Source organism: Mycoplasma tracheobuteonis (assembly GCF_054456995.1).
This window is the reverse complement of record NZ_JBTKTG010000008.1, coordinates 1-42,760: the sequence shown is the minus strand read 5'-3', so window position 1 is coordinate 42,760 and position 42,760 is coordinate 1. Positions and strand designations below refer to the sequence as shown.

At 30.4% G+C, this 42,760-nt stretch carries 58 protein-coding genes, 3 tRNA genes and 1 pseudogene; 7 read left to right on the top strand and 55 right to left on the bottom strand.

What is annotated here, in order from left to right; translation table 4 throughout:
* The coding region (locus ACX1M8_RS02430; protein ID WP_458836718.1) for an MAGa4850 family ICE element protein at positions 1–825 on the bottom strand (825 nt) is incomplete at its 3' end.
* A 136-nt stretch (positions 826–961) separates the two neighbouring features.
* On the opposite strand from ACX1M8_RS02430, the gene ACX1M8_RS02425 reads away from it, so the two are divergent.
* Positions 962–1,891 (top strand): ABC transporter ATP-binding protein, encoded by a 930-nt coding sequence (locus tag ACX1M8_RS02425; RefSeq protein ID WP_458807172.1) that lies wholly within the window; start codon positions 962–964, stop codon positions 1,889–1,891.
* Entirely contained in the window at positions 1,891–2,745 is an 855-nt protein-coding gene (locus tag ACX1M8_RS02420) for an ABC transporter permease (RefSeq protein WP_458616610.1), read from the top strand. The genes ACX1M8_RS02425 and ACX1M8_RS02420 overlap by 1 nt, the downstream gene beginning before the upstream one ends.
* Before the next feature lie 37 nt (positions 2,746–2,782).
* Here the strand turns inward: ACX1M8_RS02420 and ACX1M8_RS02415 are convergent, their stop codons facing one another.
* From ACX1M8_RS02415 to truB, 6 genes are all read right to left on the bottom strand, one after another.
* Entirely contained in the window at positions 2,783–4,081 is a 1,299-nt protein-coding gene (locus tag ACX1M8_RS02415) for an aldehyde dehydrogenase family protein (RefSeq protein WP_458836717.1), read from the bottom strand.
* A gap of 82 nt (positions 4,082–4,163) precedes the next feature.
* On the bottom strand, positions 4,164–4,430 hold the full coding sequence (rpsO, locus tag ACX1M8_RS02410) for a 30S ribosomal protein S15 (RefSeq protein WP_458616606.1): 267 nt from the start codon (positions 4,428–4,430) through the stop codon (positions 4,164–4,166).
* 182 nt (positions 4,431–4,612) lie between these two features.
* A complete protein-coding gene (locus ACX1M8_RS02405; protein ID WP_458810673.1) occupies positions 4,613–5,344 on the bottom strand; it encodes a TIGR01906 family membrane protein in 732 nt (243 codons plus the stop codon).
* Positions 5,345–5,364: 20 nt separating this feature from the next.
* Positions 5,365–6,198: an FAD synthase gene (locus tag ACX1M8_RS02400; protein WP_458616602.1), complete on the bottom strand. Its 834-nt coding sequence runs from the start codon at positions 6,196–6,198 to the stop codon at positions 5,365–5,367.
* Positions 6,198–7,016, bottom strand: a complete 819-nt coding sequence (locus ACX1M8_RS02395; protein WP_458616600.1) for a YcsE-related riboflavin metabolism phosphatase — start codon at positions 7,014–7,016, stop codon at positions 6,198–6,200. The genes ACX1M8_RS02400 and ACX1M8_RS02395 overlap by 1 nt, the downstream gene beginning before the upstream one ends.
* 1 nt (position 7,017) lies before the next feature.
* Positions 7,018–7,854 carry a tRNA pseudouridine(55) synthase TruB gene (truB, locus tag ACX1M8_RS02390; protein ID WP_458836716.1) on the bottom strand — a complete coding sequence of 279 codons (837 nt, stop codon included), beginning with the start codon at positions 7,852–7,854 and terminating at the stop codon, positions 7,018–7,020.
* A 75-nt stretch (positions 7,855–7,929) separates the two neighbouring features.
* Between truB and gmk the strand changes: the two genes are divergently transcribed.
* The 5 genes from gmk to ACX1M8_RS02365 are packed head-to-tail and all read left to right on the top strand — an operon-like array spanning position 7,930 to position 11,784.
* Positions 7,930–8,535 carry a guanylate kinase gene (gmk, locus tag ACX1M8_RS02385; protein ID WP_458616596.1) on the top strand — a complete coding sequence of 202 codons (606 nt, stop codon included), beginning with the start codon at positions 7,930–7,932 and terminating at the stop codon, positions 8,533–8,535.
* A complete protein-coding gene (locus tag ACX1M8_RS02380; RefSeq protein ID WP_458834791.1) occupies positions 8,525–9,286 on the top strand; it encodes a PP2C family protein-serine/threonine phosphatase in 762 nt (253 codons plus the stop codon). The genes gmk and ACX1M8_RS02380 overlap by 11 nt, the downstream gene beginning before the upstream one ends.
* Positions 9,276–10,271 (top strand): serine/threonine protein kinase, encoded by a 996-nt coding sequence (locus ACX1M8_RS02375; protein WP_458834790.1) that lies wholly within the window; start codon positions 9,276–9,278, stop codon positions 10,269–10,271. Before ACX1M8_RS02380 ends, ACX1M8_RS02375 begins: the two co-directional genes overlap by 11 nt.
* Positions 10,271–11,119: a ribosome small subunit-dependent GTPase A gene (gene rsgA / locus ACX1M8_RS02370; protein WP_458836715.1), complete on the top strand. Its 849-nt coding sequence runs from the start codon at positions 10,271–10,273 to the stop codon at positions 11,117–11,119. The genes ACX1M8_RS02375 and rsgA overlap by 1 nt, the downstream gene beginning before the upstream one ends.
* 2 nt (positions 11,120–11,121) lie before the next feature.
* On the top strand, positions 11,122–11,784 hold the full coding sequence (locus ACX1M8_RS02365) for a ribulose-phosphate 3-epimerase (protein ID WP_458836714.1): 663 nt from the start codon (positions 11,122–11,124) through the stop codon (positions 11,782–11,784).
* A gap of 45 nt (positions 11,785–11,829) precedes the next feature.
* On the opposite strand, the gene ACX1M8_RS02360 is transcribed toward ACX1M8_RS02365, so the two are convergent.
* From ACX1M8_RS02360 to secY, 48 genes and pseudogenes are all read right to left on the bottom strand, one after another.
* Positions 11,830–13,032: an SLAC1 family transporter gene (locus ACX1M8_RS02360; RefSeq protein WP_458616586.1), complete on the bottom strand. Its 1,203-nt coding sequence runs from the start codon at positions 13,030–13,032 to the stop codon at positions 11,830–11,832.
* A gap of 104 nt (positions 13,033–13,136) precedes the next feature.
* On the bottom strand, positions 13,137–14,438 hold the full coding sequence (gene tig, locus ACX1M8_RS02355) for a trigger factor (protein ID WP_458616584.1): 1,302 nt from the start codon (positions 14,436–14,438) through the stop codon (positions 13,137–13,139).
* A 51-nt stretch (positions 14,439–14,489) separates the two neighbouring features.
* A complete protein-coding gene (locus ACX1M8_RS02350; RefSeq protein WP_458836713.1) occupies positions 14,490–15,509 on the bottom strand; it encodes an NAD(P)H-dependent glycerol-3-phosphate dehydrogenase in 1,020 nt (339 codons plus the stop codon).
* Positions 15,510–15,552: 43 nt separating this feature from the next.
* A tRNA-Trp gene (locus ACX1M8_RS02345) sits at positions 15,553–15,627 on the bottom strand.
* Between the two features lie 26 nt (positions 15,628–15,653).
* Positions 15,654–15,848, bottom strand: coding sequence for a phosphopantetheine-binding protein (locus ACX1M8_RS02340; RefSeq protein WP_458810683.1), 195 nt, complete (start codon positions 15,846–15,848; stop codon positions 15,654–15,656).
* 36 nt (positions 15,849–15,884) lie between these two features.
* On the bottom strand, positions 15,885–16,334 hold the full coding sequence (locus ACX1M8_RS02335; RefSeq protein WP_458797885.1) for an MHO_1590 family protein: 450 nt from the start codon (positions 16,332–16,334) through the stop codon (positions 15,885–15,887).
* The gene (locus ACX1M8_RS02330; RefSeq protein ID WP_458836712.1) at positions 16,297–17,550 is read right to left on the bottom strand and encodes an MHO_1580 family protein; all 1,254 of its coding nucleotides are present in this window, start codon (positions 17,548–17,550) and stop codon (positions 16,297–16,299) included. The genes ACX1M8_RS02335 and ACX1M8_RS02330 overlap by 38 nt, the downstream gene beginning before the upstream one ends.
* Positions 17,543–18,100 carry an MG284/MPN403 family protein gene (locus ACX1M8_RS02325; protein ID WP_458616574.1) on the bottom strand — a complete coding sequence of 186 codons (558 nt, stop codon included), beginning with the start codon at positions 18,098–18,100 and terminating at the stop codon, positions 17,543–17,545. The genes ACX1M8_RS02330 and ACX1M8_RS02325 overlap by 8 nt, the downstream gene beginning before the upstream one ends.
* A 174-nt stretch (positions 18,101–18,274) precedes the next feature.
* Entirely contained in the window at positions 18,275–19,720 is a 1,446-nt protein-coding gene (gene proS / locus ACX1M8_RS02320; protein WP_458797889.1) for a proline--tRNA ligase, read from the bottom strand.
* A 79-nt stretch (positions 19,721–19,799) separates the two neighbouring features.
* Positions 19,800–19,874, bottom strand: a tRNA-Gln gene (locus ACX1M8_RS02315).
* 6 nt (positions 19,875–19,880) lie between these two features.
* Positions 19,881–19,964: transfer RNA gene (locus tag ACX1M8_RS02310), tRNA-Tyr, on the bottom strand.
* A 73-nt stretch (positions 19,965–20,037) separates the two neighbouring features.
* Entirely contained in the window at positions 20,038–20,661 is a 624-nt protein-coding gene (gene upp, locus ACX1M8_RS02305) for a uracil phosphoribosyltransferase (RefSeq protein WP_458616570.1), read from the bottom strand.
* A gap of 88 nt (positions 20,662–20,749) precedes the next feature.
* On the bottom strand, positions 20,750–21,190 hold the full coding sequence (rplO, locus tag ACX1M8_RS02300) for a 50S ribosomal protein L15 (RefSeq protein ID WP_458616568.1): 441 nt from the start codon (positions 21,188–21,190) through the stop codon (positions 20,750–20,752).
* 3 nt (positions 21,191–21,193) lie between these two features.
* Positions 21,194–21,829 carry a 30S ribosomal protein S5 gene (gene rpsE, locus ACX1M8_RS02295; protein WP_458616566.1) on the bottom strand — a complete coding sequence of 212 codons (636 nt, stop codon included), beginning with the start codon at positions 21,827–21,829 and terminating at the stop codon, positions 21,194–21,196.
* A gap of 2 nt (positions 21,830–21,831) precedes the next feature.
* A complete protein-coding gene (gene rplR, locus ACX1M8_RS02290; protein ID WP_458616564.1) occupies positions 21,832–22,182 on the bottom strand; it encodes a 50S ribosomal protein L18 in 351 nt (116 codons plus the stop codon).
* A 24-nt stretch (positions 22,183–22,206) separates the two neighbouring features.
* The gene (gene rplF / locus ACX1M8_RS02285) at positions 22,207–22,746 is read right to left on the bottom strand and encodes a 50S ribosomal protein L6 (RefSeq protein ID WP_458798133.1); all 540 of its coding nucleotides are present in this window, start codon (positions 22,744–22,746) and stop codon (positions 22,207–22,209) included.
* Between the two features lie 12 nt (positions 22,747–22,758).
* The gene (gene rpsH / locus ACX1M8_RS02280; protein ID WP_458616559.1) at positions 22,759–23,154 is read right to left on the bottom strand and encodes a 30S ribosomal protein S8; all 396 of its coding nucleotides are present in this window, start codon (positions 23,152–23,154) and stop codon (positions 22,759–22,761) included.
* Positions 23,155–23,156: 2 nt separating this feature from the next.
* A complete protein-coding gene (locus tag ACX1M8_RS02275) occupies positions 23,157–23,342 on the bottom strand; it encodes a type Z 30S ribosomal protein S14 (RefSeq protein WP_036452166.1) in 186 nt (61 codons plus the stop codon).
* Positions 23,342–23,887, bottom strand: a complete 546-nt coding sequence (rplE, locus tag ACX1M8_RS02270) for a 50S ribosomal protein L5 (protein ID WP_458616556.1) — start codon at positions 23,885–23,887, stop codon at positions 23,342–23,344. The genes ACX1M8_RS02275 and rplE overlap by 1 nt, the downstream gene beginning before the upstream one ends.
* 1 nt (position 23,888) lies before the next feature.
* Positions 23,889–24,221, bottom strand: coding sequence for a 50S ribosomal protein L24 (gene rplX / locus ACX1M8_RS02265; RefSeq protein ID WP_458616554.1), 333 nt, complete (start codon positions 24,219–24,221; stop codon positions 23,889–23,891).
* A gap of 18 nt (positions 24,222–24,239) precedes the next feature.
* A complete protein-coding gene (gene rplN, locus ACX1M8_RS02260) occupies positions 24,240–24,605 on the bottom strand; it encodes a 50S ribosomal protein L14 (protein WP_458616552.1) in 366 nt (121 codons plus the stop codon).
* On the bottom strand, positions 24,605–24,874 hold the full coding sequence (gene rpsQ, locus ACX1M8_RS02255; RefSeq protein ID WP_458616550.1) for a 30S ribosomal protein S17: 270 nt from the start codon (positions 24,872–24,874) through the stop codon (positions 24,605–24,607). Before rpsQ ends, rplN begins: the two co-directional genes overlap by 1 nt.
* A gap of 2 nt (positions 24,875–24,876) precedes the next feature.
* Positions 24,877–25,071 carry a 50S ribosomal protein L29 gene (rpmC, locus tag ACX1M8_RS02250; RefSeq protein ID WP_458616548.1) on the bottom strand — a complete coding sequence of 65 codons (195 nt, stop codon included), beginning with the start codon at positions 25,069–25,071 and terminating at the stop codon, positions 24,877–24,879.
* Positions 25,071–25,493: a 50S ribosomal protein L16 gene (gene rplP / locus ACX1M8_RS02245; protein WP_458616546.1), complete on the bottom strand. Its 423-nt coding sequence runs from the start codon at positions 25,491–25,493 to the stop codon at positions 25,071–25,073. The genes rpmC and rplP overlap by 1 nt, the downstream gene beginning before the upstream one ends.
* A complete protein-coding gene (gene rpsC, locus ACX1M8_RS02240) occupies positions 25,493–26,146 on the bottom strand; it encodes a 30S ribosomal protein S3 (protein WP_458616544.1) in 654 nt (217 codons plus the stop codon). Before rpsC ends, rplP begins: the two co-directional genes overlap by 1 nt.
* A gap of 1 nt (position 26,147) precedes the next feature.
* Entirely contained in the window at positions 26,148–26,489 is a 342-nt protein-coding gene (rplV, locus tag ACX1M8_RS02235; protein ID WP_416738617.1) for a 50S ribosomal protein L22, read from the bottom strand.
* Entirely contained in the window at positions 26,489–26,767 is a 279-nt protein-coding gene (gene rpsS, locus ACX1M8_RS02230; protein ID WP_416738616.1) for a 30S ribosomal protein S19, read from the bottom strand. The genes rplV and rpsS overlap by 1 nt, the downstream gene beginning before the upstream one ends.
* Complete coding sequence (rplB, locus tag ACX1M8_RS02225; RefSeq protein WP_458616542.1) at positions 26,767–27,612, bottom strand: 50S ribosomal protein L2; 846 nt, start codon at positions 27,610–27,612, stop codon at positions 26,767–26,769. Before rplB ends, rpsS begins: the two co-directional genes overlap by 1 nt.
* 112 nt (positions 27,613–27,724) lie before the next feature.
* Complete coding sequence (gene rplW, locus ACX1M8_RS02220; RefSeq protein ID WP_458616541.1) at positions 27,725–28,198, bottom strand: 50S ribosomal protein L23; 474 nt, start codon at positions 28,196–28,198, stop codon at positions 27,725–27,727.
* Positions 28,198–28,893, bottom strand: coding sequence for a 50S ribosomal protein L4 (rplD, locus tag ACX1M8_RS02215; protein ID WP_458616540.1), 696 nt, complete (start codon positions 28,891–28,893; stop codon positions 28,198–28,200). The genes rplW and rplD overlap by 1 nt, the downstream gene beginning before the upstream one ends.
* 134 nt (positions 28,894–29,027) lie before the next feature.
* Positions 29,028–29,687 (bottom strand): annotated as a pseudogene (rplC, locus tag ACX1M8_RS02210) (50S ribosomal protein L3); the annotation flags it as partial.
* Positions 29,688–29,715: 28 nt separating this feature from the next.
* Entirely contained in the window at positions 29,716–30,021 is a 306-nt protein-coding gene (rpsJ, locus tag ACX1M8_RS02205; protein WP_458616539.1) for a 30S ribosomal protein S10, read from the bottom strand.
* Positions 30,022–30,223: 202 nt separating this feature from the next.
* On the bottom strand, positions 30,224–30,565 hold the full coding sequence (locus tag ACX1M8_RS02200; RefSeq protein ID WP_458616538.1) for a thioredoxin family protein: 342 nt from the start codon (positions 30,563–30,565) through the stop codon (positions 30,224–30,226).
* 58 nt (positions 30,566–30,623) lie between these two features.
* A complete protein-coding gene (locus ACX1M8_RS02195; RefSeq protein WP_458836711.1) occupies positions 30,624–32,276 on the bottom strand; it encodes a ribonuclease J in 1,653 nt (550 codons plus the stop codon).
* Between the two features lie 119 nt (positions 32,277–32,395).
* A complete protein-coding gene (gene pyk, locus ACX1M8_RS02190) occupies positions 32,396–33,829 on the bottom strand; it encodes a pyruvate kinase (protein ID WP_458616536.1) in 1,434 nt (477 codons plus the stop codon).
* 164 nt (positions 33,830–33,993) lie between these two features.
* Complete coding sequence (locus tag ACX1M8_RS02185; protein ID WP_458836710.1) at positions 33,994–34,896, bottom strand: MAG1430 family protein; 903 nt, start codon at positions 34,894–34,896, stop codon at positions 33,994–33,996.
* Entirely contained in the window at positions 34,883–35,476 is a 594-nt protein-coding gene (yihA, locus tag ACX1M8_RS02180; protein WP_458616534.1) for a ribosome biogenesis GTP-binding protein YihA/YsxC, read from the bottom strand. Before yihA ends, ACX1M8_RS02185 begins: the two co-directional genes overlap by 14 nt.
* The gene (gene coaD, locus ACX1M8_RS02175; RefSeq protein ID WP_458836709.1) at positions 35,469–35,900 is read right to left on the bottom strand and encodes a pantetheine-phosphate adenylyltransferase; all 432 of its coding nucleotides are present in this window, start codon (positions 35,898–35,900) and stop codon (positions 35,469–35,471) included. The genes yihA and coaD overlap by 8 nt, the downstream gene beginning before the upstream one ends.
* Positions 35,890–37,083 carry an acetate/propionate family kinase gene (locus ACX1M8_RS02170; protein ID WP_458616531.1) on the bottom strand — a complete coding sequence of 398 codons (1,194 nt, stop codon included), beginning with the start codon at positions 37,081–37,083 and terminating at the stop codon, positions 35,890–35,892. The genes coaD and ACX1M8_RS02170 overlap by 11 nt, the downstream gene beginning before the upstream one ends.
* 186 nt (positions 37,084–37,269) lie before the next feature.
* The gene (gene rplQ, locus ACX1M8_RS02165; RefSeq protein ID WP_416738604.1) at positions 37,270–37,632 is read right to left on the bottom strand and encodes a 50S ribosomal protein L17; all 363 of its coding nucleotides are present in this window, start codon (positions 37,630–37,632) and stop codon (positions 37,270–37,272) included.
* Position 37,633: 1 nt separating this feature from the next.
* Entirely contained in the window at positions 37,634–38,644 is a 1,011-nt protein-coding gene (locus ACX1M8_RS02160; protein ID WP_458616530.1) for a DNA-directed RNA polymerase subunit alpha, read from the bottom strand.
* Positions 38,645–38,670: 26 nt separating this feature from the next.
* Positions 38,671–39,060: a 30S ribosomal protein S11 gene (rpsK, locus tag ACX1M8_RS02155; RefSeq protein ID WP_257089267.1), complete on the bottom strand. Its 390-nt coding sequence runs from the start codon at positions 39,058–39,060 to the stop codon at positions 38,671–38,673.
* 2 nt (positions 39,061–39,062) lie between these two features.
* Positions 39,063–39,431, bottom strand: a complete 369-nt coding sequence (gene rpsM, locus ACX1M8_RS02150; protein ID WP_458616527.1) for a 30S ribosomal protein S13 — start codon at positions 39,429–39,431, stop codon at positions 39,063–39,065.
* Positions 39,432–39,445: 14 nt separating this feature from the next.
* On the bottom strand, positions 39,446–39,559 hold the full coding sequence (gene rpmJ / locus ACX1M8_RS02145) for a 50S ribosomal protein L36 (protein ID WP_078746966.1): 114 nt from the start codon (positions 39,557–39,559) through the stop codon (positions 39,446–39,448).
* Between the two features lie 11 nt (positions 39,560–39,570).
* Positions 39,571–39,771 (bottom strand): translation initiation factor IF-1, encoded by a 201-nt coding sequence (infA, locus tag ACX1M8_RS02140; protein WP_369810281.1) that lies wholly within the window; start codon positions 39,769–39,771, stop codon positions 39,571–39,573.
* Between the two features lie 15 nt (positions 39,772–39,786).
* The gene (gene map, locus ACX1M8_RS02135) at positions 39,787–40,533 is read right to left on the bottom strand and encodes a type I methionyl aminopeptidase (RefSeq protein WP_458836708.1); all 747 of its coding nucleotides are present in this window, start codon (positions 40,531–40,533) and stop codon (positions 39,787–39,789) included.
* 32 nt (positions 40,534–40,565) lie between these two features.
* A complete protein-coding gene (locus ACX1M8_RS02130; RefSeq protein WP_458807171.1) occupies positions 40,566–41,231 on the bottom strand; it encodes an adenylate kinase family protein in 666 nt (221 codons plus the stop codon).
* Positions 41,225–42,622, bottom strand: a complete 1,398-nt coding sequence (secY, locus tag ACX1M8_RS02125) for a preprotein translocase subunit SecY (RefSeq protein WP_458616524.1) — start codon at positions 42,620–42,622, stop codon at positions 41,225–41,227. Before secY ends, ACX1M8_RS02130 begins: the two co-directional genes overlap by 7 nt.
* Between the last annotated feature and the right edge of the window lie 138 nt (positions 42,623–42,760).

Here is a 42,760-nt window from a genome sequence, read left to right as displayed (position 1 = left end):
TTTATGCGATTTTCAAAAATACTTCTTATCTCTTTTACAATAAAAATAACATCTACCATTTTTTCTAAAATGTTTTCAGTCATTTTCTTGATTTTGTTTAGAAAGAGAGTATCTTAAATCACAACATTTCATACACAGTTGCTTTTTAGGTTTAAAGTTTTCATCTTGAATTAATTTATCTTGTATTTCTTCTTCGGTATATGTTTCAAACTTAAGATCTTCAAGTTGATAATCACCTTTTTCAACACTAAAAACATCATTGAAATCAAGTTCCAACAATACTTTAGAAATAAGTTTTAATTGATTATGAATTGTTACATCATTTAGCTTTAATTTTCTAAATGCTTTATTAGGAATTTCAGCATTTGCTAGATCTCTATTTGAGCTTGCATTTGCTTTAATTGTTAAGATTTGAAGAACTCAAAGTGTATTAAAATTTCCAGCAAATAATAAATTTCATTTTGCTTTATTGTTTATTTTGATGTAGTTTTCACCATATGTAGCAAACTTAACATTTTCATTAATACCAAAACTCTTTTTACTGTATTTGAAAATTAGATCGTTTTTTGATAAGAACTTGCTTGCTTTTCAAAGTGTATTAATTGATATTCCATAATCATCACTCATTTCTAAAAGTGATAAATTTAGTCCGTTGTCTTGTCTGTATTTCATTAAAAGAAAAATAAAGAAAGACATTTTGTTTTTGTTAAAGAGATTGCTAAATTCTCTGTTAATGCAAATAGACATGCTTGATAAAATTTCAATTGCTTTTTCATTCATTGAAACATAATCTGTAACATTAAATTTTTTAATATTTGCATCCATAGAATTTCGCTCCACTCTTTTTATTTGTGAGCAATTAAAAAGCCCCACTTCTTTTGAAGTAGAGCTACACACCTATTTTTCATAGTCCCAAAAGTTTAAATTAAATTACTTTATTATAATGATACAAGGAGGAAAAATGGAAGAACAATACATTATAGAAATAGAAAAATTAAATAAATCATTTAAAAAACAAAAAGCACTTAATGATTTATCTTTTAAAGTGAAAAAAGGCGAACTATTTGGATTTCTTGGTTTAAATGGTGCTGGAAAAACTACAACATTAAGTATTATCTTAGGAATTATAAAGAAAGATAGTGGAACAATAAAGGTTGAGGGGGTTGATTTAGACTCTAAACAAGGTAAAAATATTAAGAATAAAATTGGTATCGTTTTTCAAGAATCTATTCTCGATAACAAGCTAAGCGTTTATGATAATTTAATGTCTCGTGCCGCAATGTATTCAAAATATATTAAAGATAAAACAACTGAAGAACTAGTTGATGATGTAGTAAAAGATTTTGAACTTGAAGATTTTTTAAGAAAACCATATGGTTCACTCTCAGGAGGACAAAAACGTAGGGTTGATATTGCTAGAGCCCTTGTACATAAGCCTGAAATTCTTTTTCTAGATGAGCCTACTACAGGGTTAGATCCGACTTCAAGAAAACTTGTTTGAAAAATACTAAGAAAAATTCAAAGAGAAAAAGGTCTTACAATATTGCTAACTACTCACTATATGGAAGAAGCAAATAATTGTAATTATGCAATTATTATCCAAAAAGGCGAAAAGCTAGCTGAAGGTTCACCTGCTGACCTAAAAAACACATATTCAAAAGCAAAATTATATGTACATCAAGAACCAAACTCTGTGTTAGAAGAAATTTTTACATCTAATGATGCAAAATTCTTTTACGCCGATAGAAAATACTTGGTTACTTTTGCAACATACGATCAAGCTAGGGAATTTGTTCTTAAATACGGAAGTATATTAAGTGACTTTGAATTAGCTAAAGGAACAATGGATGATGTGTTCCTAAATGTAACAAAAAGTAAAGGAGATGAATAATGTATCAATTACACTGATTAATAAAAAGAAATATTAAACTATTCATTAAAGATCCTAGAAAAATGATTATGACATTTTTCTCTCCTATTATCACTATTGTTATTTTCATTCTTTTTGGTAGATATTTATTCGCTAACCAACTTTCTAATATAAAAGGCATCTCAGATTCAATTAAACAACAATACGCCGACGGAAGCTTGCTTGTAGGGCTTTTAGGACTTACAACATTAACAAATGCTATATCATTATCTGTTTTTATGGTACAAGATGCTGAGAAAAAAATATTTAACGATTTAGCTATAACACCTATAAAACCATCTATTATTCGTTTTAGTTATTTAGTCGTTAATATTCTACTTAACATGATTATTTCAATACTAATGTATATTATTGTTGTATTTTATATGCTAGCTAATGGAACCGTAAAATTATTATCAGTAAAAAGTGGATTTATTATACTTGCTATCGTTTTACTTGGATGTTTATTTAACTCTACATTCTTTAGCTTTGTATTCAGCTTCATTAAAAATGTATCAGCATTCTCTGCTTTATCAGGTGCTTTATCTTCTGTATCAGGGTTTTTAATTGGAGCATTTATTCCACTTACAATCTTGCCTGTATGACTTAAAGCATTTGCTACAGTTCTTCCTTCTACAGAAGTTGTATCATTACTAAGATACTTTACATTTTCAGGAAGTGAAGCATTCAAAATGGCTTCTAATAGTTATGATATAACGCTTGCAAATCAAACAATTGAACCTTGAATTGCATTTACATATGTTGCAGGATTCACAATTCTTTCATTAGTATGTGCCTACCTATTCACATACAATGCAAAAAGTCAAAGAAATTAATGAATAAGATTTAAAAATAGATAGACAATAAGCCTATCTATTTTTTGATTCGATTTAGCAATTGAATAATTCAATGTAAGTTCTTAGAAAGCATAATTTTCGTCATCATTTTAGGTGGGATAAACTGGAATCTAGAAGCCTTGTATACACTTTGTTGGTATGTAAAAGTGTTAAAGCCATCTTTTCCATGATATCTACCGATACCACTATTTCCAATACCACCAAATGGTAGTTTGTTATTATAAATGAACTTAGAAGTTGAGTTAAATACGATTGTACCTGCATCCAAGTTCTTTTGGATCAAATTAAAATCTTTTTTATCTTTTGAAAATACATATATAGCAAGTGGTGAAGGTTGACTACGCAATTTATTGATAACCTCTTCTAAATTATCATAAGCAACAATAGGCAGTACTGGGCCAAAAATTTCTTCTTTCATTAATGAAGAATTTTCAATTGGTTCTAGCAATAAAATCTTATCTAAATAAGAAATTTCATTTTGATTAAGTTCTTGAAAATTTAAAATTCTTTCTTCAGCATGCTTATCTATCATTTTTGCTAATTGCAAGTGATTTAAAGAATGTATTTGCTCTAAAGCCTTATTAAACTCTATGATAAAGTCATTTTTAATGCTTTTATCTATATAAATATGATCTGTGGCTAAACACGTTTGACCCATATTCATTATTTTGACAAAAATATTGTCTCAAACTGCCGATGTAATATCTGCACTTTTAGTAATGATTGCTGGATTTTTTCCGCCCAGTTCAAGCACACATGGAATCATTTTATTTGCAGCTCTTTTATAAATTTCATTTCCTACTTTGCTTGAGCCAGTAAAAAACACAAAATCAGCCTTTTTATCAATTATTTCATTAGTTTCTTCTATTCCACCTTTCATTAATAAAACTTGTTCTTTTGTAAATACAGCTTTAATAATTTTATCCAATACTTCATAAGAAGCTTTAGCTCTATCAGATAGCTTTAAAATAACATTATTACCAGCTGAAAAAGCATCAACAAGTGGAATTAATGATAGATTGAATGGATAATTTCAAGTCGCTATAATAAATACTGTTCCATATGGTTTTTTGTAAACATATGATTTACCCGGTTTTAATGAAAAAGGTGTCTGAACTTTTTTAAACTTAGATCATTTTTTAACATTTCTTAAATAAGCATTAATTTCGTTTATCACAGGTAATATTTCAGTGATTTCAGCTTCATTAACCGACTTATTTAAATCACTTTCTAAAGCTTTGTAAATTTCGTCTTTTCTAGCAAAAATTTCATTTTTAAGCTTTTTTAGTGTTATTTTTATTTCTTTTACTTTCATAGTAATTATTATAATACTTAACTTTTTAAACTTATGAAAAAGCAAAAATAAAATGCAACCTAAGTTGCATCAATAATGCTCACTATTTACGGATGTTAAGAGCTTCAATAACTTTGTTGTATTCATCAAAGTTGTTTTCTCTTAAGTGTTTTAATAACACTTTACGTTGAGCGATTTTAGCTAAGAAACCTCTTTTTGAGTGGTTATCTTTAGGGTTGTTTAAGAAGTGAGGTTTTAATAACTCAATATCTTCTGTTAAAATAGCGATTTGAACTGCTGTGTTCCCTGTATCTTTAGCGTCTTTTCCGAATTGTTTAACTAATTCAGCTTTTCTTTCTTTTGAAACCATAATATTCTCCTTTATTATGTTTTAAACCTAGCTGGTATTTATATATCAACCAAGAATAAAATTTATGTTTAATATAGTTTTATATATTATAGAGAAAAAAACTTTTTTTATAAATAAAAACATCATACCAAAAGTGCTGTATCATAGACATTTTCGCATGATGTTTTATTTTTTAAAATTTCTTAACAAGCTTGTTGTAATTTTTCTTTTCTTGCTTTAATATGTTTTTTAATAATTCTTATTATATATGGAATTATAAAACTTAAAGTGAATACAGATAATAACACAAAGAACATAATCGAATAATTTACAAAAACTTCTTGTGGTAACAACTTAATAATTTCATCATAGTCTTCATCAAAATTTCAATTTGTTTTGCCGGGGAAGAACATTTTGTGGAAACCGTTAAAGACGATATTGTAATCAATAAGTGCAATAATTAGGACAATTAGAAAGACAACAATTAAAGATATCGAAGCATAAGCGCCCAAAGAGATAATAGGAAAATCTTTTTTAAATTTTCATTTTCCTCAAATGATACATGCAATACTTAAAACAAGAGATGTAATAAATATTCCTAAGCAAATATTAAATAATTTTTTAACATCTTCAAAGTGTGATAGACCTTCATTTGTATATCCTAGTGGAGCAATATTAAAATTGCTAGTTTTATTTTGAAGGAAATCCATAACATTTGAATATATCTGGTGTATTTGAACATTATTTAATGTTCCCAATGTACCATTCTCACCTGCATGCTTAAATACTTCTTGATTTAGTTTCATTTTTTCGATGTCTATATAATATAGTCATCTTGATACAGTTGTAAAGAAAATAGATGAAGATAATATAAGTAAAAATAAAGATATAACAGTTATTATCATTAATACTATCTTTAACGTTCTGTTTTTCATTTTAATCCTATCTGCAAGGATTATTTAAAATAATTCTTAGCAATTTTAATATCATTTAAGTTGATAATATCATCAAAATTAGAAGTAATAATTCTGACTTGCTTTTTAACTTCTGTAACAACTCTTTCGTTGTTGAATTTATCATTTATTTCATAATCAAATAAATGAATTAATCTTTCATTATTTTTATTAATGTGTAAAATCCCGTAATAAACAAATTCACCAATATGAAAAAGACTTGCATACAATCCTGGATGGATTTTAGCCAACTTTTCATTTACTGTTATTTTATTAGTCATAATTATTCCAGAAAATGCATAGTCATAGGCTAATAAAGAATTAACAAGATCAATATATCCAAATTCCAAAGACTCCTTTAATTTAGAAGTAGAAATTTTTACATTTGAATCATTTAGTAAAGGTACAATTTGTATTTTGTAATTAGCTAAATATTCATCAGTTTGAAAATATTCTAAATTTCAAGCTCCTTTAGAACCGAATTTAAAATCTTCACCACCAATGAAAGTTACTTTTTTGCCTTGAGCTAAGGCAGAAAGAAATTCAGGGCCTTCTAAATGAGAAACCTTATCGAATTCTAATTGAACAACCATATCAATAGGTAGTCTAGCTAATTGTTCATATTTAGCATAATTATCCATAAAAATAGAGTTATTAAATTTAGGCATCCCTTTTTCAGCATTAAAACACACTAGTATAACTCTGCCACCATTTGCAAGTGCTTGCTTCAGTAATTGATAATGTCCTAGATGAAATGATTCAAAAGAACCTAAAATAAAATTATCTCCATCTTTTGATTCAAATTCACCAAAGTTATAAATAATTAATTCTTTCATTAAATTAATTTAAGTTCCTTAAGTTTCAAGTAAGCACCATCATACTCACAATCTAATGCTATATCTTTCGCTACACCTTTAATTCATTCATTTGCTCTTTCCATTGCAACACCATAGTATGCATCGCGAAGCATTTCATAATCATTTGAACTATCACCAAAAGCAATTAAGTTTTGATCAATTTTGTACCCTAACATATCGCATAAAATGTTTAATGTATGGCTTTTTGATACATTTTTAGGTCCGATAAATATTCCTCTAGATCATTTAGCTGAAATTTCCATATTTAAATTATTTTCTAGTATGTATTGTTCAACTTCTTTAGCAATTTCGTCAGAACCTTCTACATTTAAAGTAATTACATATAAATCATCCTTGCTTAATTCACTTTCATCAAAATTATAGTAATTTGAAACAAATGGACGTATAAATCATGAATTTAAATTCATGCTTGGAGTTTTAAAAACTTTATTAAAATCAGTAACTGCAAAAGCATTGACCTTATCTTTAAAAGCGTTATAAATTTTGATAACTTCTTCACGATTTAAGGTATTTTTGTAAACAAACTCTTTTTTATTATTATCAAAAATAAAAGCTCCGTTAGCTCCAATAAAGTAATCGATTGGATCTAATTGTTCTAGAAAATCTCCGATTGTAGCGAACTCACGAGCTGATGAAATTACAGTGGTAATTCCATTCATTTTTAGTAATGGGAAGATCTTTCTAGTATTCATCGAAAATGTTGTAGTTCCATTTGGAAGAATTGTCCCGTCAACATCAAATGCTGCTATTTTAATTAAATCTTTTAATTCTTTCATTCTATATCCTTTCTAATGCGACTTTTTTAGGTCAAAAAACATTATCTTTTACTTCGCCAACTGCACATATTAAGTTATTTTTGGGATTCAATAATAAACTCATTCCATTTTTTGCATTAACGTCAAATGGATTACCGTGCTGTATAGACTTAATATTATTGTTTTGTAAAACAATAATAGGCAATGAAATAATATCACTTATTTGTATTTCTGTGCATTCATTAGGTTTTAATTCATCAAGTTCTACATCACCAACATTTGTTCTTTTAAGTGCCGACATAATTGCATGCCTATTACAATAACTGGCTGTATCAACTAAAATAGTACGTATATAAGTTCCTTCAGAAACTGATAAAAGAACTTCTGCTTCTTGCTCATAGTAATCAAAGTTTAAAATTTCATATTGATATACCGAAATCGTTTGTGGTTTTAACTTTATTTCTTCATTATTTCGTGCATATTCATAAGCTTTCTTGCCATTTATTTTTTTTGCACTGAAAATAGGTGGAATTTGGTTTGTTGTTGTCTTGATATATGCAACAGCTTTTTGTAATTCTTCTAAGGTAATTTTATCTTCTTCATGTTGAATGATATTACCATCAACATCATAAGTGTCTGAAGAATAACCGAATTTTACTTTAGCAATATAAGTTTTATTTTTATTATCTACATATTGTAATAGTTTAGTTTCAAAATCTGTAGCTACTATCATAAGGCCTTCAGCTAAAGGATCTAGTATACCAATATGACCTATTTTATTTGCTTTTAGCTCTCTTTGCAAGGAGCGAACGGTTTTGTTAGCGAACACACCTGTTGGTTTATAAAACTTGTAAAACATATGACCTCTTTTAATATAAATATTAAAATAATTATAGCAATATAAAAACAAAATAATGTTATAATAACTTTAATTATGGATACAAAAAAGAGCCCAATTATTATTTTCACTGGACCAAGTGGTGTTGGTAAAGGAACTGTAGAAAGATTGCTTTTTGAATACGATGAGTTAAACCTATCGTTATCTTGTTCTGCGACTACTCGTCTGCCTCGCGAAGGTGAACTTGATGGTATCCATTACCATTTTATTGATGTAGATAGATTTAGAGACAAAATTAAAAGTCGTAAATTTATTGAATTTTCATACCATTTATCAAATTATTACGGAACACTTTATTCAGAGCTAGATAAAATTCATGCAAAACATAAAGTTCCTATGTTAGAAATCGAAACTAATGGTGCTAAGCAAATTATTAAAAAGTTTTCATCAGATTCTAAAGAATCAGATAAATATAATTTAATAACTATTTTTCTTGCTCCACCATCTGTTTCAGACTTAAGAGAGCGCATTTTAAAACGTGGTTCAGAAAATAACGAAACATTAAAACAAAGATTGAAGAAGGCTGAAGAAGAAATAGCTGATTCACACCTATTCAAGTACAAAATTATTAATGATGTGCCTGAGAGAGCAGCTGAAGAAATTCGTGCTATCCTTCACAAGGAGCTAGGTATTGAAGATTAATTACTATTCAGAATCTTTACAAGGTATTAGAGCAAAAAATGATGATAGAGCAAGTGTTTTTCAAAATGAAAAAGCAACACTTGCTATTTTGTGTGATGGTATCGGGGGTCATTCTTTTGGAGATGAAGCTGCTCAAACCGTTATAGATACCTTTAAAAATGAATTTGCAAATAATTTTTATGTTAAAAATAATCTAAGTGCTAAACAATGAGTGTTTGGCGTTTTTGATAAAGCTAAAACTACCTTAAAAAACATTTCTAAGTCACAAGCTGGCAAAGAATCTATGGGTACTACAGCTGTTGGATGTTTAATTCTGCACGACACTAAAAATGTTGTTATCTTTAATTCTGGCGATAGTAGATGCTATGTTGCAAAAGAACACGAATTAGTGCAAGTCACTATAGATCATAACGTTGAAAACCAACTTCTTTCTGAAGGAGAAGATATCCAAAAATATAAGCCTGAAGTACGTAAGTACTTAACAAGTGCTATATTGCCTAATTACAATACTTTAATTGAAATTTTCGAGATTTCACCCAAAGGATTTAATAACATAAAGAAAATTCTACTTACATCTGATGGAATACATGGATTTGTCTCACAAAGCGAATTGGAATATTTAGTTCTACAAGATAAACCATTAGAAACTATTGCTAAAGAAATGCTTGATTTAGCAATAGTTTCTGAGTCTAGTGATAACATGACTTTAGTTTTATTAGACTTCGAACAAGGAGATAATGATGGCAAGTAATTATTCCGTTCCTTCTAGTTCAAAAATTCATAATAAATATGTTATTAAATCAATTTTAGGCAGTGGTGGAATGGGAACAGTATTTTTAGTTTCACCTAAAAGTGATCCTAATAAAAAATATGCTTTAAAATTCATGTCCAATGTATATGATAAAGTCGCTTACCAACGTTTTCATGACGAAGCTGTTTTGCTTGGCAAAGTCCGTTCTAAACATATTCCACAACTTATTGAATATTATGGTGATAATGTTGAACAATACTATGTAATGGAATATATTTCGGGTAATACTTTATATAATATCATTCGTGCTAACGGAACACTAAATGTTAAAAAAGCTAAAACATATATCAATAAGATAGCTGAAGGTATAGGAGAATTGCACAATAACGGAGTTATTCATCGCGACATCAAAAGTCAAAATATAATTATCGATGATGCTCACAATGTTAAAATAATTGATTTAGGAATTAGCCTAACTCCTGAGTCACAGCGTTTAACGAAGGTGAATGCTGTAATTTGTAGTCCATATTATGCTGCACCTGAATATACCATTAAAGGTGCTGAAATCACTAAAGCTGTAGATATTTATGCCTTGGGCGTAGTTCTATTTGAAATGCTTACAGGTCAATATCCTTATGAAGGCGCTAGAGATCAAGATACAATAATGATGCACTATAAAAATACATTTCCTTCACCTAAAGATTATCTCGATATCCCTCAAGCAATGTGCAATGTCGTAATAAAAGCAACTGCTAAACATCCTGAAGATCGTTATCAAAGTGTCCAAGAATTCCAACAAGATTTAAAAACTTGCTTAAGTCCAGAACGCGTTTTTGAGGCACCTTTAAGTCCTAAAACAATGAAAAAGAAGCGTAAGATTTCAGACGTCATTAATTCAACTGCTTTTTTAGTTAGTTCACTTTGCTTTATTGCATTATTAATTATTGCAGTAAGTGTTGCGCTTGTAGTATTGGAGTATATTTAATGGAATATAAAGTAACAAAAATAGTATCTGGAATTTATACAGTTCAAAATGAACATGATACATTAGAAATACCTGCTGCAGGTAGATTAAGATATTTAGAACAATCTCCAGTAGTGGGTGATAATGTGATTGTATCGAACGGAACAATAACTGAGATATTACCTCAAAAAAACAGCTTTATTCGTCCTAAAGTAGCTAACATTGATCAAATGATTGTATTTATGTCTATAGGGCAACCAAAGTTCCAACCTTTTTTAGTAGATAAGTATTTTGCTATTATAGAGAATAAAAATATCGTTCCTGTCCTATTTATCACTAAAACAGACCTAAATCCATCATATGCTGAAGAAATAGCAGAACTTTATCGTGGAATGCAATATCGTGTTGAACTAATTGATAATAAAAATCCTGATAACTATATCAATAATCTAAATGGACTATTTAGTAAAAAATATTCTGTATTCATGGGGCAAAGTGGTGTTGGTAAAACAACTACCTTAAATGCTTTAGGTGAACACAATTTCTTAACTCAGGAAATTTCTAAAGCATTAGGAAGAGGAAAACACACAACTAGAGTTGTTTCTATTATCAACTTTAATGATGGGTATTTAATCGATACACCTGGTTTTTCTTCACTTTCATTAGATATGGATAAAGAAGAATTAGCAAAAAGCTTTAAAGTCTTTAAGGAATTAAGCAAAATGTGCAAATTCCGTAATTGTTTGCACCTAAATGAAAGCATTGATAATTGTGCTATAAAACAACAAGTAGGCACTAAACTAATACCTCAAATAAGATATAATAACTATATTAAATTATTAGACGAAATCACGAATGGAAGGAAATAATAATGCAAAAATATGTTACACCAAGTTTATTAAATGTTGAAGCTAATAAAAGATTAGAAATGGCTAATACACTTGTAGAAAATGGGATTAAATGAATTCACTATGATATTATGGATGGTAAATTCGTTCCTAATACAGCTATTCAAGTTGAAGAAATCGCTAATATTTCTCACAACGGAAAACCACATATCAAAGATGCTCACTTAATGGTTGTTAACCCTTATGACTATGTCGCACAAGTTAAAGATATCGTGGATATCATTACATTCCACTATGAAGCTATTGAAGATGATTTAGAAAAATTCAATGAATTTTTAACAAATAATCATCATGATCTTAAAATAGGTTTAGCAATTAAACCAGCTACTAAAGTAGAAGCTGTTAAACCATTTCTAGATCGTTTAGCTTTAGTTCTTGTTATGTCTGTAGAACCAGGCGCAGGAGGACAAAAATTTATGCCTGCTGCTTTAGATAAAATTTCAGAATTAAAACATTTAAGAGATGATAATAGTTATGATTACTTAATTCAAGTAGATGGTGGTATTAACGGTACAACAGGTCCAGAAAGCTTTTCAGCAGGTGCTGATGCTTGTGTTGCTGGTACATATATTGTTGTTGAACCGACAAGAGAACGCATTGCTACTGTATTAGGTAAATTCGCGTAATAATAATGGCTTAATGCCATTTTTATTTGCAAAAAAATCATCAAGCTAATGTTGATGATTAATTCTATTTCGATTGAAATTTTTAGAAAAGAAACGTTTAGATTCTTTTCTAATTCTACTTTCCTTTTTATTGCTATCTGCAGGTTCAATAAATCATATTGAATACATTATGCAAGCGTATTTATAGTTACAAAATAGTACAAGTGCCAATGATGTAAGGAATAAGAATACACCGAATGCAAAGAGAACTCAATATACACCTGAATAAGAATATTTATTAGTACTATTATTAAAGAAATATTCAGCAAATTTAATTGTTCCAGTTGCAGATACAGCAGCAGGGAATGTTAATGATGTTCAAGTCATTGAGTATTTTCTAAGTTTAAGCGACTTAACTAAAATTGCATAATATAAAGCCACCGATACTGTACCGAAACAAAATAAAATAATTGAAATAATTTGGAAAAACATCTGATTATTTAAAACAGTTTGACTAAGTCCATAGATATCTGTACGGTGTGGATTAAATGATACTAAATAACCTACAGCAAGCATGTTTGCTGGTGAAGCAAATATAGCCATTGAAGGGATATTTTCTTGATTTGAGTGTGGTTTAAATAAAAATTTGTAGAAAACAAAAGGATACATAATTATAAATATTACAAATCCAACAAATCAAATTCCTTGTCAGTATCATAATGGTAATACATCACCTAAATTATCAGCATATGCAGCTGAAATAGCTAGCCCAACTAAAGGAACAAATCATGAAGCATATGCTTCACCTTTAAATGTTTCTTTTTTAAAAAGGACGATTTTTAAGAAAAAACCTAAATAAATAAATTGACAAGTAACAGCTAAAAACACAACTATACTTGGTGCAATTAATAAATAATATTTAAGAGAAGGATTGTTAGTAACAAATGTGGTTACTATTCAACCTGTAGAATTTCCTAGTAAGCAGAAGCATAAGAATAATACCCCTATCATTCCAGCTACATGAGGTTTGCTGATTTCATCTCAAATAACCTTAGGTTGAAGACAATATCTTATAATTGTTAAACTAATATAAAATAAGCAAATAGACATACAAAGAATTTGTAATGCTAATCCAAATCAATTTACTGAAGGATTAGTATTTACATAACTTAATAAGAACGTACCCGTAGTTGCGATTCCCATCGTTCCTAGAGCTACACCATTAACTCCTAATGGTGTTTTTATTAATTTTTCTCTTAAATTTTTCATATTGCTATTTTAGAACTTTTTAGAATTCATATCACAAAAAAATTTATTTTTTTAGCCTAAAAATAGGCGTAAAAAAATAGCACAAACTTATGTGCTATATTTTATTATTTAACGATATCTTGAAAATCTTTTTCTAATTTTTCTGCTGCTTCAGCGTTAATTTCACTTAAAATTAATGACATTCTTAATGATGAAATTACAAATTCGTGAGCTGTTTCTTGTGAGAAACCAAATTTAACAAATTTTTCTGTAAATTCATTAATTTGTTCTGGAGTTGAATTAACATTATATTTGTTAACTATAACTCTCATAGCTTCGGCTTTTAAAGCTTCTTGACGAGCTTGTTCTAAGAATTCAGCATCTAAATCAGCTTCTGTTGATTTGATTAATTTTAAGTATTCTTGTTTCTTAATTCCGTATTGTTTTAATGAGTTTTCAAATTCTTTCTTATTACGTTCAGCAAATTGAGCAAGTAATGATTCATGAATTACTGGTTTACCTTTTTCAATCATTTGTTTGATAATTTCATTATAGAAATTAACATTTGCTTCAACGAATTTTCTAACTTTTAAGTTTCCTTTTAATACATTTTCTAATGATTTTAAGTCAGTTACATTAGCATCTTGGAACATTTTTACATTTTCGTCTGTTAATTTAAATAATTTTAATCTCTTTAATGAGTTGATTGTTACTTGGAATACAGCTTCTTTGTTTTGATATTCTTTTACAAAGTAATCAGCAGGGAATGTAACTACAACATCACCTTTGAATCCAACTTTTTTACCAACTAATTGATCTTCAAAACCAGGAATAAATGTTTTTGAACCTAATTTTAAATCGTATCCTTTAGCTTCTCCACCTTCAAATGGTTCATTGTCGATGAAACCTTTGAAATCAATATTAACTGTATCTCCTAATTCTGCTGTTGCTTTTTTATCTTCAACAATTTCTTCTACAGATAAGTTTTCTTCTAGTTCTTTGATAGCTGCTTCAACATCTTTTTTAGCAACTTTAATTGGTGAATATTTTAGTTCTAAATCTTTCATATCTACAGTGAATTCTGGTTCAAGAATAAATGTATAAGTTAGAACTAATCCTTTATCGTTAAGGTCATAAGATAAAATTGGTTGAGTTACAAATTTAATGTTATTTTTACTTACATATTCCATAACTTCAACAAAGTGTTTTGAATTAAAGTGTTTTACAGTTTCTGTTAATACAACTTCTGGGTTTAAGTGAGCTCTTAATTTTTCTTCAGGAGCTTTTCCTGCTCTATATCCCTTAACTTTAACTGATTTCATTAATTTTTTAGATGTTTCGTCTAATTTTGCTTTAAAATCAGCATCTTTAACTGTAACATTAACAACTACTTGTGCTTTATCTTTTTCTTCAGTGTGTTTAATCATTATTTCTCCTATTTTAATGTAATTAAATATTATTAATATTTTACATTGTTTTTAGTTTTTTTCGAATTGTTTAGTCTTAAAAAAATCCAATATGTTTTGTTCTGGTTTTTGTTCAAATAAGATACTTATTATATTTTGTAAGAATGGAACATCTTTAATATTGTATTCTTGAATTAACTTTTGTAAAGTTTTAGCAGTATCATAACCTTCGATTGTTCATTGTTGTTCTTGTAAAGCTTTGTCAATTCCCATTTGAGCAATTTTAGATCCGAATGAAAAGTTTCTACTTGAAGGTGATGAACATGTTAGGAAGATATCACCAAAAGATGAAAAATTATATCCAATTGTATTTTCACCATGAGGATATAAAGCTTTGTACACTTTAAAAATTTCTCCTGTTCCAAGTGTTAATAGACCTGCATGAGAATTTTGTCCTGGGTAAAATACAGATGTAATTCCTAAACCTATAGCAAGAACATTTTTTAAGGCTGAGAATAATTCAGCACCTTTTATTTCATTAAATGGTTTTACATAGAAGTGTGAATTATTGAAATACTCTGCAATTTTAGTATTAAACTCTAAATTTACCCCGACAATGTTCACCATTGTTAATTTGCCAGAGAACACTTCTGCAGCAAATGAAGGCCCCATAATTGATGAAAAATTCAGAATATTTTTTTCATAATTTTCCTTAATAAATTGTGAGAAAAATTGCTTTGTATTAGGCTCTAAACCTTTTGATAAGTTAATTATATTTATCTTTCTATCTCCTAAAATCAATGATACTTGTTTCAGTAATGAACCAACCGCCACAGAAGGAACAGCTAAGATCGCTGTATCTACATTTTCTAAAAAGTATTCTAGATTATTTGTAGCTGAAATTAATGATGGATTATTAAACTTTATATCTCCAAAATATTTTGTGTTATAACCATTATTTATATCTTTAATTTCTGACTCAGAAATACCGTACATTAATACTTTATTCCCGTTTTCTACCAGTATATTTGCAAGAGCGGAACCGAATGCACCAGTCCCTAAAACTCCGAACTTTAAATTATTTTCTTTCATATGTGTAATTTTACTTTAATTATCAAAAAAGAGTATAAAAAAATGGCAGGAGTAGCAGGATTCGAACCCACAACACACGGGGTTGAAGCCCGTTGTTCTACCGTTGAACTATACTCCTAACGTATAAGAATTATACTATAAAAGTTAATTAGAAAAAATAGAAATTACATCCTTTACGGTTTCAACATTTCTAAGCTTTTCGTCAGAAATTTCGACACCAAATTTAGCTTCTGCTTCGAATAAAAGTTCAGCTAAATCTAAAGAATCAATTCCTATTTCTTTGATTTTGTCGTCTTCTGAGATATTTTTTTTAGTTGATAGCTTTTTAAGCTCTAACATGATTATTTCTTTTTTATTCATGTTATTATTATAAAACTAATCAATAATTATCTCAAAAGATTTTTCGTCTTTTGTCGCAGTATCATCAGATACATATAATACATCTAATATCGCATGACGCGATGAAAGAAGGTTGTAATCAAAATATAATTTACCATCATTCTTTTTCAACCTTCTTGTAATATCTTTAATAATTTCAGATATCACTGTTTCATCTAAATATTTACTTCCATTTTTGTCTGTTTTAAGGAACTTTTCAAAATATCTAGATTCTAGTGTTGGTAAAAAAGCTTCTTTTTTATACAAGAGAGTATTGAATGGTTTTGTATTAACATCAGTTAAACCATTTTGTTTTGTTTTAGTCTTTTGAACATATGAATATAAATAATATCCACCTATCCCGCACAAAACACCTAAACCTATCATTATAGCAATCCCTAGAAATGGTTTAATTCAAGCGTTTGAATTTGTAGTCTTGTTCTTCAATTATTAAATAATCCTGAATATTAAAATCATTGCTAAAAATATTGGTGTACTCTTTAGAAAGGTTGATTACAAATTTATATTTTGCATCCTTTTTAGGTGCTATTTCAATAATTCTTAGTTTCTTAATAAATGAATTATCATATTCATTTGTCCCTTGCACAGAGAACTTTTTGATTATATCAGCACTAAAATAATGAGTTGAAAGTTCATATACCGCTGTAAATTCACCATCAAATTTGTATGGTATTTTTACGTTATATGATGATTGAGGAGAAGCGATTTTTTCTATTTTTTTATCAACTTCATTAGTGTATAGTAAATCTGAAATTTTGCTATCGTAACTCACGCCAGAACTATAGTAATCGTCCTTATTTATTAAGGCATTACTTTGATCATAGTACATTGTATTAAGTTTAATTTTTCCGTCCATAAACTCATTTATAATAAGATTATCGAAGGATATTGGAATATACTCGTTAAAACTTAATTCACTAGGAAATTTTAAATATTTTTTATCGTTAAACTCATACGCTGAAATAATTTTGCTATGGTGCTTTTTATTATTTAATTCTTCTAAATTGATAATAATATTGTGGTAAAACAACTCTTTTCAATATTCTTTATTTGACTCAAAGTTTATATTATAAGAGTAAGGTACTCTTATTTTTGCAGAATTTGACAAGGGAGAGATTTGAATTTTTTCTTTTGTATAAGGTTTGAATATTAATTGATAATCTTTGAGGGGAATAAGTTCTTTACCACGCGATTCACTTGTTGCGAATTGCACCACTATGCTTTCTAACTTATCGAATTGTAATCCTAATGTGGAATATGGTATTCTTTTAATCTGTTTTTTATAAACACCATCAGACATAAAGTTTATATATTCCTTATTATTTACAAACACCGATACGTAAATTGGTAATGTTCTTTTAATTAATCTATCGCTAACTCATTTTGCAATATGACCAGATATCCCTATTGGTATAATAGAAATATCATTAATTGCTTTAGTACGTTGTCTTCAGTCATATAAATTATCTTCAAAAGCTACTGTAATATCAGTAAATCCGTTACTTGCTATTCTATCTATATTTATAGCGAATAAGGCATGAAAGTTATTTATCGCATTATCTGATACTAATGTATTAACTTTTATCCGTCGCTCATTTACTGTATAAGTATCATTTTGAGTAATTAAATCAAGGTTAATCATAATCTAATTGGAGTAAGTATTTTCCAAACTCTAAAATTGCATTGTGTTTCTTTTTGTAAAATGTTGTTTTAGAAAAATGTGCTATATATCAATGCTTATTATTAGAAGTTTCAGGATCTATATATGTCTTGTGAATAATTCAAGAATTTTCAGGAGACATCATAGCTAAAATATAATTAAATATATTATGAGTTTTTCTTAAATTTGTCTCAATTTCGTCTATTAATTGCTTAATTTCTGGATCTTGAGTATTAATATATTGTATTCAAAGAAGAGCTAATCTCTTCTTAATATCTGAGTTAGATTCTTTCTTAACCTTTATAATACATTTTATGATGTTTTCAATTGCATCATATAAAACTTTTAGATTTAAACCATTTGAATCATATAATTGCTTTAATGAATCTAAATCGCCAGCATCAGCTAGTTTGCCTATTTTAGTAAGCTCATTATTAAAGAAATATGTATTCGTAGAAGCATTTGCAACTTCGATAGTGAAATTTCCTGGTTTTTTCTTTACAGGTTTTTGTTCTTCATTTCTTTTTTTCATCTTTTTTGTCCTCCTCACTTTATAAAGTAATTTAATAAAAAACTGACACTTTTTTCTTTTAAAGAATCTTGAAATCTAGCAAAAAATATAAAAAAGACTTTAAAAATACATTTTTAAGGGCTAGAGAAAGAAAAAATCGAGAAAAAAATAGCAATTTCTTGCTATTAATAATTTTTAGTAAGCTTTTGCGAACACTACATAACGATTTGTTTCGTTTTCACATTCAGGATTAATACATTTAACATTCTTAGTAGGCTTGTTTAAAGACATAGGAACACATCTTGCAGTAGCCCCTGTTTCTTCTTTAATTTTTTGTTCTACATCACCACCACAGCAGAATGGAGCAACAACAAATTTATTATTGCTAATTTCATATTTAAAATCTTCATAATTGTAAACATAAATTCTGTTGTGAATTAATCTTTGTTCAGCTTGTTCATATAAATTATCATGAATATCTGTTAATAATTTACCGATATATTTCTTAAGTTCATCAACTTTAACTTGAACTTTTTCTAGTGTATCTCTACGAACAACTGTAACACAATCTTGTTGTGCATCTTTAGGCCCTATTTCTATTCTTACAGGTACACCTTGGATTTCAGAATTAGAAGCTTTGAATCCTGGGTTTTTATCTGTAGTATCTAATCTAACACGGAATTTTCTTCCTAATGTTTTATATACCTCTTGTGAAATTTGAGATACTTTAGGATCTTTGCTTGCAAATAATTCTAAAATATCAACTTGCACTGGGGCTACAAATGGTGGAATAATAATACCTCTATTATCACCGTGAGTCATAATAATTGCACCAATTAATCTTGTTGTACATCCTCATGAAGTTTGATAAGCAAAGTCAAATTCATTATCTTCGTTTTTGAAAGTTATTTCAAAAGGTTTAGAAAAGTTTTGAGCTAAGTAGTGACTTGTTCCGGCTTGTAATGCTTGACCATCTTTCATCATCGCTTCGATAGTTCATGTTGTACATGCACCAGCAAATTTTTCATGTGGAGTTTTTTTACCAATGATTGTAGGGATAGCTAAATATTTCTTTAAGAATTTAGCATATACCTTGATCATTTCTTTTGTAAATGCTCTGGCTTCTTTAGCATCAGCATGTACTGTGTGTCCTTCTTGTCATAAAAATTCACGAGATCTTAAGAATGGTCTTGTTGTTTTTTCTCATCTAACAACATTTACTCATTGGTTGTATATTATCGGAAGGTCTTTATATGAATTAATAGAATTCTTATATAAGTGAGCGAATAAAACTTCTGAAGTTGGACGTACAAATAACTTTTCATCAAGTTTTTTATTTCCAACCATTGTAACAGTAACAAGCTCAGGGTTAAAACCTTCGATGTGTTCCTTTTCTTTATTGAATAATGATTCTGGAATTAAAAGAGGTAAATTAACATTTTGCACTCCTTTTTCCTTGAATGCTTCATTTAATCCAGCTTGAATTAATTCTCAAATACCGTAGGCATTTGGGAGTAAAATCATGGTACCCTTAGCAGGACCATACATCATTAATTTTCCGTTTTGGACAACATCTGTATATCATTGTGAGAAATCTTGTTCTAATGGAGTAATTTTTTCTAATTTTCTATCTATTTTCATAATCAGGTATATTATAAAACAAAACACTTATTTTTATATTAAAAAGCGCATAAAAAAAACACCTTTTTTCAAGGTGATATGGCTGCCCCAGTTAGATTCGAACTAACGCATCGCGGAACCAAAACCCGCTGCCTTACCGCTTGGCTATGGGGCAATCAAATGGTGGGGGGAGAGGGATTCGAACCCCCGAATCCTAAGAAAGTGGGTTACAGCCACCCGCATTTGGCCGCTTTGCTATCCCCCCATTTGAATTGCTATATTATTATATAGCAACTTTTTAAAAAATATAGAAATTTTTTGCAAATTTTAGTAAAAAATTATTTTGTTCCAAAAATACGATCACCAGCATCACCTAGTCCTGGCCTAATGTATCCATTTTCGTCTAAATATTCATCTTTTGCTGCTAAAAAGATATCAATATTAGGGTGATTTTTTTGTATTTTTTCAATTCCTTTATCAACTCCAACTAAGCACACTAATGTTATATCACTATACCCTAAAGACTCGAGCTTGCTTAAAGCATCTGAAGCTGATGTACCTGTAGCAAGCATAGGATCTACTACTATAAGTTTACTATCCTTACTTACATTAGGTATTTTAAAAAAATATTCAGTGACTTGTAATGTATCTTCATTGCGGTACATTCCTATATGCCCTACACGTGCTTGTGGAACTAGATTAATTATTCCATCAACCATTCCCAGTCCCGCTCTTAAAATAGGGATTATGACGATTTCTTTATCGTATGTAGTTCCTTGATATATTGTATCAAGTGGAGTAATACATTCGTGCACTTTAGGTTGGTAGTTTCGCATTATTTCATAAACCATTAATGAAGCAATTTCATTAAGATTATTTCTAAATTCATTGTGAGAGGTATTTTTATCTCTCATTTTTGTTAGTTTGATATTAATCAATGGGTGATTAATGATTGTAACCATATAAACCTCGCTAATTTCTTTTTATTATACTTTATATTGCTTTCTAGAATAATAAAAAACCAAGCTTTCGCTTGGCTTGAAATGATTATTATAATTCGTGAATTGTTCCACCAACTTTAGCAAATGCTTCTTTAGCTGAAGCTGAAGCTTTGTGAACATAAATTGTTAATTTTTTGTTTAATTCACCATTACCTAAAAGTTTAACAGGCATTTGTCTTTTGATTAATTTTGAGTCAAATAAGTTTTCTAAAGTAATTGTATCACCATCGTTGAATTTTGCTTCTAAATCAGATAAGTTAATAACTTGGTATTCAATGTGGTTAACGTTTGTAAATCCACGTTTACCAATTCTACGGAATCAAGGAGTTTGTCCCCCTTCGAATCCTAGTCTGTGACCTTTACGTTTGTTTTGCCCTGATTGTCCTTTACCTGCTTGTTTTCCTTTTCCAGCAGCGTGTCCTCTACCTTTACGGTGTTTGTCAGGTCTTGAACCTTCAGTAAATTTTAAATTATTTAATTTAATAGCCATGTTTTATTGAAAATCCTTTACTTGTTTATCTCTGATTTCAGCAATTTCTTCAACTGTTCTTAAGTTTTGTAATGCTTTTACTGTTGCTTTAACTACGTTAGATTTTGAACGTGATCCGTATGTTTTTGTAACGATGTCTGTGTAACCTGCAAGTTCAACTACAGCACGAACTGTACCTGAAGCAATAAGTCCTTTTCCTTTAGGAGCTGGTTTTAAAAGTACACGTGAAGCTAAGAATTTAGCATTAATTTCGTGTGGTACTGTTCCGTTTACAACTGGAACTGATACAAGGTTGTTTTGTGCGTCTTTGATAGCTTTTCTAATTGCATCTGGAACTTCGTTAGCCTTACCGTGTCCAAATCCAACTAAACCTTTTTTGTTTCCTACAACAACGAATGCTGAGAAACTAAATCTTCTTCCACCTTTAACAACTTTTGTAACACGAGCGATGTCTACAACTTTTTCGCTGAATTCTGATTCAAATCTTTGTGTACGTGGTTTTCTGTTTCCAGCGTTACGACGTGGACGTTGTTCTGAAGAAGCTTCTTGAGCTTTTTTAGGAGCTCTTGTAGCTTTTTTAGCTACAACTTCTTGTGTTCCTGCAACTGCTGTTGCTTTAACTTCTTTATTGTTTTCCATAATTAGAATTTAACTCCTTGTTCTCTAACTGCGTCTGCAAAAGCTTTTACTCTACCGTGGTATAAGTATCCACCACGATCAAATACAACTTCTTTAATTCCTAATTTAACCATTTCTTGACCCATTTTAGCACCTAATTCTGCTGCTGAAGCAATGTTACCTGCATAAACACCTTTTTGAAGTGTTGTAGCTGATAATAATGTAACACCTTTAGTGTCATCAATTACTTGAGCGTAGAAGTTTTGGTGTGATTTAAACACATTTAGACGTGGTCTTGAAGCTGTACCACTAATGTGTTGACGTAAACGAACATGTTTAACTTTTCTAGCTGCGTTTCTTGATTTTGCTTTCATAACTTTAACCTAACAACATCTAAATTATTTAGAAGCTGTTTTCCCTTCTTTACGTCTAATTTTTTCGCCTTTATATGAAATACCTTTACCTGAGTAAACATTAGGTTTTCTGATAGCTCTAATTACAGCTGCAAATTGTCCAACGATTTCTTTATCGTTTCCGAATACAGAGATTTCTGTTGGTTTAGCAACTGTAACTTTTAATTCAGCTGGTATTTTTTTAGATACTGGGTGTGAATATCCAGCATTAACAACGATTTCATTTCCTCTAAGTTCAGCTTTGTACCCAACCCCTTTAATTTCAAGATCGATTTGGAATCCATCTGTAACACCTTTAATCATGTTTGAAATTAATGAGTTTGTTGTACCGTGTAATTGTTTGGTGTGTTTTTCTTCGTTTGCACGAACTGTTGTAACTTGGTTGTTTTCTACGTTAACTGTGATTAATGGACTAAATTCTCTAACAAGAGTTCCGTGTTTACCAGAAACAGTAACTTTGTTTCCTTCAACAGTAATAGTTGTTCCTGCAGGAACGTTAATAACACGATTTCCAACACGTGACATACTATTTACCTATTATCAAATGTAAGCGATAACTTCACCACCTACATTTTCCTTTCTAGCTTCTTTTCCTGTCATAAGTCCTTTTGATGTAGAAATAATAACTGTACCAAATCCTGAAATAACACTTGGAATTTCTTCTGCTTTAACATAAACTCTAAGACCTGGTTTTGAAACTCTCTTAAAGTCAACGATAGCTGATTTATTTTTCTTGTATTTTAATGTAACAACAATGTTTTTGTCTACGCCTTCACCTTCGATAGCGTATGATGCAATGTACCCTTCATCTAAAATAAGCTTAACGATAGCTTCTTTTTGTTTTGAATAAGGAATTGTAACTGTTTTATGTTTTCTAATGTTAGCGTTCTTAACACGAACAACTAAATCTGCAATTGGATCTGTAATAAACATAATTATCAACTCGCTTTCTTCATACCTGGAATTTTACCTTCGTGTGCAAGGTTTCTAAAACAGATACGACATACTTTATATTTTCTTAATACTGAGTGTGGACGTCCACATAATTCACAACGTGTGTAAGCACGTGTAGAGAATTTAGGTTGACGTTTTGCTTTCTCGATTAATGCTTTTCTAGCCATTATTTAGCTCCTTTTTTGTCAAATGGTACACCGATTGATTCAAGTAATGTTCTTGCTTCTGCATCAGTTTTTGCGCTTGTTACAATAATAACGTCTAGTCCCTTGATTCTACGAATTTTGTCGAATTCGATTTCTGGGAAGATAATTTCTTCTTTAATTCCAAGGTTGTAGTTTCCTCTTCCGTCAAATGCTTTAGGATTTGCACCACGGAAATCACGAATACGAGGCATAGCCACGTTAATTAATTTGTCTAAGAAATCTCACATTCTGTCTCTACGAAGTGTAACCTTTCCACCCATAGGCATTCCTTCACGTAATTTTCATGAAGCGTTTGATTTTTTAGCTGTTGTTTGATATGGTTTTTGAGAAGAAATTAATGTTAATTCATTTAAAACTTCTTCGATTGCTTTTGAATTATTGATTTCTTTTCCAGCAGTCATGTTTAAAACAACTTTTTCAATTCTAGGAACTTCCATTGATGATTTGTAATTGTATTTTTCTTTTAAAGCAGGAACTGCTTTTTCTAAATAAACGTTTTTAAGCATATTAGATTTCCTTTCCTGTCTTTCTTGCTACTCTTACTTTGTTTCCTTTAGCATCAACTTTGTATCCTAATTTTGATGATTGAGCTGGTTTGTCTTTTGTTGCTTTTTTCACTAATAATTGCACGTTTGAAACATGAATTGGAGCTTCTTTTTCTGTAATTGAACCATCTTGGTTTTGTTGTGAAGGTTTGTTGTGTTTTTTGATAAAGTTTAATCCTTTAACAATAACTCTGTTTTCGTTGTGTAATACTTTTTCGATTGTTCCTGTTTGACCTTTTTCTTTACCGGCAATAACGATTACTTCGTCATTTTTTCTAAGTTTAATTTTGTTCATAATAATTTTCCTTAAATCCTATAATACTTCTGGTGCAAGTGAAACAATTTTAGGGAATTTTTCACGTAATTCACGAGCAACTGGTCCGAATACACGTGTTCCACGTGGTGTTAAATCTTCCTTAAGTAATACTACAGCGTTGTCATCGAAACGAATGTATGAACCGTTATCACGGTGTACTCCGTATGATGTTCTAACAACAACTGCTTTAACAACTTGACCTTCTTTTACCATTCCATTAGGAATAGCTTTTTTAACTGAACATACAATAATATCACCAATATTTGCTACTTTCTTTCTTGACCCACCTAAGATACGGATAACTCCGATTTCTTTAGCACCTGAGTTATCAGCAACGTTTGCTCTTGATAATTCGTGTAACATTAGTTTTGTCCTTCTGTAGCAGCTTGTTTAACTTCAACTAGTCTGAAGTGTTTTGTTTTAGAAAGTGGTCTTGTTTCCATAATTAAAACAATGTCTCCTAGTTTAGCAACTTGATTTTCATCATGTACTGCAAATCTCTTTGTAGATTTGAAACGTTTTGAATATAATGGGTGTGTTTTGTATGTATCAACTGCAACAATAATTGTTTTAGCTGATTTACCAGCAGAAACAACTGTACCAACAAGTGTTTTTCTTGTGTTTCTTTCCATAATTATTTAGCTCCTTTTTTTTCGTTTAAAGCTGTAAGAGCTTTAGCAATATCTTTTCTAATAACTGCAATTTTGTGAGTTTCTTTTAAATCACCTGTAACATTTCTGTATCTTAAAGTAAATAATTCTGCTTTAAGTTCAGCTACAAGAGTTTGTAATTCTTCAACTGATTTTTCTTTTAATTCGTTGTAAAGCATTATTTATCTCCTTCTTCTTTTTTAACGATTCTTCATTTAACAGGTAATTTGTGACCAGCTAGACGTAAAGCATCACGTGCTACATCTTCTGGAACTCCACCAACTTCAAACATCATTGTGTCTACTTTAACTGCTGTATATCATAATTCTGGTGTACCTTTACCTGAACCCATACGTACTCCGATAGGTTTAGATGTTTTTGCAAAGTGTGGGAATATACGGATAATAACTTGTCCTTCACGACCCATTCTACGTGTAGCAGCAATACGAGCTGATTCGATTTGACGAGCTGTAACTCATGCTGATGTTGTAGCTTGTAATCCGAATTCTCCGAATGCTACTGTGTTTCCTTTTGTAGCTCTACGTTTGTCGTGTTTTACAAGGAATGGTTTTCTGTATTTAGTTCTTTTTGGTTGAAGCATTATTTATTTTCTCCTTCCAAAATTTCACCTAATGATACTCACACTTTAACACCGATAGCACCGTATGTTGTTCTAGCTGTTGCTGTAGCATAGTCAACATTTTGTCTTAATGTATGTAATTTCATTTCTCCTTCAGAATATCCTTCTGTACGAGCCATATCAACACCGTTAAGACGTCCACTAACTGATGTCTTGATTCCTTTTGCTCCAGCACGCATTGCATTTCTAATAGCAATTTTTTGTGCTGAACGGAAACTTTCACGGTTTTCTAATTTTGTAGCAATCATTTCTGCAAGTAATTTTGCATTTAAATCAGGGTTTTTTAATTCAACAACTTGAATGTTTACATTTAAGTTCTTGTTTTTTAAGTATTTTTGTAATGATACTGTTAATTCTTGAACATTTTTACCTTCTGTTCCAAGAACTGCTGCTGGTTTTGCTGTGTGGATTAATACTGTAACTTTATTATCTTTGTTACGTTTAACTTCAACTTTTCCAATTTGGTATTGACGTACTAATTTATCGAAAAATTTGTAGATTTTAGCATCTTCAACTAAATATGATCCAAAGTTATCTTTGTCTGCGAATCATGTTGAGTTATGTGCTTTAGTAACACCGTAACGGAAACCATTTGGATTAACTTTTTGTCCCATATTAATTTCTCTCCTCTAATACTACTGATAAATTTGATGTACGTTTTAAGATTGAGTAAGCACGTCCTTGACTTCTTGGTTGGAATCTCTTAAGAGTAGGACCTTCATTTACATAAACTTCTTTTACATATAATTTAGTTGCATCCATACCATGGTTGTGTGTAGCGTTTGCAACTGCTGATTCTAATAACTTGATGAAAATAGGAGCTGATTTTTTATTAACGTTATGTAGAAGTCCTAATGCTTCAGTAACATCTTTTCCTCTGAAAAGGTTTGCTACTAATTTAGCTTTAGAAACACTAACTCTTTGTAGTTTAACGTGTGCTTTTGCTTGTTGTGCCATTATTTCTTCTTACCTTTATCTGCACCGTGACCTGAGAATGTTCTTGTAGGTGCGAATTCTCCTAATTTGTGTCCAACCATATCATCTGTTACATAAACTTCTAAGAATTGTTTACCGTTGTGAACAGCAAATGTTAATCCTACGAAGCTTGGGAAGATTGTTGAACGTCTTGATCAAGTTTTAATTGGTTTTTTAGGTGCATTTCCTTCAACGATAGCATCTACTTTTTTAAGTAAGTGTTCGTCAGCGAATGGACCTTTTTTAAGACTACGTGCCATTATTTAGAATCCTTTCTTCTTCTTAAAATAAGTTTATTTGAAGATTTCTTAGTTTTTCTTGTTTTAACTCCAAGAGCTTTTTTACCTCAAGGTGTAAGTGGAGCTTTACGTCCAACTGGTTGCTTACCTTCCCCTCCACCATGTGGGTGGTCTACAGGGTTCATAACTGATCCACGTACTGTTGGTCTAATACCTTTGTGTCTGTTGATTCCAGCTTTACCAACATTAACAAGTAAGTGTTCTTCGTTTCCTACAACACCAACTGTTGCACGACAACGTGCTAAAATACGACGTGTTTCACCTGATTTTAATCTTAACACTACGTATTTACCATCTTCGTCTTTACCTAAGATTTGTGCAGAAGTTCCAGCTGAACGAGCTATAACCCCTCCACCTCCAGGTTGCATTTCGATGTTGTGTACGAATGTACCTTCAGGAATGTTTGCAAGTGGTAATGTGTTACCTACCATAATATCAACGTTTGTTCCTGAAAGAACGATTTGTCCTAATTTAATACCCTTAGGAGCAAGGATGTATCTTTTTTCACCATCTGCGTATGCTAATAAACAAATGTTTGCTGATCTGTTTGGATCGTATTCGATTGTTTTAACAATAGCAGGGATGTTATCTTTGTTACGTTTAAAGTCTACAATTCTGTAGAATCTTTTAACACGCCCTCCGTGATGTCTAACAGTAATCTTACCTTGGTTGTTACGTCCAGCGTTGTTTTTTAAATTCACTAAAAGTGATTTTTCTGGTGCGTGACCTGATAAGTTTGTTCTGTAATCAAGAGAAGACATGTTTCTACGACCATTTGTCGTTGGCTTATAGTGTTTAATCGCCATTGTGTCTTTTCTCCTTATTGCTTAAAAATAGTTGGGGGTCTGTCTTTTAAGCAAGCTTTTTTACCCCATTTATAAATAAATTAAATTGTCTATAAAGTTCATCGGAGTATTATTATTCTCCACCAACTTTACGTTTTGTAGTAGTTTTCTTAGCAACTGTTTTTGTTGCTTTTGTAGCTGTTGATTTTTTAGCAGCAAGTTTTGCAGCAGCTTTCTTTTCAACATCTGCACTTTTAGCAGCTTTTTCAGCTTTAGCAGCTTCTTTAACTTTAGCTTCTTCAGCAACTAATGTTGCTTCTTCTTCATCAGCTGGTAAGTAGTTCATATCTGATCCAGCTTTTAAAGTAACCATAGCTTTTTTGTAACGGTTTGTAAATCCGTGGAAACGTCCAACGTTTTTAGGTTGTTTTTCAACTTTAATTGTTCTAACTGATTCAACTTTTACATTGAAAATTGTTTCGATAGCTTCAGCGATTTGGTGTTTGTTAGCTTTGTAATCTACTTTGAAGGTGTAAACACCGTTAGCTCTTTGAATATCAGATTTTTCTGTAAGAACTGGTGCAATGATAACTCTTGTTAATTCCATTATTTAACTTTCCCTTCTAATAGTTTTAAGCTTTCGTTTGAAATAACCATAACATCTGCTGCGATTAATTTTTCAACTGTTAATGAGTTAGCTTTTGATAAAACAACATTTTGAATGTTTCTAGCTGATTTGTAAACTGTTTCACTTTCTGTAACTACTAATACATTTTTTAAGTTGCTTAAGTTTAATTCAGCTAATTTAGCAGCCATAGCTTTTGTTGATACTGCTTCTAAAGCAAAATCTTCAACTAATACTGCATTGTCTTGAGCTAATAATGTTAATGCTGATACGAATGCAGCAAGTTTAACTTTCTTATTAACTTTTAATGAGTAGTTTCTGTTTGCTGTAGGACCGAATGCTCTACCACCACCTACGAATACTGGTGTACGTAATGAGCTTGTTCTAGCACGTCCTGTTCCTTTTTGTCTTCAAGGTTTTTTACCTGAACCAGAAACTTCAGCACGGTTCTTAACTTTGTGTGTTCCTTGTCTTCTTGAAGCTCTTTCTGAAAGAATTGAATCGAAAATTGCTTGTTCGTAAATTTTTTCGCTAGCGAATAATTTAGCAGGTAATTCAGCTTTTAAAGCAGGTTTAGTAACGTTCTTTTCTTTAACAACTGTTACTTTTGCTGATTTAGGAGCTGTAGCTTTTTTAGCTGTTGTAGCTTTTGTTGATTTTTTAACTGTTTCAGCCATAACTATTTATCTCCTTTTTCTTCAGCTTCTTGAATTAATGCTGATAATTCAGCTGAGTTCATTCCTACTGTAACTTCAATGTTGAATTTCTTAGCTTTTTCGATTAATTCGTTCATTAACATAACTTCTTCAATGTCAACAAGTTTGATTCCTTCACGGTTAGGAAGCCCTTTAACTGCTTCTTTAACTACTACGAAAGATTTTTTAGGTCCAGGAATTGACCCTTTGATTAAAATTAAATTGTTTTTAACATCAACTTTAACAATTTCTAGGTTTTGAACTGTAGTTTTTACATTTCCAAGGTGCCCTGGCATTGTCATACCTTTGTAAACTCTGTTACCTGAGATATCCCCAAGTGATCCAGTTTGTCTAACAGGTTGAGAACCTCCACCTCCACCGTGAGATTTAGGTCCAATGTGTTGATTGTGTCTTTTAATTGTTCCGGCGAATCCTTTCCCTTTAGATGTTCCTGTAACATCTACTAATTCACCTGATGTGAATATGTCAGCTTTAATTTCACTTCCAAGTTCATAACCTGACATATCACGAACTTCTTTAACGAAGCGCTTAGGTGTTGTATCAGCTTTTTTAAAGTGACCTAATTCAGGTTTGTTAACACGACTTGCTTTTTTATCAAATACAGCAAGTTGAGTAGCAACGTAACCATTTTTGTCAGCTGTTAAAACTTTTGACACAACATTTGGTTGTACTTCTATTACAGTAACTGGAACACTTTTACCAGATTCTGTAAAAATTTGAGTCATACCAACTTTACGTCCTAAGATTCCTTTCATTTGTTCTCCTTAAATTTGGGTATTAAATTTATTTTACTTTTACTTGAATATCCACACCAGCTGGTAATTCAAGTCTGTTTAGTTTATCTTGTAATTCAGCAGAAGGATTGGTAATTACAACTAATCTTTGGTGTGTTCTGCTTTCGAATTGTTCACGAGATTTTTTGTTAACGTGAACAGATCTTAAGATAGTAACTTCATCTCTTTTTGTAGGTAAAGGAATTGGTCCACTAACTGTTGCATTAGCGCTTTTAGCTACTGTGTAAATTTTCTTAGCAGCTTGATCAACTAATGTGTGGTCAAAACCTTTAACTTTGATATTAAGTTTACTCATGTGTTGTCTCCTTTTGTTCTTTTGAACAATAGCTCCTTTTAAAAAACCTAACTTGTCCTCGACAACATAATCTTGGCAAGCTAGCAACCTTTAAAAATCATCACTATAGTTGCTTTTGTATTATATTGAAAAAATAAAAAAACAGAAAGGTTTTTTCTGCTTATTTTTTCTAACAACTGCTCTCGGTGTATCAAGCTTGATTTTATGAGATTTTTTTGCTAATTCAATTGCTTAAAATTTGCATCGGCATGTACTCATAACCACGTTCTAAAATCTCATCTCCTTGGATTAATAACATAGTTGGAACTTTTAAAATTTTTCATTTATTATCGTGTTCTCTAAATAGTTTTGCTTCTTCTGCATCTACATTTATAAAAGTTATTTTATCGTTATTTTCATATTCGTTAGCTACAGATTCCACTATTGGTTTCATCATTTTGCAATCGCCACATCATGTTGTTGTGAAGTTCAAAAAGATTAAGTGGTCGCTTGGATTTGACTGGATAAGTGCTTGCGCATCTTTTCATAACATTTGTTTAAACATATTTCTCCTTTATAAACAAAAACACATTATCAGAAGACTTTAATGTGTTTTTTAAGCATTAAATTGTAGTTAAAGTTAAAGCCACCATTGGGTCTTTATCTTTAAGTTTAAATATCTTTTTACGTATTGTTTTTCTTAGTTTTTCATTAACTTCACGCATAGAAGTAAATGTCTTAGTTTTGAATACATCAACAATTAAATCAGTGATTAAAGCATTAGTTTCTTCGATTTCACTTTGGTCAATAACTCCGATATAACTAATGTGTAATTGACCTACAATTTTCTTGGTTTTAGGTGAATATAATCCATTAATAACGATTACACCTTCTCTTCCTAAAGCTTCCCTTTCAGCAATTACTTCTGATGAGATATCACCTACTCCAAAACCATCAATAATAGTGTTTCCTACTTCTTTGATTTTTCCATTGTGGCTAAATAGCTTATCGCCTTGGAAGTGAGCTATTTTCCCGTTTAAAAGGATTATAGGGCTTACTTCTTGTTTTTTATTTAGTTCTTCAACAATATATTCACTTGCTCCTACTAGATAACGATAAAGCCCTTGTGTAGGGATGAAATAACTTGGTTTAAGGTTTTTAACTAAGTTTAATAAATCCTCTTTTGTAGGACGCACATAGAAATAATCATTATCTAGAATTTCAGAAATATTAGGTGTGATTTTAGCTACTAAATCCATCATTTCAGCATATTTAGATTCTAGTCCATTTACAGGTGGAGCCATTAAAATCATTGTGTCATCATTATTTAATTTTAAATAAACATCTTTTTCAGATGCAATTCTTTCAAAACGATTATATAAACGTTCAGTAGCTGCTGTAACTAGTACTACAGCATTATTATATTTACTAATTGATTTGTAATCGATAATTTCAGGTAGTTTAACATTATCTGTGAATTTAGAAATTAAGTAAAGTAAATCTGCATAAGTTTTTCCATAAGGCACAATAGGACGATTGTATTTGATCGCTAGATCAATAACTTGTTGAATTGAGACCATTTCTTCACCGTAAGCACCTACAATAATTCTTTTATCTTTAGGTGTTTTTTCAAATGCAGTATTTAATTTAGGATTAAATTTATATTTATCAATAGCACGTCCTGAAACATTACTTCTTCCAGCATCTGTTACTAGTCCAATAATTGGTTTATGACTAAAATAGTTAGCTAAAGCTCTAAAATTGGTTTTACCATAAATTCCTAGATCACCTTCTACATAGTTAAACATAAATAAGTAATCCCCATCAGGAGTTGAGAAGTTAAATCCGGTATTTCCAGGCATAGAACCAGTTAAATTAAAAGGTATTACATCAACTGAACCTATTTTAGTTTTTCCTCTTAAAGTTTGAATTTTGAAGCTTTTTTGATCAATTCCATATTTAGAAATTCTTTCAAGTACCATAACTTTATTAAATGCTGATGTATAGATTTGTAAATTAGGAATTTTCATTAATAGTCAAGGTAATGCAGAAAATGTTTCGTTCTTAATATCAGTGATAAAAATACCTTTAATCTTATCTTTATGTTTGACTAAATAAGTAAAATCAGGAATTAAAGTATCAACTCCGTTATTTGCGTCGATTGGAACTTTTACACCTGCGTTTATGATGTAAATATCTTCATTATGTTCGAAAACATAACAGTTTTTACCATTTTCATCTTGCCCACCTAAGGCAAAAATATTAACATTATTCATTGTTTTCTCCTGTTGTATTATTTTTGTGATTGTATGAAAAATTAATTGTTTATTAATTAGCTTAATTATAACATTAAATAAAAAAATATCCGCTATTTAGCGAATATTTAAAATAGTTATTATTTAACAACGTGTTCTGTAATAACATCGTTTTCAACAACTAAGAATTGATCACCTTTTTGAATTCCGTATGGTTCAAGAGCTGTAACAGCATTTTCGTGATCTTTCTTAATTAATGGGAATAAAGCTTCTGAGTCAACAGATGTTCATACACTTGAATATGAACCGAAAGCATTTACTAATAATGGGTTGTTTACTACACCAATAATTGTTGAGTTTGGTCTAAATTTAGCAACTTCTTTTAATAATGTTCCTGTTCTTGATAATGTAACAACAAATTTGTATTTTCCATCTTTTGTTTTTTCAGCAATTTTGTAAGCAATTTGTGAACGTTTGTTTGATTGATCTGAGTTTGCTCAAACTTTTTCTAATTGAACGTCGTAGTAGTTTCTTGCGTAGAATTCTTTTTCTGCTCTTCTTGAGATAGCAGCCATTGTTTTAACAGCTTCAAGAGGGAATAATCCGTTTGCAGATTCTCCTGAAAGCATTGTAGAGTCAGCACCTAATTCAACTGCGTAGTAAACGTCTGTAACTTCAGCACGTGTTGGGTGTGGTGAGTTTTCCATTGAGTCTAACATTTGTGTAGCAACAATAACTGGTTTACCTGCTTCACGACATTTTCTGATCATCATTTTTTCGTAGTATGGAACATCGTAGTAAGGGATTTCAAGACCTAAGTCTCCACGAGCAACCATAATACCATCTGATGCTTCGATAATTTCATCGATGTTTACACATCCTAAGTGAGATTCAATTTTTGAGAAAATTTGAATGTGGCTTCCACCATTTTCATCAAGTAATTTTCTTAATTCTTTTACATTACGAGCTGAGTTAACGAATGAAGCTGCTACATAGTTAATTCCATTTTCAATTCCGAATTTAACATCGTTGATGTCTTTTTCAGCTAGGAATGGTAATGAGAAGTCAACACCAGGTAAGTTAACACGTTTGTTTGTCTTTAATTTGTGTGTGTTTTCAGCTTTAACTTTAACGTATCCTTTACCTACTTCTGTAACAACTGTTGAAAGTTTACCATCATCGATTAAAACTTGGTTTCCAACTACTAAATCTTGTGCCATATCGTAAGCAACTGTAATTTCTGTAGCTGTACCTTCTAATGTTTGGTATTTATCACTTGTTGTGTGAATTAAGATTTCTGAACCTGATTGTACTACTTGAGCACCATCTTTCATTTTTCCAATACGGATTTCTGGTCCTTTTGTGTCTAACATTAATGAAACAGGGATTCTAAGTTCTTGAGAAACTCTTTTTCCTAATTTAAATTTGTTTAATTGTTCTTCATGTGAACCGTGGCTAAAGTTAGCTCTAATTGTAGTAACACCATTTTCCACAAGTGAAAGTAACATATCATAGTTATCACTTGATGGACCGATAGTAGCTACTAATTTAGTTCTTTTATCAGTAATTTTCATAATACTCCTATAAGATTTTATATATGTATTTTACCACTAATAACAAGTTTTTAAAAAATTTATTTCTTGCCTAAAATTAGGGGCTAAAGTTTATAAAATATTGATTTTTATTCTTTTAAACCTTGTATTAAGGTATAAGAAAATGCCTAAAAATAGGCATAATTTTAAGCTTGAGTACTTTCGACTGCTTTAAATAAATCATTAAAAGTTTCACTGCCTTGTGAATCATTTTCAGGGTATTGTTCTTCGACTTTATCAAGTTGATCTTTTGTAGCTGCTAAAACTTTGTAGCCATATGTATAGTGAATTGTAACTGAATCATTTTCTCCGAAAGTAAGATTAAGTTGATTAAATGATAATGCCGTAACAGGTGATAAATCAAAATTAAAGTATTTTTCAAATCAAGTTTGTTTTGCATTAGCTTCAGTATTTTTTAGCATTGCTTCATAGCTTTCTTTGAATTTAGCTACATTTTCAAAATCTTTTTTGATATCTGCACTTTTTGCAGTAACAATAATTGTGTTACTTGTTGCATAAGGATTATATTCAGCTATTTTAGAAAATCCTCCTAGTGAATATACTTTAACGATATTGTCACCCAATTTTGGATCTTGAGCTTTCATTTCATCAGTAACTGGATAAGTAACTTGTAAGTATAAAACACCTTCAACGTCATTTGCATATGACTTAAATGTAATTAATTCACATTGTTTCTCATTAAAAATTGCTTTTAAAGGTTTAGCTCCATTATATAAATAAAAGTTTTTTGCAAATTTCTTATTTTCTACATCTTCACGTGTAATAAGTTGTTTTAGAATTAATTCTTTGCTTCAGGCAGCTGAATTTCATTCACTCTTAATATTTAAAGGACTAGTTGCATATTTAGATGCTAGAGTTTTTTCTTGTTCTAATGAAGCAGTTTTATTTAAAGTATATTTATCTAATGTTTCTGCAATAGTTAAAGTTCTTTTTTGTTGGCTAATTGCGATAGAAGTTCCGATAATACCTCCTAAAGCAAATCCTCCAATAATTCCATATGCTATGAATAATTTGCTACTTTTCTTCATAATTTTCTCCTGATAAAGTGTCGTTGATATCATTAATTAGATCATTGATACCTGTTTTAGTTTCACTTGAAACAATAAAATATTGAAATGGTCCATAAAGTTGTCTTGATGCTTGAATATCTTTTAAAAGTTGATGTTTTTCTTTTTGTTTAAGTTTATCAGCTTTTGTATAAACAATCTTAAAGTTTACACCTACACGATTTAAAAATTCTATTGGTTCAATATCAGTTTTAGTAATCCCGTGTCTAGCATCAATTAATAAATATAGACATTTGAGATTGCTACGATTAATTATATACTCATCGATCATTTTATTCATTTCAACTAGTTGAGTATTTGACACTCTTGCGTAACCATATCCTGGTAAATCAACAAAAACTGCTCCAAATTCATTTTGAAAGAAGTTTAGTAATTGAGTTCTACCTGGTGTTTTAGAAACTTTGGCTAGCTTTTTATTTGAAACGATAGTATTTATTAATGAGCTTTTTCCTACATTCGATCTACCTCAAAAGGCGATTTCGTTGTAAGGGTGCTCATATCAATTTTCTTTTTTAGTTGCTGATTTAACGAATTTAAACATTGAATTTTTCCTTATGTCTGAGTAATCTTGATTGATATTGAACTTTATTACAGTCAGGTAGTATCAAAACTGTTTCAAGCTCATGATTTAGACTTTTATTTCCACAAGCAAGTTCTAATTCATAGTTATAGTCTAAATCATTTCTTGCACTACGAATTAGTCATTTAACACCTAATTCTTGTGCTAAATGAGCAGTTAATTTATTTTTATTAGCAATTACATAAACTTGTGGGTTATCTTGATAAAGCTTGCTTATATAAGTATAATTTTGATCAATACGATCTAAATTATCTTTATCAGGATTTCATGTAATTACTATATATATTTTATCGAACAATTGTGTAGCTTTATCCACAATTGAGCTATGTCCTTGATGAAAAGGATCAAACGATCCTGCATACAAGGCTATTTTATTATTCACCATAAATTTTTAAAGCATTACGTGCAATAACAAGTTCTTCATTTGTACGGATTACATAAACTTTAACTTCACTATCAGGTGAAGAAATAAGCGCATAATCATCAAATGAGCTTGTGTTTGCTTCGTTATCTAGTTTAATGTTTTTGAAAAATAGTTTATCTACAACCATTTGTCTTATTAATGCAACATTTTCACCAATTCCTGCTGTGAACACAATAGCATCTGGATTTCCACCAATTTTGTTAGCATATAAAGCTGTATAGTCAGCGATTTTTTGTGCATATAATTCTAAAGCAAAGGCTGCATCTTCATTTCCGTTTCTAGCTGCTGATGTAATATCACGCATATCACTTGAAACTGTAGAAACACCATATAATCCACTTTGTTTGTTTAAGACATTAGTAAATTCTGCAATGCTCATTCCTGTTTGTTTACATACAAATTCATGAATAGAAGGATCAATATCTCCACTTCTTGTTCCCATCATAATTCCTGCAAGTGGTGTTAATCCCATTGAGGTATCAAATGATTTAGAATCTTTAATAGCACATAAACTTCCACCATTTCCTAAGTGAAGGTTAACAAATGTTACAGTTTCTTTTCCTAAAATATCAGCTAATTTTTCAGCGATATATTGGTGTGAGATACCATGCGCACCGTAACGTTTAATTTTATATTCTTCTGTTAAATGTTTAGGAATAGCATATGTAGAGTTTACTTTATTAATTGTTGTGTGGTAGGCTGTATCAAAGTCAGCTGATAATTTTGCATGAGGGAAAACTTCTCTAAAACCTAAGATAGCTTGTACAGCACCTGGATTATGTAAAGGTGCATACATTGAACATTCATCGATTAATGCAATTTCTTTATCAGTTACTTTTGTTGTACGATCAAAGTAAGTTCCACCTTGCACGATTCTAAAACCAATATTTGAGATTTCATTAGGGTTTGAAATTAAATTAATTTTTTGCATTAATTTGTATAGTTCATTAACTGCTTCTTTATGTGTAGGCATAGCAACAGTTTTTTCATATTTTTCACCATTATATTTTAAAACTATGTTTCCTTCTGGAAGAGTAATTCTTTCAGCAATACCGCTAGCTAAAAGTTCTAATGATTCTTTATCAAATAAGCTTAATTTGATTGAACTACTTCCAGCATTAATAACTAAAACTTTTTGGTTCATTCTTTCTCCTTTTAAATGTTGATATTTCAACTTTTATCTTTATGTTTTCTTTAATTCTCTAGTAATTAATTAATAGCTAAATTATACCAATTATTGTGTAATTTAGCATAGCTAAATGCTTGCTATAAAAAAGTACTTATCTTATTATCCGATAAGTACTAATGCGTGTAATTAAAGTTTGTAAAATTAAACTAATTCAATAATTGCCATACGTGTTGAATCACCTTGACGACGAGGTAATTTAATAATTCTTGTGTATCCACCATTTCTTTCAGCATATTTTGGTGCAATATCTTCAAATAAGTATTTTAATACTTCTTTTCCATCTTTTGTTTGGATTGGACGTAAATAAGCAGCAACTGCACGTCTGTTAGCTAATGTTGGGTTTTTAGCCTTTTGAATCATTCTTTCAGCGTGTCTTCTTACTTCTTTTGCTCTTGTTAAAGTTGTAACGATTCTTCCGTTAACATATAATTCGCTCACTAATGAACGCATTACACCATTTCTTCATTTTGTATCACGTGAATAAATTTGAGTTGGGTTTGCCATATTACTCATCTCCTTCTTTTAATTCGTAACCATATTCTTTTAATTTGTCTATGATTTCTTGAATAGATTTTTTACCTAAGTTTTTAGTTTGTTCTAATTGGTTGAAAGTAAGTTCTTTAATTTGAGATAGTTTAGTTCTCTTAATTCTCTTAAGAGCATTTGCTGAACGAACTGAAAGTCCCATTTGAGCAATATCTAAATCATCTTCTTCTTTTTCTTCAACTTTTGGTTGTTCTTCTTCAAAAATGTCAAGTTTCATGTCTTCAACTGCACCTATAACTTGGAATAATCCAATTAAGATTTCAGCAGCTGATTTAATAGCATCTTTTGCCTTTACAGTTCCATCTGTGTGGATTGTAAAGTCTAATTTTTCTTCTAATTTAGGAGATGATGAGTTTAATTCAGAAACTGAATATGCAACTTTTGTAATAGGAGAGAAGTTTGAATCGATAGCAATAAAGTTAACTTTCTTGATATCTGTTAAAGCAGCTAATTCTGCTTCTCTCTTAGATACATAAGCTTTGTTTTCATCAAATGACATATATCCACGTCCTGGACGTAAATATAATTCTAAATGAAGAGCTGATTCGCTTGAAACAGTTGCTAGATAAACATTGTTATCTAATACTTGAACACTTGGATTGTTTACAACTTTTAATGATCTTGCTGTAACAGGTCCAACTGCATCTGAAGTTAATACAACTTTAATAATATCGTTATCTTGAACTTGACTTGCATCATATGTGAATCTAACTTTTCTTAGGTTCATAAATAAACTTGGTACATCTTCAACTACATCTTTAATAGTTTGGAATTCATGTGTAACACCTTCAATTCTTACACAGAAAGGTGCTAATGCTGTAACACTTGATAGAAGTGTGCGTCTAAGTGCAACTCCTAATGTGTTAGCATATCCTCTTTCTAAACCTTGTAAAGAAAATGTAGTTTCATATTCACTAGTTTCTCTAATTTGTGGTTTTTCTAAATAATTTGGTTTTTTAAATTTTTCCATTTTTTGTACCTTCCTTTAGTTACGAATTATTTCTTCATACGTTCACGTTTTAAAATACGTTTTGGAGGTCTTGTTCCGTTGTGTGGAACTGGTGTAACGTCCTTGATTTCTGTAACTGTAATTCCGCTAACTTCGATTTGTTTTCTTGCAGCATCTTTACCAGCTCCAAGTCCTTTTAATTCAACTTTAACTGTTTTAATTCCGTGTTCTTTAGCAGCTTCAGCAGCAGCTTGTGCAGCTAATCCAGCTGCATATGGAGTTTTCTTCTTTGTACCTTTGTATCCAATTGCTCCAGCTGATGATCAAGCAATAACATTACCATTTTCATCTGCAAATGTAACAATTGTATTTTGGTTTGTTGAGTGGATGTGTGCAACACCACTTGTAATGTTCTTTTTCTTTGTTTTACGTGCCATGATTATTTACCTTTCTTTCCAGCAACTGTTTTTCTAGGCCCTTTACGTGTACGAGCATTTTTCTTTGTGCTTTGTCCACGAACAGGTAATCCTTTACGGTGTCTCATTCCACGGTAACATTTAATTTCCATTAAACGTTTGATGTTTAAACTTACTTCTCTACGTAAGTCACCTTCAGTTGTATATTCTTTAGCAATTTCACGGATTCTTGATAATTCTTCTTCTGATAAATCTTTTACACGAGCATCTTCGTTGATGTTTGCTTTAGCACAGATTTCTTTTGCTAATGAGTTTCCAATTCCATAAATGTATGTTAATGAGATAACAACACGTTTATTGTTAGGAATTTCAACGTTTAAAATTCTAGCCATTTAATTTCCCTTTCTTATCCTTGTCTTTGTTTGTGTTTTGGTTGTTCACAAATTACACGGATAATTCCTTTACGTTTGATAATTTTACAGTCTTTACACATTTTTTTAACACTTGCTCTAACTTTCATTAGTTCTCCTTTTATTTGTGTCTGTATGTAATACGCCCTTGTGTTAAATCATAAGGACTTACTTCTACATCTACCGCATCTCCAGGTAATATTCTAATGTGATTTACTCTCATTTTACCTGAGATGTGTGCTTTAATTACTACGCCATTTTCTAATTCAACTGAATAATCATCTGTTGAATAAGCTTCTTTAACAACGCCTGTTAGTTTAATTGCATCTTTAGCCAATTAAATTCCTTTCGTAAGAATGATACCTTTACCATTCTTAATTAACACTGTGTGCTCATAATGTGAATTTTTACTTCCATCGGCACTGACTACAGTTCATCCATCTTTTAGTACCTTTATTTTAGGATATTGTGTAATCATTGGTTCGATACATATTACCATGCCATCTTTTAATAATGGGCCTGTACCTTTTTTACCATCATTAGGAACATATGGATCTTCGTGTAATGCACGACCAATCCCATGTCCGCAAAATTCTGATGGTGTGTAGTAACCATTCTTTTTAATAAACTGACCAATAGCATAAGAGATATCACCAACTCTAGCACCTTTTTTGATAGCGTTAAAGCCAGCATAAAATGCATCTCTTGCTACATCGATTAATTTTTGATCAGATACTGAAATTGTTCCAACACCTTTTGTGAATGCACTATCACTATTGTATCCTTCTCAAATGCAACCTAAGTCAACACTGAGTAAGTCTCCATCTTTTAAAACATAGTCACTAGGTATTCCATGAATCAATTGTTCGTTTACAGATATACATGCTGTAGCAGGGAAGCCATATAACCCTTTGAAAGCAGGTTTAGCTCCTCTTTTTATTATTTCTTTAAAAGCCAATTGATCAATATCTTTTAAAGAAACACCTGGTCTTACAAAGTCTCAAATAACTTGTTTAACTTCTGCCAAGATTTTGCAGGATTTAGAAATTTTTTCAATTTCTGCCGGATTTTTAATAGTTATCATAATAAAAATCCTTTCTACTTCTTCTAAAGTTTTTATATTTTATCATTTTTTTGAATTAACTTAAGAACTTTATCCGCCACTAAATCAGGGGTTTGTGATGCATCTATAACATTTAATTCGTTTAAATTTGCATAATAGTCTAATAATGGTTTTGTTTGTTCTTCATATAAATCAAGTCTGTGAGCTATTCTTTCTTCTGTATCATCTTGTCTTTGAACTAGAGCACCACCACATAAATCACATGTAGCGTTATCTTTAGAAGGCTTAAATTTTACATGGTAACTTTCTGAACATTTTGAACATGTTCTTCTTCCACTTAAACGTTCTAAGATAATTGATTTATCGACTTGTAGTTCTACAACAATAAAGTTAAATTCTTTTAAAGATTTTAAGAATTCAGCTTGAGCTATTGTTCTTGGAAAACCATCAAGAATAAAATATTTATTTTCATTTTTTAATTTTTCTAAAGCATTCTTAACGATTGCATTTGTAATTTCATCAGGAACATAACCACCTGTTGTAACAATATTTTTTACTTTTAATCCTAATTCAGTTTTTTCTTCTATTTCTTTTCTAAATATGTTTCCTGTTGAAACATGAATTAAATTACTCTTACTTGCGATTAAAGATGCGACAGTACCTTTTCCAGCTCCAGGTTGTCCCATAAAAATAATGTTAGTTTTTAAATTGTTTATCATAAAAGTCCTTCGACATTATTAGCTTCATAATCTTCAATGTTCTTCATTGATTCTCTTTTAGCTTTAGCTAATCTATATGTCTTTCTACGTGCTTGTAATTGGCTTACAGTTTCAAGTGATACACTTACTAAAATCATAAGTCCTGTACCACCAAATGAAATTACACTAGGTAAAATTCCTGCCATAATTTCAACGAATTGCATACCACCTAAAATTAATAAGTAAATTGATGAAAACACACTTAATCTAAATACTATAGCAATTAAATAGTCTTGTGTTTCTTCTCCAGGTCTAACCCCAGGAATAAATGTGGAATTTTTAGCAAAGTCTTCAGCAATTTTATCAACTTTAGATTGTTGGATTCCCATTACTAATGAGAAAGCAAATATAACTACTAATAGTAATGTAAATCCAATAGGTTGAGTGAATTGTAAATTTTGATTAATTCATTGTTTTGATGTACTTGTATCAGGGAGTAAATTAGTAATCATTGTAGGAAATGAAAGCACCATCATTGCGAAAATAATAGGCATAATTCCACCCGGATTTAGTTTAATAGGTAAGTTACCCATTTCTTTTTTACTCTTTGATCTTCCTGCACCGATTTGTTGTATAGGGATGTGTCTTTCTGCCGTATAAACTATTGCGATTATCATAATAATAATCAAGTAAACAAGAATGTAAGTTGTAAAGTTTACAATTCCCACTAATGAACTTGATAATTTTGATACGTCAGGTCCGATGTAGTGAAGAAATGCTTGTTGAAATTGGAACGGAATTCTAGCTGCAATACCAGTAAAAATAATTAAACTTGTTCCATTCCCTACACCTTTATTTGTGATTTGTTCGGAAATAAAAAGAGCAAATAATGATGTTGCTGTTAGAATCACAGGTAAAACAAAGTAAACAAGTGTTCCTTCTGAAATGTTTGTTCCAGCTAAGTTAATTCTAATAAATGCATTATTACCTGTAGTAAGTGTTTTTAGTAAGAAAACAGCTTGTGGATATGCAATTATAAGAGTTAAAAATCTTGTAATAACATTTATTTTTCTCCGACCTTGTGGTCCACTCTGACTGAGCTTGTAGATAGGTGGGAAAATCTTAGATTGTAAAATCATCATTATAAGTGAAGCATTAATAAATGGACTTATCCCTAATGCAAATAATGAGAATTGTTTAAGCCCTCCACCACCTATTAAATTAAGTGTGTTTAAAAATGAGTTTTCCCCCATAGCACTGTCTTTTTGTAGCTGTACAAAAGGTACAGTAATAGTGGTACCCATGATATAGATTATTAATAAAAATGATGTAAAAATAATCTTTTTAGTGAGCTCTTTATTATTTCAAAAATTATTCCACTGATTCTTTATTTTAAATAGTAAAGTACGCAAAATATCCCCTTTTTCATATTACAGCGTAATTATATATTATTTTCAAAAATAAAAAAACGCGAAATCGCGTTTATATTCTTTGAAAACTGAATAGTAATTAAATAATTCATTAAAATGTCTGAATACATTAACTTTTAA